Below are 53,394 nucleotides of genomic sequence, written 5' to 3' on the forward strand. Positions count from 1 at the left end.
TGCATATCTAGTGCTGTCACAGTAGCGGCTTATGTCACGTTCAATGATATGTTATTGTCGATTATGCAATAGTTCAGTCGAGTATACAGATATGATTTTGTTTACTTTTGGGGTATATTGACTACTTGTGCTTTGTTTTTTTTTTTTTTTTCACTGCAAATCTTCGATGTCGCTGCCGACCCATCCGTTTGCGTAGTGGCCGATCACCGCACAGTTGCGGCCTGACTTCCATGGCTGGAACAACAGGACCGCAATACCTGTTCTCGGCGCGCTCTCAATCGGCCTCCACCCACCAGCCCGCGAGGCGAGGGCGCGGGTGTTCCAGGCTTTGCGTGCGCCGTCTGCACCGTAGCCAACACACATCCAGCCGCAATCGCCTCCGGTACAGGAGACCTTGTACAACTGACGCTCTCCGCCGCCGAGAATGTATGGGCCGCTCGGATACGGACATTCTTCCTGATCGACAACAGCACCGCAGATGCACGGCGCCAACTCCACCAGCTCGGTCGTCATGGGGTTTCCTTGTTTGCGATTTGGATCAATAGGTCTGCGTGGCACGGTGTACCGATGCGGCACCAGCAAGCGAGATTCTTTCCGCGCAGTTGCTCACGGTTCGCCACGACGTAATCGCGCACGGCCACCTGCTCATCAAAGTTGTCAGTGCCCAGGGCGATATAGCCGCCGACGGTCAATTCAAACAGTCGGACGCATTCGGCCTGCGTGCCGTGCTTGCCTACGATGAAGGGGTTTCCCCACTTGGTGGTGCGATCCACCTTCACCGTATCGGCAGGCATGCGCCATCCCTTGGCGCGTCGTAGCTGGATGCGTTCAACCGTCACTTCACCCCCTCCGCGCCGGGCTTGGCGGTGAGTTCTGCTGCGGATATGACCTTGCGAATTTCATCGTCCGGAACGTCATCACCCGATTTGCCGGGAGCTAGTAACAGGACAATATCCGCGCCGGTCTCGCGTGAAGTGCTGACCATCGACGGCGTATGGAAGCCCTGGAAGTAGCTTTCCGAGTCAACGAACGCCACCGTGTATCCGTCAACCGTCCTCATGCCGAATCCCCCGCATCACCGCCAGCCGGGGCCGGGTGGGCGCGCCACTGAATCCCAAGTTCGCGCTCCCATGTGTAGGGCAGGCGATTGATCGGCTTCCATTCGTTGGCGTTGGCGTCCAGCCATTCGTAATCGCCGAACACCGGGAGCGTAAGCAGTCCCCGCTCGGCTATGGCGTCGGCAAGTTCCGGGTTGAAAATCACGTAACGATCCTGCTTGGAATCGAATACGACCCACGCGACTGCCTCCCCGCCGCTGCCGGTGGCCGGGGTTGGGGTGGTGGTGTAGTCATCCGGTAACGGGGTGGCTGTTTCCAGCACGAGTATCTGTTCGCCGTATCGAGCCGCATCGTCGCGCCGAAGTTGTGACTCCTTGCGATACAGGTCGTGCCAATGCTTCGCGTTAGGCGGCATGGCGTATAGCTTCGTGCCTTGCGGCAGGTGGACGTAACTCGGTGACTCCAGCCACGAAATAAGCCAGTTCGGATAGCCGCCAATCCCGACAACCGCAACCGGCACTGCCTCCCCACCCTGCGCAACCTGAGCTTCCAGCTTTGCCACCGTGCGCGTGAAGTCATTGAGACGGACGTATCGGCCTTTCCCTTCATCGCCGAAATCGACCTCATAGATGAATGCGCCATACTTGTGCAGCATTCCTCGCGCTGCCGAAGTATCGTCATCGTTCGGGACTGCACCCTGCCCAACCGATTCGGCGGGGCGGGTGGAGAGGGCAGCAAGATGGTCGGCCCATTTGTGCATGGCGTTGTAACATCCACCCGTTGGCATGCTGAACCTGTCGTTTGCATCCTTCCGCAAACCATCGATCACCTCCTGCAACCCGCCCACCCCAGGCGCGGGCTGCGCTGCGAGGGCTTGGCGGATCATTTCTCCCGTGATCGCCACTCCTCCGATAAACGCGACGAAATCTTCCCCGGGCCCACTCGCGGCGGGGGTGGTGGAGTTGTTCATGGCTTATCCTTCTTCGAGCTGCAAGTGATGTGCTTGAATTTGTCGGGATTGTTTCGCCTGTAGAGGTCATCCAGTGCGCGATAGCAAGCGACTTCGGTCGGGTAGTCGTACTTGCGCTCCTGCCCACACAGAACCCATCCGGACGTGCAAATTGTCAGTACCCAAGTAATCACGTTCCACCCTCCCCAGTAGTGGCGCACCCAAGGGCTGCGCGGCGGAGTTGTTTCGCGAACTCTTTCCTCTTTGGGTGGGTCCAGTTCGCTCGACCTATCCCTTCCATCTCATCCGCCAACGCATCCACCGCATCCAGCCGCGATTGGAGGGCGAGGTTTTGCTCCACCAAGTCAGCGCAGCCACGATGCAAGTTATCGGCCTCGCGCAATGCCTGGTCACGCTCCATCTCAGCCTCGGCGAGCAGGGACTCGGCTGCGTGGAGGGCGGATTGGTGGTCAGCGAATAGGACGAACCTGCCTTCCGTGTAGGGGTCCATAGATGCAACCTTGGTTCCGTCCATACTTTCGTCATCATTGAGTGCCGGGGTGTACCGCTGGATAGCCACCGCCTTCGATTCTTTCGAGGTCATGCTGCAATCTCCCATTGCGTCGTCATGCTGGGACCGCCCTTTGAGTTGTCGCGGGGCACCCGTGACCGCCTGACTACCCCGCAGTCCTCAATCCACTTCATGGAAGAAATAGCTTGCGCGGCGCTCGTGCAGTTGCAGTTAGCCCGCACGTCGCCAACCGTCACCGGTCCAAGTTGCAGCATTTCCAGAATCACTCCCTTGCGCTTACTCATCCCTTGGCCCTCTTCTTTGTTTTCGCGGTTTTGGTTTCCACCGGCTCCGGGAACGGGTCTGGCGGGCCGCTCTCGTCGTAGCCTTCGGCGCTTGCGTACTTCGCCAGCGTTCGCAAGTGATCTTCCAGCCGTAACAGGCGACCACACATCTCGTCGCAGTTTTCAGCCAGCACTGCACTGTGAGTGCGCTCGGCTTCAAGTTCGGCGATCAGCTCGGAACGCTCTTCGGGATAGGTGTAGGCGTCCATCCTCAACCTCCCTGCTGCGGGGGTAGGGCGGCGTCTTTCGGTTCGGCGCGCCAGTGCGTGTACCCGCTATTGGGGCCGAACTTCCAGCGCGATTCCCATTCCTTTTCTGGCAGCCAGTGGCAGAAATAAACGCCTGCTGGCCTTCCCTCATACGAACACCATGGCTCGCCATCGCGAATGTCCCATGGGCCATCATCTTCATCTTCGGCAAGCACTTCAAAGTGACCGTGCAAAACGTCAAATAGTTGACCGTCTTCAATCGCCGCGATCAGGACCGGCGTACCGTCTTCCGGCGCACTCTCAATTGGCAACCACTCCCCACCACCAGCGCCGGGCAGCGTGGGGGCGGTCTTGCGGGTGTTCCAGGCTTTGCGTGCGCCGTCTGCACCGAATCCGATGGCCTGCCATCCGCATTCCGGATTCGTGCAGTTCACGACGAACACGGCGCGACCGGGACCCGGATCGCCGAGCCTGCCTGTCGGATACGGACATTCATCCTGATCGACAACTGCGCCGCAGATACACGGCAACAGCTCAATCAACGCCTGTAGGTCGGGGGTGGTCATGCCATGCTCCTGTAATGCGCCATCACAGGACGGCGCGCGATCGAGGTTTGTGGGTTCGCTCGCAGGCACAACGGCCGCTTGTTCTTGGCGCTCGGCAAACGTGTGCGCAACGATGGATGCGTACTTGTCCGTCTCGTCCACTTGCACCGACAACGGCGAGGGCAACTGATAGGCCAGCTCCAGCGCGTCATTGACATTCGCCGGCACGGCGCCAGACCCTGCACGCACGCGCCACCACTCGACCGCCTTGGCCAGCGCAAAGCCGCGGTGCTCCAGGCATACCCACTCATTGAACCGGCGCATGCCGCACTGATAGGTGACCTTCATAGACACGGGCTTGCCGGGCTTCTCGTGGCGCGCGTATTTGACGCTGTCGACTACGTACTGATTGACGACGCGCTCGCGCTCGGTAGACAGCACCGCAGCGCCCGTGGGGCTGGCAAGGTGCGTCGGCCCAATCACCGGCCATGCGTAGCCGCACGCGCACAGGCGCGTTTGGATCGCCACAAGCGTCTCGCACTGCGGGCACTCTTTCGTCTTGCCGGTCGTGACAGCGGCAGCACGTCCAGGCCGCGCACTCTGCACACGGATCTCGTCGACCGCACCGTGCTCTGTCACGTTCATGGCGTAGTCGAGCACCATGCAGTCCGTTTTCCCGGGGCACAGTCGCAGGCCACGGCCGACCTGCTGGTAATAAAGCCCCGGGGACTTCGTCGGCCGCTTCATGGCGACCACGTCGATCATCGGGTTGTCGTAACCTTCCGAGGCGATGTTCACGTTCACCAGCCACCGATAGCGGCCTTCCTGATGCCCGTCGATCGCGTCCTGTCGGCCGGGGCTTCCTTGGTAGAGGACGGCCACTTTCTCGCCGTGACCGCGCAGCTCGTCGGCGACCGCGACCGCATGTTTCACGTTGACGCAGAACACGATGCCCGAGCGGCGTCCCTGCGTGCGTGCCAAGAGGTCAGCCACCGAACGCTCGACCAGCGGCAGCATGGCGTCGGCCAGCGCGTCCTCGATGTACTCTCCGCCGCGCTTCGCGACGCCGGAGAGGTCGGGACACTCGCCCGCCTTGCTCACGAGCGGGCTAAGGTAGCCGTCGCGGATCAGGTCAGGAATGCGGGCCTCGAATGCGATCTCCGTGAGAATGTGCCCCGGGCCGCACACCGGAACCGCTTGCCCCTGCAGGCGGTACGGCGTGGCCGTCATGCCCACCACGCGCACATTCGGGTTGGCTTGCTGGCATGCCTCGATAAACTGCAGGTACAGGCCTTCGCCGCGCAGCGGGATGCGGTGCGCCTCGTCAATCAGCAACAGGTCGAACCGGCCCAGCTCGTGCGCACGCTTGGCGACGCTCTGAATCTGGGCAAAGATGATGGGGTCGAACCGGTCGCGCCTTTTGAGCCCGGCCGCGTAGATGCCCATCGGCGCTTCGGGCCACACGACTTGCATTTTGGCTGCATTTTGGCTGACCAATTCTTGGCTGTGCGCCAGCACGGCGACACGGCCGTTCCACTGCTGCACGGCGTCCTGCGCCATTGCCGCCATCAGTGGAGACTTGCCGGCACCGGTGGGCAGCACAATGGCAGGGTTGCCCTCCGAGTGCCTCAAATAGTCCCAGGCGCATTCTTTGGCGAGCTGCTGGTAGGGGCGGAGGATCATGCCGCTTCTTTGACCCACTGCGCATCCGGCAGGTTCTGATTCCTGATCGCCTGCAGCTCATCGCTGCGCAACGCCGCCAGCGGAATGGCCGCCAGTTCCGTACTTGAATAGCTCCCAACAGCACGCGGCCCGTTCCTGAACTTGAACCCGTCCGAGCACACGTACTGAACCCAGCCCTCCGACTCGCTTGCATCGTCCACCGCGCCCCAGGTAACAAGCGCCGGGATGAACAAGTGATCCGGGCATGCGGTGAACTGGTTCGTCAGAGTGAGATCGTGGCCATGCTTAGCGCACGACCACCGACCGTCGCCTTCCGGCTCGGGGGTGGCATGCAGGCACGTGCGGCAACTTACCTGGGGCATTTCGCCGCGATGGCAGACGCCCTGAGAAGGGCACCATTTGCACTTGAAGAACGCGGGGTCTGCCGACAGCTTCGGAAGAGGCTCGGCCGCGAAGATGATGCGCTCGGCCTTCTCCTCCAACTTCAGCGCGATCTCCTTATTCGCATCCGTGCGCACGCTCACCGTCGTGCGGCCGCCAGGAGTGTCGCAGGTCAGGTAATGGCGGTCCATGCCGCTGTAGTGCATGTAGCAGATGGCCTGCGCGTAGTAGGTCGGGTTCCATGCGGCGAGTGCGTCTTTCTCGCCGTGCTTCGCCTTCAGGTTCTGCAAGCCGGAAGCCTTCTCGCTGACCTTGTGCTCCCATACGTGCCATGTCTTAGGCGCCTGCAGAATGCCCAGGATCGCCCCGTCGATGTTGCCGCGGAAGTGCCCCCCCAGCGCCTGAAACCCGAACTGCTTGCCGTCCTGCGGATTGTGCGTGTGCAGCTTCAGGCCCGGCACCATGCGAAGGCGCGCGGCCATCAGCTCTTCGCCGCGGTGCCCGTCTTCGAAGCGCCTTAAAGTCTCGGCGTCGAAGTTGTTCTCGTTCGTGAAGCGGAAGCTGTACCACTGCCGGCGCTCGCATTCCTCACCGATGAACGACATGCCCAGATAGCCGCGCTTCGGCTCGTTTTTCTGACGCGCGACGATGCTGCCGTCAATGGCGGCGAGGGTCGGGTCAGCGGTTGCGAGTTGCGGAAGCGCGGCCATGGGTTCTCTCGTTCGGGTTCGTGTGAGGGTAGGAGGCTAGGCGGCTTGCTTTTTCCAGGGCGACGCGCCGGCCGATGAGGTCGACTGCGAAACCTGCTGAGTCGTGTTGGTCTCGAACGGAATGCCATCGCCCTTCTTCCAGCCGCGGATCTCGTTCTGGTCCTTCTGTGTGACATAGCCGTTCTTCTGCGTGGTGCCGGCCGGGATGAAGTCGACGCGCACGACGTGCGGCTTGTTGTGCAGCTCCTGCGAGTCGCGCGGCTGTGCGACGCCGGTGGCTTCGCGGATCGAAGCCATTTGGCGATTGGCGATCTCGACGGTCTGGTCGTTCTTGTTTTCCAGGTTCAGGCGCGCCCACAAGCGGCGCTTGGCGTACTCGCCGTCCATGATTTCGTAGACCAGCTCCAGGTACTGGCCGTCGTTGTTCTTGGTCGGCTTCATGTCCGACTCGACGATGCGCGCCAGGTATTCGCCGGCCGGGATCGGTGCGAAGTCCTGCTGGGCTTCGGCCTCGGGGTTGTACATGCCAGTGAGATTGGCCATTTGCGTTTTCCTCGTTGTTGAAATCAATCGGTGAGTTGAATTTGCAGGGTTCAACCTGCGGGTTGAATCAGGCCGCTTTTGCTTCCTGCGCAGGCGCCATCGCATTGACCAGCGCCGACCATTCGAGCGGCAGCACGTCGGGCAGGGAGTAGCGATTGCCGGCAATGAATGACGGCTTGGCGTTGGTGTTCATGATTCGGCGACCGGTGGAGATGCCGCGCGCGCGGGTGTTCTGGCCGACGACTTCCTTCTTGATCGCGGTTTCTTCCTGCGCGAACAGGATGGCGTCGGCCCATTCGACGATCAGACCGAGCGCGCCCTTCTGCATTTTCAGCTCGTAGCGGTCGAAGGCTTCGGTGTCGGGCGCCTTGAAGTTCTTCACCGCGCTGTGCGCGATCAGGATGATCGCCATGCCTTTTTCCATGCGCAGCGTATTGAGCTTGTCCAGGAAGTCTCGCCACACGGCATTGGCTTCGACATACCCGCGGCCGTAGCCAGGCGTTTCAATGCTGGCCCACTGGTTCTTGTCGCAGACGTGCTTCCAGATCAGCGGCTCCAGCCAGTCGGTGGAATCGACCACGACCGTGCCGAAGTCGTGAGCTTCGGAATACAGGGAGAGCAAAGCTGCTTCAACCTCCGCGTACGTCTGGAGCAGCGGAAACGAGTTCGTCTCGATACCCGAAAGACCGTCTTCCAGCGGCAGGAAAATCGGGTTGAAACTACCGGCCGCGAACGTGCTCTTCCCAACTTTTTGCGCGCCATGTATGACCACGCGCGGCGGCAGGCTGTTGCGCTGGGTTTTGCTGATTGATGCGAGGGAGATGGCCATGGGTTCAGGTCTCAGTAGTTTTTCGTGGTTTGATATTTCGGGAGGCGAATGCGGATTTCGATCACCGGCTCTCGCTCGAATACGGATTGGTCGATGCCCATCGCGATGCACTGTTCGTTGTCATCGCGCCTGAATTCCTCGACACGCGAATCGTCTGGGAGCTGCAAAAGACCTGCGACTAGCAACTTGACCGTCATCGGCCCGCCGTTGAACACGTTCACGCCGCCTCCCGCACTTCGACCGCCAGCACCGAAACCTCGACCGCAGGCTTGCCAGGCGTCGCGGTGATCGCTTGCGCGGCGATGGCGTAGAGTTCTGGCTCGTTCTGCTGCAGGTAGCGGATGCCGGCCGTGATCACTTCGGGCTTATAGCGGAACACCTGCTCGAACATGGTCGGCGACAGTGCCGAGCGCACTGCGGCCAGCGCCGCTTCGTCCACCTTGCGGTACATGGTCCCGGTGGTCATGACCTTGTAGCGCTCGCCCTTGTGCGTGCTGCTGCCTTCGGCCTTACAGCCGACCAGCTTGATCAATGCCTGCTCGGCCTCGATGCGCGCGGCCTTCGCCTGGTTCTCTTGCAGCTTCAAGCCAATGACGCGCTCGGCTGCTTCGTCTATCTGGTTCATACGAACCTCCGCGTTTTTGAATCGCGCTTGGTTGCATTGCGACCGACGTTATAGGTCTCGCCGTGGAGCGGGAGATATTCGGGACCCAGGATGCGAATGAATCGCTTGCTGACGTGCATCATCTGCTCGCGGCTGCGATAGAACTGGCCGAGCGATCCACCGCCCGAGTTGAGCTGCTTCTTGTCATTTGGGGTCTTCATATGCCTCTCCTGTCCGCGTAATTCATAATCACCGGCTGAGGACCGCCGTGGTCGTAGGTCTGTGCGCGAGCGGGCAGGGTGCCGAGCAGCGCGACTTTCGTGCTTGCGCTCTGCGCGATATAGCGCTCGCGGTTCTCGAAGCGCAGCACGTCGTCTGCGTAGCGTTCGAGTGGGGTCAGGCGCAGGGGGTCGGTCACGCGCCACCCCACCAAGCGGCAGCTACCAGACCCGCGAAGAAAAAGAAGCAACCGACCACGATGGAGCCGAGGATGTCGGCGGCGTCTCGCTCGATACGCCCCCATGCGCGCCAGAAGGACCAGCCAAGCCGAGCGGTCAACGGCGCGCGGTCAGTCCAGCGGCGGTTCTTGTGGGTCAGAGTGCTCATCGACGTATCTCCGTCTGGTGACCTTCTTCGATCTGTTCGGCGCTCAGCCGGCCATAGTCCATGCGCGGCGTGCGCCCGGCGTTTTCCTCGGCTTCGCAGCTGTCGCGGATCTCGTTTATCGACTCGTTGTTCATGTCGATCACGTCCAGGTTGTCAGGACGCGAGATCGCGGGCAGTGAGTCGGGGAAGGTGTTCGCGGCTGGCGGCGTCGGCCTTTCTGGCGTGCCGAAGATGGCCGTGAAGATGGTCTCGAAGACTGGGTGCGCACTCATTCCGCGTACTCCGCGCAGCGCTTGCACATCCCCCAGCCCGTCGGCGCATACTCGCCGCAGTCCTGGCAGAGGAAACCGAAGGTGCGAAATCCGATCGGCTGTGCGTCGGCGGGCAACAAGGCGGAAGCGGTGTCGAAATCGTATTCGGGAAGAAGGTTCTGGTTCGCGTTCGGGTGCATGTTCTGGCTCCGGCCCATTGATTGGGCGTAACACACCGTAACGCATCACCTACCCGGAACGCAACACACCGTTACGATTTATAACAGAAAACAGTATCCCAAAAATAGAATTATTGATTTAGGCCATAAAAAAGCCCGCGATGGCGGGCTTCGTAACGGATGAAACTAGTTCTCAGAACTCAGATTGGCATTCATCCACCTTGTCCACCAGGTCACAGACCGCGTATTCACCATCCTGACGTGCGCCGGATGGCCAAGGCACATACTGCGTGAAGACCGTGTCGGCGCCGCGAATCTCGCTCAGCAAAGCCTGCGAAGCGGCCCCAGAGATGAACGTATCGCCGTGGTACGGCTTCCCTTTGCCGACGCGGATCCCGATCTCCTCACGGCCAGGGTAGGGCTCGCCGGCGACGCCCAGGACCAGCTTTCCTGGCCCAGTAACAGCCGCGGTCACGGTGCCCTTTACCGACGAGAGGACGATGCACGTCTTGGCGTCGGTCATCGCATCTACCTTGACCACCTTCCGGTAATGAATCAGCTCGCACTCTGTAGGCTCCTGAGCCTGCAGGCCAACCGGCGCCAGCGCCAGGCCAAGCAATAGCGCCCTCATGCGGCCTCCTCGGCATCCGTCTTGGGACCGACCACGTCACGGCCGATCGCCACCCATCGCTGACGCTGCTCCGGCGTCATCAACCTATAGAGCTCGACCAGCTCCATCTCGTCACGTACTTCAATAACCACAGCGTCATCCCCTAATGCTTCCGCCACAGACATGCCCGCCCATCGGGCCATGACTTGAATCTCGTTCACATACGTGGGTCGCTTCCCCTGCAACTTCAGGGTGATGGCTTGGCCGGTAATTCCCAATTCCCGACCCACTTCAGCACGGTTGACGTTCCGTGCGTCGAAGGCGGCAGCGACGCGGTTGAACCAGTTCATGATCGGAGGAGACTCTCTCATTAAGTGCGACGGAAAGCGTAACCCAACGTTACGCATCACTTCGTAACACCCCGTTGCGAACGTCGTGACGGTGTGTTACGGTTCCGTGCATGAGAGCCATCACGCGCCTTAGACAAACCGGAATGACCACGGCGGAGATCGCTGCTGGCATTAAAGACAAGTCGGGTGGGCACCTGGTCCGCATGTATGAGAACTACACGCGCTTTCCTGGTCGCGAACGATTCGTCTGCCTCATAGAGCTTGCCGAACTGCGTGGCATCACACTGGTTGCTCGCGACTTCATTCCGCCTGCATCCGAAATAGCTTGCGAGGATTCGGTCAGCAAGCCTGCGCGCAGTAAGCGAAAGAAGGGTTGAGTTCACGGGTCGGTCTCTTCGGAGGTCGGCCTTTTTTTGTACATCGAAACACATGTCCGCCGCTGTACCCCGCGGCCGGACACAAGGGGAAGACCATGGAGAACACACAGGTGCCGCTGTTTGTGGAAGACCTCAATGAGGCAATCCGCGCGACGGTCAACTGTCTGGGTGGTTTCAAGGCCGTGGGCGTTGAACTGAAGCCGGAGAAGTCTGCAGTGGATGCCGGTAAGTGGTTGGCCGACTGCCTGAACTCCGCCAAGCGCGATCGACTGGATCCGGAACAGCTGGCTTATATCCGGCGGCGCGCGCGCGCGGCAGGGTGCCATGTGCTGGCCGCGTTCGAGATGCAGCAGGCGGGCTATGCGCCGCCGGTCGCCATCGCGCCGGCTGATGAAGCGGCGGAACTCAAACGGCAGTTCATCGAGTCCACCAAGATGCAGGCACTGATCGTGCAGCGTCTTGAGCGTTTGGGGATGCACGCATGAACTCCCGCCTCTGCACCCACACCGGCGCCATCGACCTGATCGCCACCCTGATCGCGCGAAGTTGCCAGTTCGCCGTCGTGCCCATGGGCGATGAGTACCAGGTCAGCTGGCCTGACCTGTCGCGCGCGCCGGCACAGGTGCCGACCGAGTATCCGACGCCGCCGAACGGGCCGAGGGCTGCGTGAATACTCCCGTCATCATCGGAAACGCCACGCTGTACCTAGGCGACTGCCGCGAAATCCTGCCGACCTTGCCGAAGGTGGACGCGGTGATTACTGATCCGCCGTATGGGCTGGGAATCGACGGACAGAAGGAGTCGATGCGCCGCGACGGCTCCCAGCTTCGGAAGCATCACGAAAAGCTGGGATGGGATGGGGCCATTCCCGATGGCGAACTGATGCAGGCCGTTCTGGCTGCGGGAACGCAGCAAATCGTCTGGGGAGGCAACTATTTCTCTGACGACTTGCCGAGCAGTAGAGGCTGGCTGGTTTGGTTCAAGGGACAGACCGGCCTGACGATGAGCGACGGCGAGCTGGCTTGGACGAGCTTATCGATCCCTTTGCGGGTCAAGAACCTGCACCGCACCCACTTGTGGCAAGAGTCGCCAGAGCACCCGACGCAGAAGCCGACCGAGCTGATGATCTGGTGCCTGTCGTTTGTGCCGGACGCACAGACCATCCTCGACCCATTCATGGGCAGCGGCACAACCGGCGTGGCCGCGATGAACCTCCAGCGGTCATTCATCGGGATCGAGCGCGAGCCCAAATACTTCGACATAGCCTGCCGCCGCATAGACGATGCGCAGAGGCAGGGGAGGCTGATCGCGTGAGCGCAGTGCTCGATCAAGCGGACGATCTGCCCTTCGAGATGCGCGAGGCCTTGCGCTGGCTCGTGTGGCTCAGCGTGCCTGTGCCCGGCAAGAAACCGCGCAAGGTGCCGTTCTATGCCAACGGCCAGCCGCGCCATGGCGCATTGGACACCGCAGCCGACCAGCAATACCTGGTCAGCTTCGACGATGCCCAAGCCGCACTGGCCCAAGGCAACTACACCGGGCTGGGGTTCGCGCTCGGCCCAGATGGCTCGGGCAGCTACTGGCAGGGGGTCGACCTCGACAACCTGTCCGAGCATCCCGACCTGGCGATGCTGGCCGAGGACTTGCCCGGGTACACCGAAACTTCACCGTCAGGTAAAGGCGTGCACGCGATCGGCTACGGCCGCGCGTTCCAGGCGCTAGGCTCCAACGCCACAGGCATCGAAGCGTACTCAGCCGGGCGTTACTTCACGGTCACCGCGGACGGCGCCGGCCTGTCGAATCCCGTGTGTATTGCTGATTTTGTAGAGCGCGTGCTCAGGCCGAAGCACAGCCCCGCGGCGCCAACACACACCAGCGCCGAGATACTGGAATACATCGACCCCAAGACGATCACCGAACTGCGCAGCGCGCTGTCCAGCATGCGCGCGGATGATCGCGATAGCTGGGTAGCGAACGGCCAGCGTCTGAAGAAGCTGGGCGAGCGGGGCAGGGCGCTCTGGCTGGAATGGTCGCAGCAATCGGACAAGTACGACCCGGCCGACGCCGCGCGCGTATGGGACAGCTTCACGGCGGACCACACCGGCTACCAGGCCATTTTCAAGGCGGCCCAGGCCCAGGGTTGGCTCAATCCGCTGTCAGGCGCCGTTCCCAGCCCAGCCCAGCCCGCACCCACGGAGATCGCCCAGGCAATCGCCAACGCGCTGCAGCCCCTCAACGCCGACGACATCGCCCGGGCGGCCATCCCTCACCCGCACGCTTTCACGAAGGGCGATGCCGGGCTATTTCCCGAGGCCGAGGTGACCGTGATCGGTGCGCCGGGCCGCGAGGGCAAGACCACGCTCATGATGGCGATCGCCACGCACTACGCGCTGGGTCGTCCGCTGGCCGGCCTGGCCCCCGCGGAAGTGCGCTCAGTGCTGATCTACTCAGGCGAGGATGACCGCGGCCAGTACGCGCGCAAGGCGGCGGCGCAGTGGGCCCGGCTGGGCACCACGGACCAAGCGCTGCTGCTCAACAACCTGCTGATCCCCGACCTGCATAGTCCTGAGCTGTCGGCCTGGCGCGAGATCGTGCGGCTTGAGAACCGCGCGCCCGTGCGTGGCCCGGTGGTCGAGACGCTGATCGAGGCCATCCAGGCGCTCAGTACGCGCGAGTTCCCGCCGGGCCTGGCCATCTTCGAGACCGCGTCGACACTGTCTGATGCCGAGGAGGACAACCCGGGGCATAAGGCGCTGATCGCCGCGCTCAAGCACATCGCCAAGCGCACGGGCCTGGCCGTGATCCTGGTTCACCACACCAGCCAAGCCGCGGCCAGCAGCTTGCCCGACCTGACCATTTCCGAGGCCGACATCCGCGGTGGCACCACCCTCGTCAACAACGCGCGGCAGACGCACCTGGTCGTGAACCTGGCCTCGGTGGCTGATGCCTTCCCCGAGAGCGACGCGCGCACCGTCCTACGCAGCCTGGTGGCGCCCGGTGAGCAAGACCGCATCACGGCGCTGATCTGCCTGTCCAGCTCCAAGGCGGCCGACCCCGCGCCCATCTTCATGCGCTGGGAGAACGTAGCGCCCTACGGCCCGCGGATGGTTGAGGTCACGGTGCCTGCCCGACTGGCTGGCCGGAGCTGGCGTGCGCTGCGTGGGGAGCTGTCCGGCGCGCGCGCCGAGATGAAGGCCGACAAGAAGGCCGAGAGCGGCCTGGCCAACGTGCGGCTGGTGGTGAAGGCGGTGGCCGACATCCAGGAGAACGCTGAGCAGCCGACCGCCAACAAGGTCTCCACGGCCTGCGGCCGGAATCCGGGCTGGGCAAAGCCGTACCTCAATGCTGCGGTCGAACAGGGTGAACTGGTGCGGTCGACCGAGAGTGTTCCACGCTCGAACGGGCTGGTTGACGTGTACCGGCTGGCCGGTGAGGTCGTTATCCCCTGGAAATCAGAGTGACTACTTGATGGACTCCTTGATGAGCAAATCAGACAGCAAGCAGTGGAGGCAAGTCATTGATTTTGATGATAACGACTCCTTGATTGACTCCTTGGTGACTACCTGGAAACCGAAAGGGCGAGAACTGGGACAAAAAGCCGCGCTCAGCAAGGCGCTTTTGTCCGTTCCTCGCCCCGCCGACTACTACTCCTTGGTCCCTTCCCCTATAGGGGCAAGGAGTGGTGACCAAGGAGTCGATTCGGGGGTAGGGCGCCAGAACGAAGACTGCCAGACCGGCAAGACCCGACACGCGTCTCCGCAAGCGGCCTGGGCCACCTTGACCGCTGTCGTGAAACATCGGCACCGCAAACCCAAGTTCTGGCACCGCGGCAAGCCGGGCGTTTACCAGTGCCCGTTCTGCCATGGCTGGCACACGACGAGCGCGGATCGGGGAGAGGCCGCGTGAGCATCGAGACGGCAGACGCGCTGATGGGCATATTCGGGTTGCACCGTGCTGTCACGGTTAAGACCGTATGGTTGCAACTCCGTACGGTTTCGGAAATGAACGTACGGACGCACTGGGCGACCCGGGCGAAGCGCACGAAGGCGGCCAGGCGCACAGCCGCGGCCCTGTGCCCGCCAGCGAGCCTGCCATGCGCGGTGTACCTGACCCGGTACTCAGCCGGAACCCTGGACGACGACAACCTGCGCTCGGCGCTCAAGGCCGTGCGCGATGGCATCGCTGATCGCCTGGGTGTGGCCGACAACGACCCGCGCGTCGAGTGGCACTACGAGCAGGCGAAGTGCAAGCGCGGCGCCTATGACGTTTACGTGATGATCGAGGAGAAGGGGGAATGACCAACCAAGAGATTCAATGCGGCTCTATCATGAAGCTGCCCATCGGCGAGGTCGCCGACCGCGCGGCTCGCGCCATTCTCACGTTCACCGGCCCGCGTGCGGTGTGCCTGGATCCGGCGGGCCGCGTATCCATCGAGTTCCCGGGCCATGCGGCCGAGTGCGACCTGGTCGGCGTGTACGCGCCTTCGGCTGGGCTACTCGCGCTCTCGCGCATGGTGATCGATGACCTGAACTTCGAGGCCATCGATCGCGGGTTCCGCAGCCCGAAGAAAACGGGCAGGCCGAGGAAGGTGATCGCAATGAACCCCGACAACTACGAGCTCGCCGCATGAACGCCGACACCTACGAACCCAAAGCCCCGCGCAGCTTCGAGGAGCGCCTGCAGCGGCTGTGCGGAGAGTCCGCCTACCGCATGCCCGTCGAGGGCCGCAGCACAAGGCCAGGGAGCCTGCCGGCGGCGCACCAGTTGGCTGCGGCACTGGGCATGGCGCGGCAGGGCAAGGACGACGTCGGCCCGGATATCGTGATGGACATGGTCGTCGGCAGGACGAACACTGCCGGGCGCGTGGTCAGGACGATCGCCGCCGCGATGGCCAGCGACCGGAATAGGGCAGCAAGGCGCTGCCGCGCCTACATGCGCATCATCGTGTGGGCCAGCTACGCGAGCGTGATCGGCGGACTCAGGCAGGACCAGCTGCGCCCCAGCGAAGTCGCCCAGCAAGACTGGGACTTGTTGACCGAAGCGGCGGAGCGGATCATGGGATGCCTGGCCGACGAAGCGCTGCAGCGCGCGGAGCGGGCGTTCTACGCGCAGGGCGAGAGGAGGGCGGCGTGAGGCGCCTGGGCTTGGCGTTCATCGCTTGCTTGGTCGGCCCTCGCTCGTGGCGCATGGTGCTCGCACTCTGGAACTGCAAGGCTTGACAGCCCCCAGATAGCTGCGCCTAATAACCCCATTGTGTACAGCTGCGCCCGCCCTCATCGGCGGGCGTTTTGCGTTTCTGGCCTGCCCATTCTGGGTAGGCCCGTACCCGAAATGGGTAAAGCCCTGGGGGCTCTGTGAACTCACTACCGACTGACGCAGCGGCCCGCAAGGCGGTCCCGCTGGCTTCCGGCTGTCTGGACTACTTTCCCGCTGCGCTCGCTGCCGTTGCAGCGCTGAGCCAGAAGGGCAACGACCAGCACAACCCGGGGCAGGCACTGCACTGGGATCGGGCGAAGTCAGGCGACGAGGCGGATGCGCTACTCCGGCACTTCCTCGAACGCGGCACGGTTGACTCGGACGGTATCCGGCACTCGGCCAAGGTCGCATGGCGCGCACTGGCGCTGCTGCAGAAAGAACTCGAAGCGGCGGAAGGCGCGCCGTTGGCGCGTGGTGTGCGTGAGGTCTTGGAAGACTTTCTGCACAACCGCCCAGGCTGCGACGCCTACGATGCGCATCCGCTCAACCTCCCCCGCGCGGACGAGGGCAGCTGATGGCCTGCCCGACCTGCGGTAGCACGCGCACGATTGGATCAGGCGGCGGTCGCCGCAAGTGCCTGTCGCCCGAGCACGTCGGCACGCGCAGCTACAACATCGACCGCGAGGTATCGGGCGAGCTGCAGACCGAAGCGCTCGAGGCGAAGCAGGGTTGGGCGCCGGAGTTCGGCATTACGAGCCCGCTTCCGATGGGCCAGAAGCTGAAGGGCACCAGCACGCTGGTGGACAAGCGCACCGGTGAGCAGGTGCTGCAGTGGGTCAAGACCAACGAGGACGCCGAAGCGCAGCAGGCCGTGTTAGAGGCTGCAGCGCGCGCGATGGTCTCCGACATGCCTCGCCTGGCACCGCGCAAGGCGTCAGGCACCTGGCGGCAGGATTTGCTGACTGTGTACCCCATCGGCGATCCGCACATCGGCATGTACGCATGGGCCGAGGAGACTGGCGACGACTGGGACCTGAACATTGCCGAGCGCGTGCACTGCGGAGCCATGGCCGAGCTGGTGCAAGCTGCGCCGGCGACCGAACAGGCCATCGTCTGGAACCTGGGTGACGCGCTGCACTACGACAGTATGGCAGCGGTAACTCCGCGGTCGGGGCACTTCCTTGACGCCGACGGCCGCTATGCCAAGATGGTCAGTGTCGCGGTCAAGATCATTCGCCAGTGCATCGAGTCCGCGCTGACCAAGCACGCCCGCGTGCACGTGGTGAACTTGCCGGGCAATCATGACGAGACTGGCGCCCTGTGGCTGAGCATTGCTTTGAGCCACATCTACGAGAACGAACCGCGGGTCACCGTCGATACGAATCCATCCGTCTTCAGCTATTACCGCTGGGGCAAGGTGCTGCTCGGCGGGCATCACGGGCATGCCTGCAAACCAGCGGCACTGGCCGGCGTCATGGCGTGCGATCGCGCGAAGGACTGGGGCGAAACCTCGCACCGGCACTGGCTGATCGGACACATCCACCACGAATCGAAAAAGGAGTTCTCCGGAGTGACCGTCGAGAGCTTCAATACCCTGGCCGCGAAAGACGCCTACGCCACCAACGGCGGCTGGCGCTCGGGCCGCTCGATGCAGGCCATCGTCTACCACGCCGAGCACGGCGAAGTGGGTAGATCGAAGGTCTGCGCGGCGATGTTTGAGTGAACGCGCCGAAGCTGAAATTCCGCGCAGCAGACCCGCTGCAGGATGCTTACATCGACAATGAGGGCAACTATTACTCGGTGGCTCGCCTCGTTGATGACTCGAAAGACCTTCCGGTGTTCGACGTTCCGTTGGCTGCGTTGAACCTTACGTCCAAGATATGGGACGACCAGAACATATTTGGCCTCGCGTTCCACGTGAAAAAGTGCATCGACGCAGACCTGCGCTTCCCCATCCTGCTGGACTGGAACGGAGCGATAGCAGACGGTCGGCACCGCATCATCCGGGCGATCATTGACGGCAAGCGCACGATCAAGGCGCGCCGCATGACTTGGAAGCCGGAACCAGATCGCAAGGCTGAAGCGTGAACGCCGACGAGATCGTCCGAGAGATCACGCGGCGCAGTTGGCGCTTCGGGGTGGCGGTGTTGCTGAGCCCTGAATATTCGGTCGACTGCGGGGAGTCGAAAGTTGGCGGGTTCTTCTGTAGTAGTGAAATGCGCCTGGTCGTCGCCATGGGTAGCGAGCAGGACAAGTGGCTCGGCACTCTGCTGCACGAGTACAGCCACCTGACGCAGTGGGCTGAAGATTGCGCAATCTGGCAGCAGGACTACAAGATGCCAGGCGGCATCGATGAGTGGCTCGCCGGCAAGCCCTGTCGAAATGCAAGGGCTCAGATAGAGGTACGCCGAGAGCTTGAAGCCGACTGTGAGCGACGCACCATCCGACTCATCAAGGAGCTGCAGGCACCGATTGACCTTGACCGATACACACGCGGCGCCAACGCATACATCCATTTTCACAATGTGATGGCCGACAAGCGCAAGTGGTACGAGGGTGGCCGCGGTCCGTACACGAGGCCAGAAGTGCTGGCAGTGGCGAACGCGACACTCGATAAGGATTTCAGGAAAACGCCAGCGCCACTACGCGCAGCGCTGCTTGCTTGCATATGAACGACTCCAGCGACGCCTCCTGGATGGAGCTCGCCGAGCACATCCGAGACAGCGATGGCGCCGCGGTGTTCCTGCTGTTCAAGCGGCCTGACGGGAGCTTCGTCTACTGCTTTCGCTCCGGCGACAAAGAAGAACTTCTCGGCGCCGTCGAGGATGCGCTGGATCGCATCGACGCTGCGCAAACTGAGCCGGCACGCCGGCTGAACTGACTACGCCCGGCCGCAGTGCACCGCGCACTGTTGTCGCCCCTGGGAACAGGGCGCCGGGCACCAATACGACAGGGGAACACCAATGGGCTACTACAGGCTTACGCCATGGCGAACACCAGAATGAACTCTGATTTGGCGCACGCCACCGGAGTGGCAATCGGCAAGAGCGCACCCCCGGCGGGCGTATTGGGACTGGCAGCACTGGGTGCAATCGACATGACTTTTCTCGTGGGCCTACTGACCGCTGGCTACATCCTCCTGCAATCGGCCTACCTGCTGTGGAAGTGGGCCAAGGAGCGTCGCGAGAGCCAGAAGTTCATCGCCGCGATGGAAAAGCCGCCGGAGCACAAAGAGTGAGCGCGCCGCGTCTGGCAGTCGGCGCCGCGTTCGCAGGCGTGCTTGCCCTCGCAGGCGGCATCGTAGCGACGTGGGAAGGCTACGAGCCGAAGCCCTATCGCGACATCGTCAACGTGATGACCGTTTGCTATGGCCATACCGGAAACGTAGAACAGCGCACGTACACGAAGGCAGAGTGCGACGCCTTGCTGCAGTCCGACTTGGGCAAGCACTGGAACGGAATCGAGAATTGTGTGCACCGCCCGCTTGCCGACCATGAGGCCGCCGCCGTCCTCTCGTTGGCGTTCAACGTAGGCTATCCGACGGTGTGCCGGTCGACGATGGTGCGCAAGATCAACGCAGGCGCACCTCCGGCTGAGTTTTGCCGCGAGCTGTTCAAGTGGGTGTACGCCGGCGGGAAGAAGATCCGTGGCCTTGAACGCCGCCGTGCCGCTGAATTCAAACTCTGCATGGGGTACAGCCAGTGAAAACCATCTTCGCCGTTCTCTTACTGACTGGCTGCACTCAGGGCAACTCGGTCGAGACGGTTGTGTCGAAGGATTTCACGCACCGTATCGAGGACATGAAGGGCGGCGTATGCAGCGCCACCGCTATCGGCCAGCGTAGCCTTTTGACGGCGAGCCACTGCCTGGCGGAAGACCAGAAGATTCTCGTGGTGGACGGGACGGCGGTAGGCATCCTGCACATCGAGAGGGACAAGAGCGATCACGCCATCGTCGTGGTCACGAACACATTCAAGGCAGTGGCCTCGGTAGGCGTTACGCCCAAACAAGGCGACCGCGTGCACTGGTACGGACAGCCGATGGGGTTGGAACAGATTTACGGCGAGGGCGTCGTGGTCGGGAACAAGGACACGCGCTACCTGATTGACGGACAAATCTGGTTTGGCGTCTCGGGCGCCGGGCTGATGAACGAACGCGGCGAAGTGGTCGGCGTGGCGTCCGGCATCCTGGGCCAGCAGATTTATAAGCTCGGCTTCGCCTGGCCGCTGGCGTTTACCGCCGCGCAGTGGGCGGCAGTGCAATGAGCCTCGTGCCCTGGTACCTCCGCTATGCGCCGCAGCTCGTGGCCGCTGTCGTCGTGTTCTTGCTGGCCGTCGTGCTGGTGTTCTCGGGCGCACGCTGCTCGCGCCGCGCCGCCGACTTCCGCGACGTGAAGGCTGTCGTCAAGGCCCAGAACAGAGCCGCAGAACAGACCACCAGGTCGGTCCAGATCAGCAAGGACACGCAAGAGCGTGTCGAGAAAGAATCCGCCGATACGAGGCAGCGCACCGCGCGCGCCGTGGAGAAGATTGATGCACGTATTCAAGCTGAGCCTGCTGCTCCTGGCCCTGCTGACCCTGACGTCCTGCACATCGCGCGGGAAGCCCATCAGCGTGCCCTCAGTGCCCATTGCCGGGTGCAGCGAGCGGGCGATTGCCCTGACGCCGCCGCCACCCCCTGATACGACCGACTACCGTCCGTGGGCTAAGGCGTACGTGGGCGCAGTCGGCGCGTACGAAGACAGCGAGAACAAGCGCGGCGCGACTGCGGACTGCCTGGACTTGCACACGGTCGAGGTCAATAGCTGGATGAAACGATTCAAGGGCTGGAAATAGAAATGGCAGGCGAGAAGCACAAGAACAAGACGACGTGGGAAAAGGGCAAGTCCGCAAACCCAGGCGGCCGCTCACCACGCACGGGACCGAACGGCGAGAGCCTGACCGAGCTGTGCCGGCTCCAGACCGCTGATGCGGTCAAGGTGCTGACCGAAATCATGATGGCCGCTGCCAACGAGCCCAAGGATCGCATTACCGCGGCCCTGTCGCTGCTGGATCGTGGCTGGGGCAAGCCGACGGAGAAGATGGAAATGGATGCGCGCGTCGAGAACCTCGGCGTGCCGACCATCCAGATCGTGCGGTATGCAGATACCGTTAACTGACCCCCAGTACGAATTCGTCACAGCGGAAGAACAATTCCCCGCGATGGTGGCGGGGTTCGGCTCGGGCAAAACGCACGCAGCGGTAGTGCGTGCAATGACCAAGAAGCTGCAGTACCCACGGCAGAACGTGGCCTATTACCTGCCGACGTACGACCTGGTGACCACCATCGGCTTTCCCAGGTTCTATGACCAGTTGGAAGAGATGGGCCTGAAGTTCAGCCCGAACAAAAACGACAAGATGATCCACGTCAAGGATGCGGGGACAATCATCTTCCGCACCATGGACAACCCCGAGCGCATCATCGGCTATGAGGTTGCCGACAGCCTGGTCGATGAGCTGGACACGCTGCCAATCGATAAGGCGCGCGACGCCTGGAACAAGATCATCTCCCGTAACCGGCAGAAGAAGCCGGATGGTTCATTGAACACGGTGGGCGTGGCGACCACGCCGGAAGGGTTTCGCTTCGTTTACGAGCGATGGCAGCGCAACCCTGCGCCAGGGTATCGGATCATCAAGGCGTCGACGATGTCGAACGTGCGCAACCTGCCGGATGGCTATATCCAGTCGTTGCGCGATTCGTATCCGTCGAACCTGCTGGCCGCCTACCTGGACGGCGAGTTCGTCAACCTGGTAGCCGGCTCGGTGTACCCCGAGTTCGACCGCAAGTTGAACGAGACCTACGAGCAGATTCGCCCAGGCGAGGCGCTGCATGTGGGCATGGACTTCAACGTCGGCAAGATGGCGGCCGTGGTGCACGTCCTGCGCGAAGACAGCCCGCGCGCGGTGATCGAGTATTGCGGCGTGCTGGATACACCGACCATGTCCGCACTATTGAAGGCGCGCCACCCCGGCCACCCGATCATCGTGTATCCCGATGCTTCGGGCCAGTCGCGCAAGAGCAACAACGCCAGCGAATCCGATCTCAGCATCCTGCGCGCGAACAGTTTCAGCGTCCGCGTCAACCCGACCAATCCCCGGGTCAAGGACCGCGTGCTGTCGGTGAACGGGGTCATTCACAAGGCCGGCGCACGGCGCTACCTCGTGAACCCCGACACGTGCCCGCAGTTGGTCGAGGGCCTGGAGAAGCAGGCATACGACAAGACCGGCGAGCCTGACAAAACAAGCGGCCTCGATCACGTCGTTGACGCCGCCGGCTACTTCATTGCGTACCGATACCCCATCGTCCAGCGGATTGCGCTGGTGCAACCACTGAGACTCTAAGCATGCCCATTGCCGTAAACCAACAATCCGAAGAGGTCAAAGACCTCGCGGAGCAGTGGCCCGTGCTGGAAGCCCTCATGCAGGGCACGCCCGCCATGCGCGCGGGTGCGCAGGCGTACTTGCCGCGGTGGCCGAATGAGTCCGCAGAGAGCTTTGCGGCACGCCTGGCCACCGCCACCCTCACGCCGCTGTATCGGCGCACAGTGCGGGTGATGGCAGGCAAGCCGTTCTCCAAGGATGTCACGCTCTCGGAAGAGTCGCCGGCAAGCATCAAAACGTGGTCGGAGGACATCGACCTGCAAGGCGTATCCCTGCATTCCTTCGCCGCCGAGATGTTCGAGGAGACCTTCTACGGCCTGGCCGGAATCCTGGTGGACTATCCCCGCGTGGGGCCGGCGCCCAATGGCGTGCGCACCGTTGCGCAGGTCGAGGCCACCGGCGCCCGCCCGTACTGGGTGCGTGTGAAGCACAACCAGATTCTTGGCTGGCGCGCGGCCAACATCGCCGGCAAGATGAAGCTGACGCAGCTGCGCTTGCTGGAATCGGTCGAGGAAGACGACGGCGAATGGGGGACGAAGGTCGTCCAGCAGGTCCGCGTGCTGACTCCCGGTGCATGGCGCATCTACCAGGCCAGCACCGTGAAGGCCGACAAGGGCGCCTGGAAGCTGGTCGGCCAGGGCGTGACCAGCCTGGCCGATATCCCGTTCGTGCCGCTGTATGGCTCGCGCATCGCCTTCATGCTGGGCGCGCCGCCGCTGCTGGACCTGGCCTACCTCAATGTGAAGCACTGGCAGTCGCAGAGCGACCAGGACACGATCCTACACGTGGCGCGCGTGCCCATCCTGGCCATGATCGGCGCGGACGACAACAGCGAGCTGACCGTGGGCACGTCCTCGGCGGTGAAGCTGCCAATGGGCTCGGACATGAAGTTCGTCGAGCATTCGGGCGCCGCCATCGAGGCCGGCCGCTTGTCGCTGGTCGACCTGCAGGATCAGGCGATCACCACCGGCGCCGAACTGCTAGTCAAGAAGCCGGGCGACCGCTCAGCTACTGAAGCGGCCGGCGACCAGGAGGGCAACAAATCCGACCTGCAGCGCATGACTGAGGCGATGGAGGATTCGCTGGACCAGGCCCTGCAGTTCATGGCCGAGTACGCGCGCTTGCCGTCCGGCGGCAACGTGTCGCTGTTCAAGGACTTCGGCGCAGCCACGCTTAGCGACGCCAGTGCCACATTGATCAAGGACCTTCAAGCGGCTGGCCTGATCTCCAAGGAGACCGCCATCACCGAGTTGCAGCGCCGCGGGGTGCTGTCGCCCGAGGTGGATCCGAAGGAGGAGGCCGACAAGGTCGAAGCGGATGGCCCTCTGCCGGGCCAGATGGTCGACGGCGTCGACGCTGACGGGAACCCACTCGGTAAGCCGGTGGCCACGCAAGTTTGATGGCCGCCGTCAATGCCCGCCTGCAGGACGAGGCGGTAGACCACGCCGTCAACCTGCACCGGTACAGCAACGGGATCGTGCGGCGTATGGTTGCCGTGCTGAACCGTACGGATGCACGCCTCAGCGCACAGTTGGCCGAGCAGCTCATGCGCCTGGACGCTTCGACCTTCACGGTCGAGCGACTTGAAAGCCTGTTGCGCTCGGTGCGCGAGCTGAACGAGCGCGCGTACAGTCAGGTGCTGGAAGCGCTCGAACCGGAGATTCAGGGCCTGGCCGAATACGAGGCTGGGTATCAGTACCGCGCGCTGCGCGAGGCGGTCCCAGCTGCGGTGCAAATTCGCTTTGCGGTGAGCGCTGTCGGCGCCGACCAGGTATACGCCGCCGCCCTATCGCGCCCGTTCCAAGGCCGCCTGCTCAGCGGCTGGTTCCAGAACCTGCCAGAGAGCCGCATGCGCCTGATTCAGAACACCGTGCGCGCCGGTTACATGGAAGGGCGCACCGCCGCGGAGATCGTGCGGCAGATCAGGGGAACGAAGGCGCTGAACTATGCGGACGGTATCCTTGACCGGAGCCGGCGGGAGCTGATGACCGTCGTCAATACCGCGCTGAGCCATACGGCGCAAACCGCGCGCGCCACATTCGCCGACGCGAATCGCGATCTCGTGAAGGCCACGAAATGGGTCTCGACCCTGGATGCGCGCACCTCCGAAGAATGCCGGATCCGCGACGGGCTGCTGTACGAGGTCGACACCCACAAGCCGATCGGCCACCGCATCCCCTGGCTGCAGGGACCCGGCCGGCTGCATTTCAATTGCCGCTCGGTGTCCACGCTGGTGACCAAATCCTGGCGCGAGCTGGGCATCGACGTCGACGACATGCCCGCGGCGACGCGCGCCTCGATGGACGGGCAGGTCCCGGCCGACACGACGTACTCCGAATGGCTGGGACGCCAGAGCGCCGAACGGCAAGACGAGGTGCTCGGCGCCGCGCGCGGAAAGCTGTTCCGGCAGGGTATCCCGATGGACAAGTTTTACAACGACAAGGGCCAGTGGTTGACGCTGGACCAGCTGTATCAGCGGGAAGGCTTGACGCGGCCGTAAGACGTGCCACCATTGACCAAGATGCCGAAGTTCCGAGTCATTGAGGGCGGTGCAGCTCCAGCGCTGAAGCGCAAGCGGGCGCCCCGCCAGAAAGACCTACCGCAATGCCACCGATGCCAGGGTCGCGAGACCGTCCAGGCGTCCATCGGCAACGTGCGGAACCGCTTGTGCGTGACGTGCCTGATGAAGGGCGAGCGCGTGGTGGTGGAGTAGAGATTTTCCGGATGGAATACTGAGTAGGGAGGCATCCCGAAAGGAGCTAGTTCGGAGACATTGCGAATTTCCCGGCAACGTGGCCCAGCAGGCTGCAGTCGTGGAGTACCCAGTCGCGCCGGGGTCGTAATGGATTAACCGTCTGCATGCCTCTGCTGGAGGATAAGTTGCAGGCGGAAGGCGCCGATTATTCCAAAGGGGTCAGCTTCGGCTGGCCCTTTTCAAATTCAAACCAAAGCGCCCTCGGGGCGCTTTTTTTATGCGCCAAAGGCGCCAACCAGTCCAAGGGACATACCGTGAGCGAAATCGACCTCAACAGCAAAGAAGTGAAAGACGCCATCGCCGCAGCGGTAGCCGAACAGGTGACCGAGCAGACCGAGGGTCTGAAGGCGAAAAACGCTGAACTGATCATCAAGCTGAAGAAGGCCAAAGAGGGATCGACCATCGACCCTTCAGACCTCGAAGCTGTTGAGAAGGAGCGCGACGAGTGGAAGGGCAAAGCCCAGCTCGCCGAAAAGGCGGCGAAGAAAGCCACCACCGACCTAGAAGCCGCCAACAAGCGCGCCGAAACAGCGGAAGGCTTCACCTCAAAGCTGCTGGTCGACAACGGGCTGACGGACGCACTGGTCAAGGCGGGGGTTACCAACCCAGTCCACCAAAAGGCGGCCAAAGCCATGCTCGCGGGGCAAGTGGAATTGACGGACGAGAACGGCACGAAGGTGCCAATGCTCTCCGGCAAGAAGCTGGCCGACTCCATCACCGAATGGGCAGGCACCGACGAAGGCAAGTTCTTCGTGACGGCGCCTGATGCAAACGGTGGCGGCGCACACAACAACGGTCGCCAAGGCGATCCCCCGAAGGGTGACATGGGCGGTGACAAGGCGGCACGAACCGCACGCGCAGCCGAGTTGCTCAAACAGAACAGCTGATTAAGGAATACGTATGTCCCTCACCAACATGAAAGTGTTCAACGCCACGGTCCAGACCGCGACGATCGAATACCTCGGCCAACAGGTCGAGAAGTTCAACGCCGCTTCGCGCGGTGCCATCGTGCTGACCTCCGAAGGTTTCGAAGGCGACTATCGCTTCGAGAACTTCTGGGCCGGCATCCACGCCGCACAGCGTCGCGTCGACCGCTATGCTTCCAACGCCGCTGCTTCCGCAACCGCGCTCGCGCAGCTGCAGTCGGTCGGCGTCAAGGTCGCCGGTGGTTTCGGTCCCATCATCTGGGAGCCGGGCCAGCTGTCCTGGGTGCAGAAGTCGCCGGCCGAAGCGGTCGAGGTGATCTCGCGCAACCTGGCCGAAGCGATCATGAAGGATCAGCTGAACTCGGCCATCGCCGCGTTGGTTGCGGCCATCGAAGCGCAGGCGTCCGCCACCCACGACACCAACACCGGTCCGATGACCTACGTCGACCTGAACCTGGCGCACGCCAAATTCGGTGACTCGTCCAGCCTGATCGTGGCGGATGTGGTCGACGGTGCGACCTACCACTCGCTGATCGGCCAGAACCTGACCAACGCGCAGCAGCTGTACGTCAGCTCCGGCGTGCTGGTGGTCGACATCCTCGGTAAGGCAGTGGTCGTCACCGACGCCCCCGCCCTGCGCGAGACCGGCACCGGTGCGGACGTGAAGGCGCTGGGTCTGGTGTCGGGTGCTGCGACCGTGTACGACGGCTCTGCCCTGATCGTGAACACCGAAACCAGCAACGGCAAGGAGCGCATCGAAACCACGTTCCAGGCCGACTACGACTTCGGTCTGGCGCTGAAGGGTTACGCCTGGGATACCGCCAACGGCGGCAAGTCCCCGACGTCGGCCGAACTGGCTACCGGTTCCAACTGGGACAAGGTCGCGACGGACATCAAGCACACCGCCGGTGTGCTGGTGCTGGCAACCGCCTGAGCCTGAAGGGGGCGCTTTCGGGCGCCCCCTTTCTCTATGGACAACACCGAAAGCGAGCGCGCCAAGTACCAGGCGGTTTGGACGGATCCGCGTTACCGCATCATCTCGCCGGGCCTGCGTCACCTGAAAGACGCGCTTGAATGGATGCAGCCCGAGGCAGGGGCCTCGGTTACGGATTGGGGATCCGGCTCCGGTCAAGCGACCGATGCGATGGTTGCGCAGGGATACGCCGTCAGGATGGTGGACATCGCGGCCAATGCCTACGAGGGCCCGAACGGGCCAGTGATTGAGGCCTGCTTGTGGGAACTGCCCGCCGAACTGGGGGCAACAGATTACGGATTTTGCGCTGATGTGATGGAGCACTTGCCACCCGACAAGGTGGAAGAGGTGTTCGCTCAGATCGCCGCGCGCACTACGAAAGCCTGCTATTTCCAAATCGCGCTGTTTCACGACAGCTGCTTCACCGACAACGGCCCGCTGCACCTGAGCGTGTTCCCGCCCGAGTGGTGGGAGAAGCGCCTACGCGCGGCGTTCAGCGGAGTCGAGATCCGGATGGTCAAGCGCAAGCACCTCTTGGCCGTCTGCACCGTATGACCGATTTTCGCGATCTGATCCTGAAGCACAAAGGCAAGCGGTTCTGCATCATGGGCGGTTCGCCCTCTTTGCCTGAGCACCTGGCGGGCGTCGAGGCGGACATCTACATCAGCACGAACGCGCACGGGATAGACCTGCAGGCGCCGGACTACCTGCTGGCGATGGATGAGCGCAACAGTCGCGAGAACTGTCCGATGGGCCCGTTCCTGCGCGAGCGCAGCGACGCATCGATCATCAGCCCGCACGCGTACGCGGACTACCAGCTCGTCAGCTGGCCGCAAGCGCCGCGCTTCGTGCTCTCGGGCATGGTCGCCGCCTGGGCCGCCTACATGATGGGCGCGAAGGTCGTGATTCTGGCCGGGTGCGATGGCTACGGCGGCGAGCACGGGTATGTGCTGGAAGCGCAGAAGATCGCGCGCGACATCGCGGTGCCGGTGCGCCTGGCCGGCGGCGGTCCGCTAACGCGGACGTGGCCTGAGTACGACCCCAGCGAGAAGTTTGGGCGCTACAGCGAGCCGGCAGCGATCAGTGCCTGGCTCGGCGTCGAGGCCCCGGTGAAGATCCGCGTGCGCAAGCCCTGCTACATCCGCGGCGCAGACAGGCTCATCGGGTGGGAAGGCATAGTCATGCGGCATGAAGTCGCACGGCAACTGAAGCATTACATGGTCGAGGTGCTCTGATGGCAATCGTGAATGCACAGACGTTCGGAAAACGACTGTGTGATGCCGTCGGTGTCAATTCTGAACGCTGCTCGGGCCTGACCATAGAAGTCGAGTCTGGAGATTTTGTTCGCGTGATTGCCACCTACACGCTGGATGACGAGCAGGGCGACAAGGTCATCAAGTTGCTCGGCGAGAGGTCTGAATAATGGCAATCGTGGTCGAGGACGGCACCGGCAAAGCGGACGCCGAGGCCTACATCACCGTCGCCGATGCGGATGCCTACTTCGCCGCGCGCGGTAACGCCGCCTGGGCCGCTTTGACGACGGGCCAGAAAGAGCAGGCCCTGCTCCTGGGCGCCGACTACATGGAAGCGGTCTACGGCTCACGCTGGAAGGGCGACCGCGTCTCGATGACGCAGGCGCTGTCTTGGCCGCGCGATGGCGTATGTGTGAACGGGTTCGAGGTTCCGGATGACGTAGTTCCAGTCGCAGTCCAGCGCGCCAACGCCGAACTGGCCGTGCGCGCTTCGGCGGGTACTTTGCTGGTGGACCAGGGCGCGCAAGTAGTGTCCGAGACGGTCGGTCCGATCTCGGTGACCTATGCAACTGGCGCGCGGCAGTACACGAAATATGCCTACGTTGATGGTCTGCTGGGGCAGTACATGACGGGAAGCGGTCAGATTCCGGTGGTGCGGGCGTAGTGGCGAGCTTCAACTACCCCGCCACCGCAGCCACCGCAACGCGCCTACTCACCAGGTTCGGCGCTACCTGCACGCTGGTGCGTACGACAACTGGCGCCTACGACCCGGCGACTGGTAGCAACACGGTCACGGTCGAGAACCTGCCGACCACGGCCGCAGTGTTCGCCTACGACCAGAAATACATCGACGGCACGCTGATCCTTGCGGGCGACCAACTCGCCTACTGCGCACCGGCGGTGACTCCGAAGCAAGGCGACAGCTTCACGTGGAACAGCGCGACGTTCACGGTCATCGCCGTGAAGCCCATCTCGCCGGCGGGCATCCCCATCTTGTTCGAGGTGCAGATTCGGTGAGCACGTTCGCCTTAGACCTGACGCGCTTCGCTGAGAAGGCGGAAGGCAACGCCGAGAAAGTCGTGCGCAAGATCGGCATCGATCTATTTTCCCGGACGGTCGAGCGCACGCCGGTTGGCAATCCGGAGAACTGGGCTTCGCCCGCACCCGCTGGCTACGTCGGTGGCCGTGCACGCGCGAACTGGAATTGCAGCATCGGCGCGGCGAGCTTCAAGGTCACCGACGAAACCGACAAGAGTGGCAACGCCACGCAGGCGAAGATCCGCAACACGCTGCACGACTGGAAGCAGGGCGACATCTACCTGATGAACAGCCTGCCGTACATCCGCCGGCTCGAATACGACGGATGGAGTGGCCAGGCTCCGCAAGGCATGGTCCGCATCACCGTCACCGAGTTTCAGACGTTCGTCGACGCAGCGGCGCGGTCGGTCAACCCATGAGCAATAAGCGGATCCGCGCGCTGTACGAGGGCAGGCTGGCGACGTGGGCGGCTGCGCGCAGCACACCGCTCCGGGTGTCCTACCAGAACCAGTCGTTCGTTCCGGTGACCGGACAGACGTACCTGCGCGCGATCCTGTTGCCGGCCGATACCAGCAGCGACGACCTGCAGGGCGCGATGCGCACCTACCGCGGCGTGTTCGGGGTCAACGTCGTGGCACCGATCAATACGGGCGCGGGCGCCGCCGAAGGCATCGCCGACGAGCTGGCTGCGCTGTTCACCATGAATGCGCGCCTCACCGCCTCAGGTTTCACCGTCCAGCAGGTCACCCCGGCCACGCAAGCGCCCGCGCTGCAGGACGCCAGCAGCTACATCGTTCCCGTCTCATTCCAATACCGCGCCGACACGGCGTAACGCTTCACCCCCGCAAGACCACAACGGCCCCGAAAGGGGCTTTTTTTGTGCCCGCTTGCCGGGCTTATACCGAGGAAAGACCCCATGGCTGTTTCGCTTCCGAACGGTTCCATTGTCGCCATCGCAAGCGGCTATGGTTCGCCCGTCGCAATTTCTGCAATCTCCAACGCCAACCCGGGCGTCGCCACGGCCGCCGCGCACGGCTTCACCGACGGCGACATCGTCGAGGTCGTCAGCGGCTGGTCGCGCCTGACCGACAAGATCGTGCGCGTGGATGACTCCGCGACCGGCACGTTCGACCTGGAAGGCATCGACACCACGCTGACTTCCATCTATCCGGCCGGCGGCGGTGTGGGCACGGCTCGCGAGATCACCGGCTGGACCCAGTTGGCGCAGATCACCGGCTCCACCTCCAGCGGCGGCGAGCAGCAGTTCCTGACCTACCAGTTCCTGGAAGCTGACGCCGAAAAGCGCATCCCGACGTTCAAGTCGGCCGCGGGCATCGAGTTCACCGTTGCCGACGATCCCACCCTGCCGGGCTTCGTGCTGGCCAAGGCCGCCAACGACGACCGCGTCGCGCGCGCCGTGCGCATCACGCTGCCGAACGGCGGGCTGCTGTTCTACAACGCGTACATTTCGCTGAGCACCATCCCGTCGCTGACGGTGAACCAGCTGATGACCAACCAGGTCACGCTCTCGCTGCTGGCCGAACCCGTGCGTTACGCCGCCTGATGGCCAAGCTCATCCTAACGGCTGAGCCCACGTTCAAGGCACCGGTCGCAATACCGGTGCCGGGCGGGAAGACGACTACGGTCAGCTTCACGTTCACGTGGCGCACGCGCGACCAGGCCAAGGACTGGATGGAGTCGATCGAGAAGATGAGCGACGAGGAAATCGTCCTGTCCGCGGCCACTGGCTGGGAGCTGGACGACGACTTCAACGCGGAGAACGTCAAGGCGCTCTGCCAGAAGTTCGGCGGATCGGCCCGGGCCATCTTTAACACCTACGTAGACGAGCTCCGCGGGGCCAAAGCAAAAAACTGAGGGGCGCTGCCCGGGCGATCTACCACAAGGAACCGTCGGCCACCGAACTGGCGGCCATCGGTCTCTTGCCGGAAGACATCGGAAGCAGCGCCTTCGAAGTGTGGCCCGAAAACCACCGCGCGGTCGAAACCTTCATCTCCCTATCTACGCAATGGCGCACCGGCGCCATGGGCGCCACAGGCCTGGACTACGGCGTCTTGCCGCAGGTCCTGCGCCTGCTGGGCGTACCGCGCGCTGAGTGGCCCGAATTGTTCGAACAGCTGCAAGTCATCGAATCCGAAGCACTGACCATCATGAGCGAGGCGCGCCAAAAATGACCGATCTGGCGAGCCTGGGCATTGTCGTCAAGACCACGGGCGTCAAGGAAGCCACGCGAGAGCTGGGCGGACTGACCAAAGAAGGCGCCGCGGCCGAGAAGCAAGCGGCCCGCGTAGCCGACGGCTGGAAGAAAGCCGGCAAGACCATCGGTGTGGGAATTGCCGCCGGTGTGGGCATCGCCTCGCTGGCGCTGCGCAAGTATTTTCAGAACACCATCGAGGCCGAGCGCGTGCAAGCGCAGCTCGAAGCCCGCATCAAGTCGACCGGCAACGCCGCGCGGCTGTCGATCAACGACCTGAACAAGATGGCAAAAGCCCTCCAGTTCAAGACTTCGTTCGACGACGAAAGCATCGGTGAGGTTCAGGCTATGCTCCTGACCTTCACAAAGATCGGCCGGGAGACCTTCCCGGACGCCACTGCCGCTGTGCTCGACCTTTCGACGGCGATGGGCACCGACCTCAACAGCGCGGCCCTGCAAGTGGGTAAGGCGCTCAACGATCCGGTTAAAGGGCTCACGGCCCTATCGCGCGCCGGCATCCAATTCTCCGCTGCACAGAAAGCCATCATCAAGGATCTGGTCAAAACCGGCGATGTCGCCGGCGCCCAGACCGTCATCCTGAAAGAGTTGGAAACCCAGATGGGCGGTTCGGCAGAAGCCGCGCGCAACACGCTGGGCGGTGCGTTGAAGGCTCTGGAAAACTCGTTCAACAACTTGCTCGAAGGCGATTCCGGCTCAGCTGGTATCAAGGGCACGCGGGATGCCATCGAGGCGTTGAACCGCACGCTGAACGATCCGGCTATCAAGCGTGGCGTCGATGACCTGATCGCGGGCTTCCTGTCCATCGCAAACGCCGCTGTGCAAGCCATCGGACAGATCAACACGCTGCGCCAGGTGTCGCAGCTCGGTAGTGGCTCGCTGGGCATCAAGGACGCCAGCACCGAAGCGCTGAAGGAGCGCCGCAAGCAGTTGATGGCGAACATCGACGCCGGGCGCGAGTGGCGCAAGGAAGAAGGAAACATCTTCGAGCGCCTGACTGGCGGCCGTGACGTTGCTGCCTACGACTCGATGGTGACTGAGGTCGAGAAGATCGACGCGCGCCTGCGCGCTAGCCGAAACGCGCGCGGCGGCAGCAATCGCCCTGAGACCGGCGGCGAAGTGTTTGCGCCTATCGCTAGGGGTGTGGGCGGCGCCGAAGATGACGACAAGAAAAAGGGCCGCGCGCGCAAAGAGCGCGAAAGGCCCGACTTCAGCAAGGAGGACGCCGAAGACCTGCGCCGCTTGATCGAAGCGACTGCAGAGGCAGACACCGCGTTCGAGGGGCTGGCCGCGACGCTTGCCGGCCCGCTGCAGGCCGCGCAGTTCCAGTACAAGCAGAACTTGGAGGAGATCACCGAGCTGGGTAAGATCGCCGGCCGTTCGTCCGAGGAGATCGCCGCTGCCAAGGCGCTGGAAACCCAGCGCTATGAGGAGGAGCGGATCGAGATTGAAAAGAGCCTGGATGTGTTCGGGCAGCTGATCGAAGACAAGCAGTTCGAGCTCGACCTGATGGGGCTTTCGAACGCTGAGCGTCAGACCGCTATCGACTTGCAGCGCCTGGGGCGCGCGGCCACGGAAGAAGAAACCAAGGCCATCCGTGACCTGAACCAGGCGTATGAGGACACCAATCGCACGGTCGAGATGATGGACGACTTCCGTCGCTCGGCGGCGGACAACCTGTCGGACTTCGTCAAGGGCACCAAGTCGGCGAAAGACGCTGCGCTCGATTTCCTGGGCTCGGTGGCCGACATGCTGATCGAGATGGCGGCAAAGCAGCTGGTCGCCAAGGCGTTCGGAGACCAGGGCAGCACCGGCGCAGGGACTGGCGGCGGCGACTGGATATCGCAGTTGTTCGGTCTGTTCGGAGGCGGTGGTGGATCTGACGCCGGAAGCGTGGCCGACTTGTTCTCCGGAGACTGGGGTTTCGCGAAGGGTGGCTGGACCGGCAGTGGCGCGCGCAACAAGGCGGCAGGCATCGTGCACGGACAGGAAGGCGTGTTGAATGCCGATGCCATGCAACGGGTGGGGATCGAGAATCTCAACCGCCTGAATGCCGGCGCTCATCTATCGCAAGTGGCGTCGTCAGCTTCTAACGGAGACACCTACATCGGCGGCACCACCTTCGTCCTGCCCAACCAGTACACCCCGCAGACCCAAGCGCAGATCGACCAGTACAACGCTCGCGTGCAACAGCGCGCCACGGCGAGGAACAGCTGATGGCGTTTCTCGATTTTCGTCTGCCCACTCGTGTGGAGGCAGGCTTCAGCGCCATCCCCACCCATAAGACCCGCATCAAGACGCTGGTCGGCGGCAACGAGAAGCGAAACGCTGGGTGGACTGGGTCGAAGCGCCGCTACACCTCCGCCTATGCCGGGTTCAACCGTGCCGAGCGTGCTGAGCTGCTGAACGCAGCCGAGGCAACCGATGGCATGGTCTACGCGTTCCGCTTCAAGGACTGGAACGACTTCCGGGTCGAACTGCAGACATTGGGTGTGGCGCCAGCCGGCAGCACGCCCATTCAGCTGATCAAGACCTACACGTTCGGTCCGCGCACCAAGACCCGCACGATTACCAAGCCGGTCACTGCGACGGTCGTGGTGTATGAGAACGACGTGCTGAAGCCGGGATCCACCAGCAGCCTGACGGGGTTGTTCACGCCGACCGATCCCTGGACGCCTGCCGCGGTCATCTCTGCGACCTTCGACTTCGACGTCCCCGTTCGTTTCGCGACCGACGAGATCGAGTTCGTGCTGCCTCACAAAGACATCTGCCAGGTGAAGTGCGAGCTGGTCGAGGTCTTCAACGAATGAGCCTGCGCACGATACCGATCGCGCTCGCTGACGCAATGGCCGAGCCGACCACGCACGACTGCCGCCTGTGGAAAATACGGCCTCGCCTTGGTGGCGCTGTGTTCGGCCTAACAAGCCTGGATGTCGACGTTCCGTTCGACGACGGTAGTGCCGATGGCGAGGTGACTTACAAGGCGTTCCGGGGCTATGCACCGTATGCCATAGAGAGCACCGCGGACCTTTCCGTCGACAACTCCGAAATGGAGGTCCTGATCGCCGAGTACGAGGTGGACGGTTTCACTTCAGAAGCCATCGACCGGGGTGTCTACGACGATGCCCGCTTCATCGAGTACCTAGTCGACTACACCGACCTGAGCAAGGGCAAGGCGATCACCAACAGCGGCACGGTCGGGCGCATCGTGAAAGTGGACAACATGGTCTGCTTCCCCGAGACCCGGTCGCTGACGCAAACCCTGAAGCAGAAATCGATCATCGAACTGGGTTCGAACAGCTGCAGGGCAACGCAGGGTGACGAACGTTGTGGGGTGGATGTCGAGGCGTTATTCGTCGCCACGACGATCACTGAAGTTGGAGTCGAGACCGATCGTGTTTTCGTCGTGGCAGGAGTGGGGGTCAGTACTCAAGACAGCTTCTACGCACCAGGTCTGTACCGGTTCGCTGTTGGCGCCAATGCGGGCAAGTCCTTCGAGATCGAGTCTTACGACGGCACGACCCAGACAGTCACTCTGCTGCGGCCGACGCCTGCGCCAATCACGACAGACGACACCGGCGAGATCCGCGACAACTGTACGAACCTGTGGGCCGGCTATCACAGCTGCGACTACTACGGCGCGCGGTTGAACTTCCGCGGCGAGGCATTCCGCCCGGTCTCCGATACTTCCAATCTAATGGCCGCTGGTGCCGGTAGCAACAACACCGGCCAGAACACACCACCGGCGGCTGAAGCCTAATGCGCGCAATAGGGCCGCCACTGACTGCTGAGGAATCAGCGGCATTCGTAGCTGCTGCGCGCTCTTGTATGGGCGTGCGATTCCGTCATCAGGGCCGTAACCCCGCTATCGGGCTCGACTGCGCTGGACTCCCGCAGTGGGCGATGCAGCAGATCGGTCGGCCCATCTGGGACATCCACGCCTATGGCACAGAACCACACAAGGACGGGCTGTATGAGGCAATGGTCCGCAACATGGGAGGTCCTGTGCCGCTGAAGTCTATCCAGCCAGGCGACGTGGTCTTGATGCGATTCCACGGCGCCCCTCGGCATGTAGGGATTGTCACGGACCTTGGAGGCGGCCGGCTCGGATTGCTTCATGTGCATGCCGAGAACAAGTACGTCGCTGAGCACGGCTTGGCTGGCTATCACGCTGATCTCGTCGCGGCGTTCCGCCCATGAGCGGCGCACAGATAGGCGCAGCGGTAGGCTTCGTAGTCGGAGCGTTCTTTGGTGCGCCACAACTAGGCGCAATGATCGGCGGCATGATCGGTGGGTGGATCTCGCCCACCCAGGTCAACGGTCCGCACATCGGCGACGGCGCGGCGCAGACCTCTCAGGAAGGTCAGCCCATCCCCTGGATCATCGGAACCGCTGGGTGGGTGCAGGGCAACATTGTCCAGATCAGTCCGCGTCGCGAGGTAAAGAAGACCGACGACGGTAAGGGCTCAGGCACAGAGGTCAACACCTTCGAAGCGCACCAGGACTACTGCATCCTGATATGCGAATCAAGTGAGCACCGTAATAGCCTCATGACCGGCGTGCTCATTGTGAAGGTAGACGGAAAGATCGTCTATGACATGCGGCCTGACAAGAATTTCTCGGCCGAGAATGCAAAGTTCCTTCGCAATCATACGTTCTACGATGGCAATGAATCACAGCTACCAGATCCGACGATGGAAGCGATCACGGGTGTGGGCAATACTCCTGCCTATCGTGGTGTTTACACGATGGTCGCCCGGGACATCAACCTGTCGCAGTACGGCGAGCGTATCCCGGTTTATGAATTCGTCATGGTCGGTGCTGGGGAAGAAGTTACCACTGAAGTAACATCCCTTGCTGGCCCGGTATATGGAAACTTCAAAAATGATGACTGGCCACTGGCCTCTCTTCCGAGCTTTTACAGCTATCGTGCGTTTTGGCAGGGCCCCGATGGAGCTATCCAGTCCGACTATTTCACAAGCATCTCTGAATGCAATGAATGGTTCGAGGATGAAACTGGGATGCAGGCTCCGTCGCTCTACATGGGGTATGCGGCAACAACGCAGGAAAATGCAGGAAACATAGGTGGCAATAACACTAGCGGAAACCCAGTCAAAAGCAACCGCGTTGCTGAGCAGCCTGACATCACAGATTTCGCTCGCGTCGTCCTCCTATATCAGTTTGAGCAGCCGCAAACATTAAACGACGTCGCACCCACTGATGATATGTGCCCTCTTTCCGAAGACTGGTCAATGGCATGGAACGGCACTGTTCTAAAGAAGATGAGTTTCGATGACGCAGCGGCGCAGAACCTTCTGATTTTCGCTAATTGCGACTTTCCCAATTGCGTAGCCGGCTATTATCCGTACTGCATTTCTGTCTCGAGGTCGGCTAAGCCGCCTGACGACCCTCCTATAGGTGATCCGTGTCTGCTGGGAGTTCCTGTCCAGCTTCCTGATGTTCCAGGATATATGATCGATTGTGATGGAGTGGTATCACCGATCGCCAGTTACACCCCGGTTTCTGGCGATTATCTCGCATTGCGAGAAGAGAGCACGTCCGGGGCGGGAGATTTTCTCCTGTTGGTACATAAGACCTTAGGGCCAATTATTGATTTGACTGATGCAGACAACACCGAAGCATTCTGGGAATCTGCATACGATGCTGCCGTTACTGCAGGAACCATGCCAGCTGGATTAGTCTATCCAACGGATTATCCAACTACTATTTTCAATGCGTTCGAGCAGACCTATTCGACTACGACGTTGACTAACAACACAGTCACAGTCGCCACAGCCATCACGCGAATTTCGTTGCGCGGTGGCCTGTCAGAGGATGACATAGACGTCGTCGATATGGACCAAGAGCTTCTTGGGTATCCAATCCTCCAGTCTTATAACGCAGCGGATTGCCTACGCCCGTTGATGACTGGATTCACCAGCTATGGAAGCGAGTATGACGCGAAACTACGCTTTCACAAGATGGGTGAGGATATCGAGATTGTCGTCGACTCCCAAGATTTCATAGACGGAAGTGAGGCCGACAAGGATACCCGAGAACAACAAGTCGAGTTCCCGCGCTCGCTTAGTGTCACAACCATTGATCCGACACAGGATTACATAGCACGGCCTCAGACAGATCAAAGTAACAGTCCGGACAGTGCTTCGTTGGGCCAGGAGTCCATGCAAGTCGGTGTTGTCATGATGCCTGATACGGCGCGTCAGCTTGCCGCCAAGGGGCGGAAAATAGCCGGTGCCAGGGCTCAGGGCTTCCGCGAGTTTTCGTTGCCCTATGCGACAAACCAAGCCGTCTATTTGAAGCTGGTTGCGGGGTCTCCGTTCGCGCTGGATGGCAAGCGATACATCGCCGCTGAATATGGCCTGCTGGACGGAGAGCTCCGCATAAAGGCGCTGTACGACCGCCAGAGCGCGTATACGTCGGCTGTCACCGCTACCCCGGCACCGGCACCAACTTCTCCACCTACCAGCCTGGGTGGCGTAACGTTGTTCGCCGCTATGAACTTGCCGAGGTTGCGATCGAAGGACAATTCCCCTGGCATGTACATAGCGGTAGACGGCCTGCTTGATTCCTGGGCCGGATGCTTGCTGCAGATGTCTATCGACGATGAGGCAACCTGGACGACAGCTATCGCCTCGATGACCCAGTCCTCGGTGATGGGCTACCTGACGGCTCCAATCGGCGTCCTCTTTACTGACATACTCAGTGTTGCGGTGCACGGCGGCCAGCTCAGCAGTATCACATCCGACAAGTTCGCAGACGGCGGCAATCCATGCGCAGTCGTAACTTCCGGCGTAGCCGAGATGTTGCAGTTCCAGACCTCAGATGAGACTGAGGTGGACAAGTACAACTTGACTGACCTTGGCCGTGCACGGCTGGGGACCACTGCCGCGGCGCATCTCCAGGGAGATCGGTTCGTGCAGCTGGAGAACGTTTACTTCTTGCCTTTGGATATCAATCTGGCCGGTCGATCAATCAAGTTCCGTCCAGTCACATTCGGGACCTCGCCAGACAACAACGCGGTCTATGAAGTCACGTTCTCGCCGTTATTCACCGGCCCACAGATCGTTGAGGCCTATGTCAATGAATCCGGCGATCAGTACGTCAACGAATCCGGTTCCACCTATTACAGGATCATCAACTGATGGCAACTTTCGCAACCAATCCTGCCGCTAGCCCGTTGGATGGATCGGAGATCATCCCGATCACACAAGGTGGAGTAGATAAGAGAACCACTCCGCTCGGCTTAGCGATTCAGCTGGTGAACGCACAGACCGGCACCAGCTACACCTATGTGACAGGCGACAAGGCCAAGTTGGTAACCCATGCCAATGCCGCGTCGATCGCCGGGACGCTGCCCGAAGCGGACTCGACTGATTTTCCGTCTGGCTGGTGGATGGATGTGCAGAACACTGGAGCTGGCACGCTGACCATAACACCCACGACAAGCACGATCGATGGCGCATCGTCCTTGGCGCTGGCCACTGACCAGGGCGTTCGCATCGTCAGCGACGGCACGAACTATTTCACGCAGCGAGGCAAAGGTGCCGGGCTCTCAGATGCTCCCAGCGACGGCAACACCTACGGGCGCAAGGATGGCGCATGGGAGGTCGTCGCGGGTGGCTCTTCGACTGTCACCATAAACACTTATGCCAGCGCGACCACAATGGACCCGGCGACAGACGCAGGGAGAGACCACTACAACCGCTGTGCCGACGACGTGACGTTCGACAACGCCGAAGGCTACGCGGCAGGCGAGGTCTACAACATCCGCGCGACGGCGGCGCTGACGTTGATCGGAACCGGCGTTACCTTGACCGCGCCCGCAGGCGGCACGCTCACTCTAGACGCGGCCATGTCCGTCACCGTCGTCATGACCACCAGCAGCGCCGGAGACGTGATCGGCCAGACGGTGGCGGCATGATGCCCGGGGTGTTCGCTGGTGGATCCGGTGGAGGAACGCCCCCACCCTCCGGCACCTGGGTTCCCTTCACCATACAAAACGTCACCGCTGAATCCGGCATACCCGACGACAGCACCATTCGCCAGGTCGTTCCTTCCGGATCCCTTACCCCCTGCACGAAGGTCCGGGTAACGGTCAGGTCGTCGCCGGGCAACGCAATGGTGGTCGGCGCGATCACAGTCGGCCAACAGGCGGCCTCGGGGAACTTCTACGACTTCGCCACGACTCCGGAGACCGGCGCATTCTCTGGCAGTGCCGGCGTCACGATCCCGGCGAACGACGAGAGGGTGACCGACGCGATAGACCTGGTGGTCGGCTCCGGCGATGTGCTGGTCGTCGCTATCTACATGGTTTCTGGCCGCACGTTCTACGGCAACGCAGCCAACGGCGCTTTTCTTGGAAGCGGCGGAAACGACGTGGCGACAGTGGATGCCAGCGGCTACAGCGAGTTCGCGTCCAACGGGTTCGCGGTGATCAAGATTGAGTGCTTTGTGCCGGATTGAGGAAACCCCCTACACCCCATCGCGGATAATTCCCAGCTAATTTTCAGATTACCCCCAGATAATTACCCGGTGATTTCGGGTAAATTAACCGTGCCCAGCGCGGGCCATAGGCCGCTCAACCGCGCAATGCCCCCGTGAGCTGGGGGAGGGGCTAGAGCCGGTCGGCGAGGTCGTCGGGGTCGGTGTTGTAGTAGATCAGCAGGCTCCTCAAATCCCGGTGGCCGATCATCCGGGCCAGCTCCATCACGTCCAGCTTCTTCGACAGTCGCCAAATCGCCTCGGCCCGGCTGTCGTGGAAGTGCAGGTCGCCCAGCTTTGCCGAATCTCGGGCCTGCCGCCAAAGGGTGTCCCGGCTCCCGGCATCCAGGTTGAACACCGTGGGTTGATCGCGGGGCAGGGCGGCCAGTATCTCTCGCGCCCGCGCCGACAAGGGGACCACGCGAGCATCCCCATTCTTCGTGTCCGGCAATCGGGCCGACTTCGCGCCAACGTCGGGCCACGTCAGGCCCAATATCTCCCCCGCACGCATAGCCGTCTCGAGCGCGAACAGGAAGGCCAAGCCGGTACGCTGGGCGGCCGTCTCCGATTCCAGGTCAGTCAGGCCCAGGGCCAGCGTTACGCGCTCGATTTCGTCCTCTGTGATCCGCCGTTTCCGGCTGGGCGCATGGGGCGGCTTCTTCACTCCTCGAGCCGGGTTCGCCCGGAGCCAGCCCCACTCGGTCGTCGCCAGCTCGAGCACGGACAGCAGAAGGTTCATTTCCCGGCGCACGGATGGCCCTGTAACGTCCAGCAAGCGGCGCTGCTTCCATTCGGCTATATCGGCCGCCCGAAGCACGGGAAGGCGCACAGACGCCAGCGGATCGCGCTCCATCGCCAATAGCCGGGCCTGCTCCCACTTCTTGCCCTTGCGGCCCGCCGATACCTCCTCTGAAAACCGCTGCAATGCGTCCTTGACCGACTTGTCCGGTAGGCGCTCGCCAGTGAGTTCGGCCTCGCGCTGGGTTGCCCATGCGGCGGCCTGTTGCTTGGTCGGAAAGCTGGCGGACTCGCGCTTGCCGCCCTTGTAGAGTTCTACGCGCCAGGTTGCCCCGCGCTTTCGGATGGACGCCATGGCGGCATCGTGGCGTAGCCGCTGGCGTAATGGAACCCGGGGTAGGGCACTTATCCACAGATTGGGGCGGAAGTGAGCCGATGCCGGAATTCCGACATCGCCAGCAATAGCAAGGGTTGGCGTTCAATGACCCCCTCCGGCTACAATGCGCGGCTCCCACGAGACACCCCTCTTGGGCACCAAGATGCGAATTCTTCTCGAAGCCCCCGTGCCGACGCGCGGACTTGTGAGGGAAAACGCGAATCCGGCGGAACCCGTGCGCGCACCGGCGCGCGCATTCCGCAGGCCAACCAACCGAGGACCACGCGTGCTGGCCGAATACCTGCCGACCCTGTTGTTCCTGATCGTCGCTACCGGCATCGGCGTTTCGCTGATGGTGATAGGACGGTTCCTCGGCCCCCGTCGTCCCGACGCGCAGAAGCTCTCCCCGTACGAATGCGGCTTCGAGGCCTTCGAAGACGCGCGCATGAAGTTCGACGTGCGCTATTACCTCATCGCCATCCAGTTCATCGTCTTCGACCTGGAAATCATCTTCATCGTGCCCTGGACCCTGGTCTGGCAGGAGCTGGGGGCGCGCGCGCTGGTCACCATGGGCCTGTTCGTGGGCATGCTGTTCCTCGGTTTCATCTACGTCTGGAAGAAGGGAGCCCTGGAATGGGAGTGATCCAAACCATCGATCGCCTGATGACCAACCCGATCCCGGAAGGGCGGGTGGACGACATCCTGCGGCCCGAAGGCGAAAACCCGCTGCTGGAAAAAGGCTACGTGACCACCAGCGTCGATGCGCTGATGAACTGGGCGCGCACCGGCTCGATGTGGCCGATGACCTTCGGCCTGGCCTGCTGCGCGGTGGAAATGATGCATGCCGGCGCCTCGCGTCTGGACCTGGACCGCTATGGCGTGGTGTTCCGCCCGTCGCCGCGCCAGTCCGACGTGATGATCGTGGCCGGCACCCTGGTCAACAAGATGGCCCCGGCGCTGCGCAAGGTCTACGACCAGATGCCGGAACCGAAGTGGGTCATCTCGATGGGCAGTTGCGCCAATGGCGGCGGCTATTACCATTATTCGTATTCGGTGGTGCGCGGCTGCGACCGCATCGTGCCCGTCGATGTCTACGTGCCGGGCTGCCCGCCGACCGCAGAAGCGCTGGTCTACGGCATCCTGCAGCTGCAGAAGAAAATCTGGCGCACGCAGACCATCGCACGCTGATCCATCCCTACTTATTACCGAGCACGCCACGCCCCCATGGCCGAGCAAGCTGCAACCTACATCGAACAACTGCAGGCGCGTTTTCCGGACGCGATCCTCAGCATCGCCGAAGCGCGCGGTGAAGTGACGCTGGAAGTGCCTGCCGACAGTTGGCACGCCGCCTGCCTTTCGCTGCGCGACGACTTCGGTTTCGAGCAACTGGTGGACCTGTGCGGCGTGGACTATCTGGGCTACGGCAGCGACGAGTGGGAAACCGCCAACGTCTCTTCCGAAGGCTTCAGCCGCGGCGTCGAACTGGGCTTCGGCCCGGGCCGCTTCACCTGGGAAAACCGTCCACGCGGCGAAGGCCCGGAGCACCGCTTCGCCACCGTCGCCCATCTGCGCTCCTACCGGCACAACCGCCTGTTGCGCGTGCGTTGCTACGCCGCCAACGACGAACTGCCGATGGTGGCCTCGGTCACCGACATCTGGCCGGGCGCCAACTGGTTCGAGCGCGAGGCGTTCGATCTGTTCGGCATCCTTTACCAGGGCCACCCGGACCTGCGCCGCATCCTGACCGACTACGGTTTCGTCGGCCATCCGTTCCGCAAGGATTTCCCGCTGATCGGTAACGTGGAAGTCCGCTACGACGAAGAGAAGAAGCGCGTGATCTACGAACCGGTGACTTCGGTCGAACCCCGCGTCGGCGTGCCGCGCGTGATCCGCGACGACGCCCGCTACGCCACTGCGGCTGGCGAAGCCGCCCTGAGGGAGCCCGCCAAGTGACCGCGCAGCAATCCGGCGTCGCCTTCGCCAGCAATCCTGCCGAAAGCCGTCAGGAAATCCGCAACTACACGTTGAACTTCGGCCCCCAGCACCCGGCCGCGCACGGTGTGCTGCGCCTGATCCTGGAAATGGACGGCGAGACCGTGGTCCGTGCCGATCCGCACATCGGGCTGCTGCACCGTGGCACCGAGAAGCTGGCCGAGAGCAAGCCGTTCAACCAGTCGATCGGCTACATGGATCGTCTCGACTACGTGTCGATGATGTGCAACGAACATGCCTACGTGCTTGCGATCGAGCGGCTGATGGGCATCCAGGCGCCGGAGCGCGCCCAGTACATCCGCACCATGTTCGACGAAATCACCCGCATCCTGAACCACCTGATGTGGGTCGGCTCCAACGGCCTGGACCTGGGCGCGATGGCGGTGATGCTGTACGCCTTCCGCGAGCGCGAAGAACTGATGGATTGCTACGAAGCGGTCAGCGGCGCGCGCATGCACGCCACTTACTACCGTCCGGGCGGCGTGTACCGCGACCTGCCGGACCACATGCCCAAGTACAAGGAATCGCCCTGGCGCAAGGGCAAGGCGCTGAAGCGCTTCAATGCCGCGCGCGAAGGCTCGCTGCTCGACTTCCTTGAGGATTTCACCAACGAATTCCCCAAGCGCGTCGACGAATACGAAACCCTGCTCACCGACAACCGCATCTGGAAGCAGCGCACTGTCGGCATCGGCGTGATAACGCCGGACGAAGCGCGCGCCTGGGGCATGACCGGCGCGATGCTGCGCGGTTCCGGCGTGGCCTGGGACCTGCGCAAGAAGCAGCCGTACGCGAAGTACGACACGGTCGATTTCGAGATTCCGGTCGGCACCAACGGCGATTGCTACGACCGTTATCTGGTGCGCGTGGCCGAAATGCGCCAGTCCAACCGCATCATCGCCCAGTGCGTGAAGTGGCTGAAGGCCAATCCGGGTCCGGTGATGGTGCAGAACTTCAAGGTCGCTCCGCCGTCCCGCGAGGAGATGAAGGACGACATGGAAGCGCTGATCCACCACTTCAAATTGTTCAGCGAAGGCTATTGCGTGCCTGCCGGCGAAACCTATGCCGCGGTCGAAGCGCCCAAGGGCGAATTCGGCTGCTATCTGGTTTCCGACGGTGCCAACAAACCCTTCCGCGTGCATTTGCGCGCACCGGGCTTCGCCCATCTTTCGTCGATGGACCACGTCGTCAGCGGCCACATGCTGCCGGACGTCGTGGCCATGATCGGCACCTACGATCTCGTTTTTGGTGAGGTGGACCGGTGAAGCTGGGAATCCGGAATCGAGAATCGGGAACCGGTAGCTTGGTCGTGCGCGGACGCCTCGCTATTGCTGTCCAACTGTCAAACCTGTCGATGCGTGCTAGTGCTTCTTTGCTCTTCCCCATTCCCCATTCCCCATTCCCGGATTTCAAGCCATGAGGGCCACGGGTAATTTCGAAGCGGCTCGCGATGTCGATCCGCTGGTCGCGTTGAACGACAAGACGCGCGCGCACATCGACCACTGGCTGGCCAAGTTTCCGCCGGACCGCAAACGTTCGGCCGTGCTGCAGGGTCTGCATGCGGCGCAGGAACAGAACGCCGGCTGGCTCAGCGACGAGCTGATCGTCGCCGTCGCCAAATACCTGGAATTGCCGCCGGTCTGGGCTTACGAGGTCGCCAGCTTCTACTCGATGTTCGAGACCAAGCAGGTGGGCCGCAACAACGTAGCCTTCTGCACCAACATCAGCTGCTGGTTGAACGGCGCCGAAGACCTGGTCGCGCATGCGGAGAAGAAACTCGGCTGCAAGCTGGGTCAATCCACCGCCGACGGCCGCGTCTACCTGAAGCGCGAAGAAGAATGCGTGGCCGCTTGCTGCGGCGCGCCGGTGGTCGTCATCAACGGCCATTACCACGAGAAGCTCACGCCCGCGAAAGTGGACGAACTGCTGGACGGGTTGGAATAAGCGCATGGCACATCACCCACACGCCTCCGAAGGCTACGGCCCGGTCGGCCCCGCACCGAAAGAGCACCAGGTGGTCTACACCACGCTGCATTTCGACAAGCCGTGGTCGTACGAGAACTACCTGAAGACCGGCGGCTACAGCGCGCTGCGTAAGATCATCGAAGAGAAGATCGCGCCGGCCGACGTGGTCGAGATGGTCAAGCAGTCCGGCCTGCGCGGCCGCGGCGGCGCAGGCTTTCCCACTGGCCTGAAGTGGAGCTTCATGCCCAAGGGCGACATGCAGAAGTACATCCTCTGCAATTCCGACGAGTCCGAACCCGGCACCGCCAAGGACCGCGACATCCTGCGCTACAACCCGCACGCGGTGATCGAAGGCATGGCTATCGCCTGCTATGCGACCGGTTCCACTGCGGCCTACAACTATCTGCGCGGCGAGTTCCACCACGAACCCTTCGAGCACCTGGAAGAGGCCACCGCCGAGGCCTACCAGCACGGCTGGCTGGGCAAGAACGTGCTGGGTTCCGGCATCGACATCGACATCTACAACGCGCTGGGCGCCGGCGCCTACATCTGCGGCGAAGAGACCGCGCTGATGGAATCGCTGGAAGGCAAGAAGGGCCAGCCGCGCTTCAAGCCGCCGTTCCCGGCCAACTTCGGCCTGTACGGCAAGCCGACCACCATCAACAACACCGAGACCTACGCCTCGGTGCCGGCGATCATCCGCAACGGCGCCGAGTGGTTCCTCAATCTGGGCAAGCCGAACAACGGCGGCCCGAAGATCTTCTCGGTGTCCGGCCATGTCGCGCGTCCGGGCAACTACGAAATCCGTCTAGGCACGCCGTTCTCCGAATTGCTGGAAATGGCTGGCGGCATCCGCAACGGGCACAAACTGAAAGCGGTGATCCCGGGCGGTTCTTCGATGCCGGTGCTGCCGGGCGAGACCATGATGGGCTTGACCATGGACTACGACAGCATCCAGAAAGCCGGCTCCGGCCTGGGCTCGGGCGCGGTCATCGTCATGGACGAAACCACCTGCATGGTCCGCGCCTGCCAGCGCATCGCGCGCTTCTATTACGCCGAGTCCTGCGGCCAGTGCACGCCGTGCCGCGAAGGCACCGGCTGGATGTACCGCATGATCACCCGTGTGGTGGAAGGCAAGGCCACGCTGGAAGATTTGAATACGCTGAAGGCTTCCGCAGGGCAGATCGAAGGCCACACCATCTGCGCTTTCGGCGAAGCCGCGGCGTGGCCGGTGCAGGGTATGCTGCGCCACTACTGGAACGAGTTCGAGTATTTCATCCTCAACGGCCGTTCCATCGTCGATGAGAAGTACGATCGCGTTGCCGAGGAGCGCGCCGCATGAGTGCGCAACCCGTCAACCCGAATCTCGCGCCCGACCACGTCACCGTCTTCATCGACGGCGTGGAACTGGCCGCACCCAAGGGCTCGATGATCATCCAGGCCGCCGACAAGGCCGGCATTCCGATCCCGCGTTTCTGCTACCACGACAAGCTGGCCATCGCCGCCAACTGCCGCATGTGCCTGGTGGAAGTGGAAAAGATGCCCAAGCCCGCGCCGGCCTGCGCCACGCCGGTGATGGACGGCATGAAGATCGCCACGCGCAGCGACAAGGCCTTGAAGTCGCAGCGCAACGTGATGGAGTTCCTGCTGATCAACCATCCGCTGGACTGCCCGATCTGCGACCAGGGCGGCGAGTGCGAGCTGCAGGACCTGTCGCTGGGTTACGGCCGTTCGGTCAGCCGTTTCCAGGAACGCAAGCGCGTGGTGCCGGACGAGGACATCGGTCCGCTGGTCGCCACCGAGATGACACGCTGCATCCAGTGCACGCGTTGCGTGCGCTTCACCGCGGACATCGCCGGCACCTACGAGCTGGGCGGCATGTACCGCGGCGAGAATCTGCAGATCGGCACCTACGACGGCAAGCCGCTGACCACCGAGCTTTCCGGCAATGTCGTGGACGTGTGCCCGGTCGGTGCGCTGACCAACAAGGTGTTCCAGTTCCGCGCACGTCCGTGGGAACTGATTGCGCGCGAATCCGTCGGTTACCACGATGCGATGGGCTCCAATCTGTTCACCCATGTGCGCCGCGGCGAAATCCTGCGTACCGTGCCGCGCGACAACGAAGCGGTGAACGAGTGCTGGTTGTCCGACCGCGACCGCTATTCGCACCAGGGTTTGTACGCCGAAGACCGCGCGGTCAAGCCGCTGCTGAAAGTCGGCGAAGATTGGAAAGAAGTGTCCTGGGCCGAAGGTCTGGCCGCAGCCGCCGAAATCCTGCGTGCCAACCAAGGCGATGCGCTGGGCGTGCTGGCGCATCCTGCCACGCCTAACGACGAAGGCAGCCTGCTGGCGCGTCTGGCCGAAGCGCTGGGCAGCGGCAACATCGACCATCGCATCTTCAACCGCGATTTCTCCGATGGAGCGGTGGCCGAACCCTTCGCCATGCCGCTGGCCGAGATCGAACAGGCCGACGCCATCGTCCTGCTCGGAACCAACATCCGTCACGAACTGCCGCTGCTGCACCAGCGCATCCGCAAGGCCAACACGCAGCGCAAGGCCAAGGTCTACGCGGTCAATCCGGTGGATTTCGACTTCGCGTTCACGCTGGCGGGCAAGCAGATCGTCGCACCGTCGGCTTTCGCCGGCGCGCTCAACGATGCGGCTCTGCTGGAAGCAGTGAAGGGCGCCAGCCGTCCGGTGCTGATCGTCGGTGGCTTGGCCGAGAACCATCCGCAGGCCGCATCGATCCGTGCTGCCGCCAAAGCATTCGCTGCTGCGACCGGCGCCGCTCTTTGCCGCATTCCCCAGGGGGCCAACGCGGTTGGCTTGGCGCGCAAGGGCGTGCTGCCGTCCAAGCGCGACGTTGCCGGCATGTTCGCCGAGCCGCGTTCGGCCTATGTCATCTACGGCATCGAACCGGGCCTGGACTTCGCCGACGGCGCCGCTGCGCAGAAGGCATTGAAAGCGGCCAAGGTCGTGGCTTTCAGCCATTTCGCCTGCAAGTCCACGCGCAACGTGGCCGATGTGATCCTGCCGATCGGCGCGCTGCCTGAAATCGAAGCGGTGCTGACCAATCTGGACGGCGTCGAACAGCGTACCCAGGCCGGCGGCAAGCTGCCGGGCGAAGCACGCGAAGGCTGGAAAGTGCTGCGTGCGCTCGGCGGCGAATTGCAATTGCCGGCGTTCGAATTCACCGACCTGGCCGGCGCGCGCGCGGTCGGCAAGTCCAGCGGGCCGGCCAGCATCGCCAGGTCCGCGGCTCCGTCGACAACGGGCGAAGGCCTTGAGTTGGCCGCTACGGCGGCCATCTATCGCACCGACGGCGTGGTCCGCCGTGCGCAAGCGCTGCAAGCGCACCCGCTCAATGTGTCGCCGCGCATCACCTTGAACCCGGACGATGCCCAGGCCGCCGGCCTGAGCCAAGGTCAGGTCGCCAAGGTCGGCGCGCCGGATGGCACGGCGACCTTGCCGGTCTTCATCGACAAACGGGTGGCAAAGGGCGTGGCCTGGATAGAAAGCGGCCATGGCGCGACCGCGCCGTTGGGCGCCGGACGGGTGACGGTGGTGGGCGCATGAACGAGTTGCTATTGAACGCCATCGATCCGCTGCGCGAATGGTTCTTCGCGCTCGGCGATATCGGCGTTGTGCTGTGGATCGTGCTGAAGATCCTGCTGATCGCGGTGCCGGTGATCGTGGCTGTCGCGTTCTACGTGGTCTGGGAGCGCAAGCTGATCGGCTGGATGCACGTGCGCCACGGACCGATGTACGTGGGCATGGGCGTCTTCCAGGCCTTCGCCGACGTGTTCAAGCTGCTGTTCAAGGAAGTCCTGATGCCTGCCAGGGCACAGAAGACCATGTACATCCTTGGACCGCTGATCACGCTTGCGCCGGCCTTCGCCGCATGGGCCGTGGTGCCTTTCGACGCGAAGGTCGTGCTGTCCAACGCCAACGCCGGTTTGTTGTACCTGCTGGCGATGACCTCGCTGGGCGTGTACGGCATCATCATCGCCGGCTGGGCGTCCAACTCGAAGTACGCTTTCCTGGGCGCGATGCGTTCGGCCGCTCAGGTAGTCAGCTACGAAATCGCGATGGGCTTCGCCCTGGTCGGCGTGCTGATCGCGGCGGGCAGCATGAACCTCAGCGACATCGTGATGGCGCAGGCGGGCAACAATGGTCCGTTCGAGTGGTTCTGGCTGCCGTTGTTCCCGTTGTTCATCGTGTACTGGGTGTCCGGCGTGGCCGAGACCAACCGCGCGCCGTTCGACGTGACCGAAGGCGAATCGGAAATCGTCGCCGGCCACATGGTCGAATATTCGGGGGCGGCGTTCTCGCTGTTTTTCCTGGCCGAATACGCCAACATGATCCTGGTCAGCTTCCTGGTGTCGCTGTTCTTCATGGGCGGCTGGCTGAGCCCGCTGCAGGGCTGGATTGTCGCCGACGTGTCGCCGTGGGTGAACTGGATATGGCAGGGCGGCTGGCCGTGGCTGCTGCTGAAGGTGGGTTTCTTCGCCAGCGCGTTCATCTGGTTCCGCGCCAGCTTCCCGCGCTACCGCTACGACCAGATCATGCGCCTGGGCTGGAAGGTGTTCATTCCGCTGACCATCGCCTGGATCGCGGTTACCGCATTGATGGTGTTTTTCGGCGTGTTCGAGAAGGGCGTCTGAGTAATGAATAAAGTTGCCCACTACTTCAAGAGCCTGATGCTGCTGGAGCTGCTCCAGGGCCTGTGGCTGACCTTCAAGTACACCTTCAAGCCGAAGTACACGGTGATGTACCCGATGGAGAAGTTCCCGCAGTCGCCGCGCTTCCGCGGGCTGCATGCGCTGCGCCGCTATCCCAACGGCGAAGAGCGCTGCATCGCCTGCAAGCTGTGCGAGGCGGTGTGCCCGGCGCTGGCCATCACCATCGATTCGGAAAAGCGCGAGGACGGCACCCGCCGCACCACCCGCTACGACATCGACCTGTTCAAGTGCATCTACTGCGGTTTCTGCGAGGAAAGCTGCCCGGTGGATTCCATCGTGGAAACCCACATCCTGGAATACCACTTCGAAAACCGTGGCGAGAACATCGTCACCAAGCCGCAGCTGCTGGCGATCGGGGACCGGTTGGAAACCGAGATCGCCGAGCGCCGCGCCGCCGACGCCGCCTTCCGCTGAGGTCACGATGGATCTGCTGCTCGCTTCCTTCTACGCATTCGCCGCCATCGCGGTAGTCGCCGCCGGCGGCGTGATCAGCGTGCGCAACCCGGTGCATGCGGTGCTGTGCCTGATCCTGACCTTCTTCTCCATCGCCTGCATCTGGCTGCTGGTGGGCGCCGAATTCCTGGGCGTGGCGCTGATCCTGGTGTACGTGGGCGCGGTGATGGTGCTGTTCCTGTTCGTGGTGATGATGCTCGACATCGATATCGTCAAGCTCCGCGAGGGTTGGGTGCGCTACCTGCCGGTCGGCCTGGTGGTGGCGGTGGTCATGCTGGCGGAAATCCTGGCCCTGATCGGCTTCAAGGCCAAGCTGGCCGTGCCGTACGCGGCCAATGCGGCCTCCGAGGCGGCCGACGTTTCCAACACCGCGTGGCTGGCGCGCACGCTGTTCACCAAATTCCTGCTGCCGTTCGAATTCGCGGCCGTCATCCTGACCGTGGCGGTGATCGCGGCGGTGATGCTGACCCTGCGCAAGCGCGAAGGCAGCAAGACGCAGAACCCTGCCGAGCAGTCGCGGGTGAAGGCCGGCGACCGCCTGCGCATGATCGACGTGGCGGTGGAAACGCCGACCCGCGAGACCCTGATCGTGCCGCCGCCGGCCGAACCGGAGACCAAGCCATGATCGCCCTGGGCCACCTGCTCGCGCTGGGCGCGGTGCTGTTCTGCATCAGCGTCGCCGGCATCTTCCTCAACCGCAAGAACATCATCGTGCTGCTGATGTCGATCGAGCTGATGCTGCTGGCGGTGAACATCAATTTCATCGCCTTTTCGCGCCAGTTCGGCGACCCGGACGGGCAGATCTTCGTGTTCTTCATCCTGACCGTGGCCGCTGCGGAAGCCGCGATCGGCCTGGCCATCCTGGTCACCCTGTTCCGTACCCGGCGCACGATCAACGTGACCGAAGTCGATTCCTTGAAAGGCTGATGCACCGATGACGGGCATGGAAATCATCATCTCCAAGAACATGCTGCTGGCGATCGTGCTGGCGCCGTTGCTGGGAAGTATCGTGGCCGGTCTGTTCGGACGGCAGGTAGGCCGTGCCGGCGCGCACTGGGTCACCATCCTGGGCGTGGCGGTCAGCTGCGCATTGTCGGGGTGGGTGCTTTACCAGCTGGTCGGAGGCGCCGCGCCGTTCAACGAGAACGTCTACACCTTCTTCCAGATCGGCAACTATTCCGGGCATGTCGGCTTCATGATCGACAAGCTGACCGCGATGATGATGGTGGTGGTCACCTTCGTGTCGCTGCTGGTGCACGTCTACACCATCGGCTACATGGCCGACGATCCGGGCTACCAGCGGTTCTTCAGCTACATCTCGCTGTTCACCTTCTCCATGCTCATGCTGGTGATGAGCAACAACTTCCTGCAGCTGTTCTTCGGCTGGGAAGCGGTGGGTCTGGTGTCGTACCTGCTGATCGGATTCTGGTTCAAGCGCCCCAGCGCGATCTTCGCCAACCTCAAGGCCTTCCTGGTCAACCGCGTCGGCGACTTCGGCTTCCTGCTGGGCATCGCGGCGGTGCTGTTCTGGTTCGGCACGCTGGATTACGCCACGGTGTTCGCCAATGCGCCCATGCTGAAAGGCGTCACGGCGCAAGTGATCACCGGGCATCCGTGGAGCGTGGCCACGATCATCTGCATCTGCCTTTTCATCGGCGCGATGGGCAAGTCCGCGCAGGTGCCGTTGCACGTCTGGCTGCCCGACTCGATGGAAGGCCCGACCCCGATCTCGGCGCTGATCCATGCCGCGACCATGGTCACCGCCGGCATCTTCATGGTGGCGCGCATGTCGCCGCTGTTCGAGATGTCGGAGACGGCGCTGAATTTCGTGCTGTTCATCGGCGCCACCACCGCGTTCTTCACCGGCCTGATCGGCATCGTGCAGAACGACATCAAGCGGGTGGTCGCCTATTCCACGCTGTCGCAGTTGGGCTACATGACCGTGGCGCTGGGCGTGTCGGCGTATTCGGCCGCGATCTTCCACCTGATGACCCACGCGTTCTTCAAGGCGCTGCTGTTCCTGGGCGCCGGCTCGGTGATCATCGCTCTGCACCACGAGCAGGACATGCGCAAGATGGGCGGCCTGCGCAAATACATGCCGATCACCTTCATCACCATGTGGATCGGCACCCTGGCGCTGGTGGGCACGCCTTTCTTCTCCGGTTTCTATTCGAAAGACACCATCATCGAAGCCGCCGCGCATCACGCGCACGAAGCGCACAGCTGGGTTGCGACCTACGGTTACTGGGCGGTGCTGGGGGGCGTGTTCGTGACCAGCTTCTACAGCTTCCGCCTGCTGTACCTGACCTTCCACGGCAAGGAGCGCTTCCGCGATGCGCACGACGACCATGGCCACGGCCACGAGGCGCACGCGCATGACGACCATGCGCACGATGATCATGGTCATGGCGCCCATGAGCCTCATGAGTCTCCGTGGGTCGTGACCGTCCCGTTGATCCTGCTGGCGATTCCCTCCATTGCGATCGGCTTCTTCACCATCGGTCCCATGCTGTTCGGTACCGACTGGATGGGCCATCACGTGGCGGCGTCGGTCCCCGGTCAGGCGCTCACTTTCTTCAGTGGGGCGATCGATTTCATGGACCCGGCGCGCGACACGGTGATGGCGTTGAAGGAAGGGTTCCACGGCCCGGTCAAGTTCGCTCTGCACGGCATGACCGCGTTGCCTTTCTGGCTGGCGCTGGCGGGTTTCCTGGCAGCGACCGGGTTGTACATCTTCGCCTCCCCGGAACTGCCGGCGCGCATGCGCCACAGCAAGCTCGGCGCGTTCCTGGCCAACATCCTGGACAAGAAGTACTGGATGGACACGTTGTGGATCGGCGGTTTCGCCGGTGGCGGCGTGGCCCTGGGCGATCTCTCGAACGCCATCGACAGCAAAGTGATCGATGGCGTCGCGGTCAACGGCAGCGCCAAGCTGGTGGACATGGCCGCCAACCTGTTGCGACGCACCCAATCGGGTTTCCTCTACCACTACGCCTTCGCGATGATCCTCGGCCTGATTGCACTGCTGGCCGTGCTCATCCGGTTTTGGCAATGAACGCCGCGGCGTTGAACTGACGGATTAATAACACGTGTCGAACTGGCC

At 62.6% G+C, this 53,394-nt stretch carries 74 protein-coding genes (1 of these 74 only partly in view); 54 read left to right on the forward strand and 20 right to left on the reverse strand.

The features are described 5' to 3' along the window. Nucleotides 1-150: 150 nt before the first annotated feature. The 19 genes from CSC73_RS16210 to CSC73_RS16300 form a co-directional block, all read right to left on the reverse strand. The gene (locus CSC73_RS16210; protein WP_163842469.1) at nt 151-513 is read right to left on the reverse strand and encodes a hypothetical protein; all 363 of its coding nucleotides are present in this window, start codon (nt 511-513) and stop codon (nt 151-153) included. Continuing rightward, nucleotides 510-839, reverse strand: a complete 330-nt coding sequence (locus CSC73_RS16215) for a DUF4326 domain-containing protein (protein ID WP_211840911.1) — start codon at nt 837-839, stop codon at nt 510-512. Before CSC73_RS16215 ends, CSC73_RS16210 begins: the two co-directional genes overlap by 4 nt. Then, nucleotides 836-1,060, reverse strand: coding sequence for a hypothetical protein (locus CSC73_RS16220; protein WP_163842471.1), 225 nt, complete (start codon nt 1,058-1,060; stop codon nt 836-838). Before CSC73_RS16220 ends, CSC73_RS16215 begins: the two co-directional genes overlap by 4 nt. Further along, nucleotides 1,057-2,028: a hypothetical protein gene (locus CSC73_RS16225; protein WP_163842474.1), complete on the reverse strand. Its 972-nt coding sequence runs from the start codon at nt 2,026-2,028 to the stop codon at nt 1,057-1,059. Before CSC73_RS16225 ends, CSC73_RS16220 begins: the two co-directional genes overlap by 4 nt. Before the next feature lie 169 nt (nt 2,029-2,197). Further along, on the reverse strand, nt 2,198-2,611 hold the full coding sequence (locus CSC73_RS16230; protein WP_163842477.1) for a hypothetical protein: 414 nt from the start codon (nt 2,609-2,611) through the stop codon (nt 2,198-2,200). Nucleotides 2,612-2,819: 208 nt separating this feature from the next. Continuing rightward, entirely contained in the window at nt 2,820-3,071 is a 252-nt protein-coding gene (locus CSC73_RS16235; RefSeq protein ID WP_163842480.1) for a hypothetical protein, read from the reverse strand. Between the two features lie 2 nt (nt 3,072-3,073). Continuing rightward, nucleotides 3,074-5,299, reverse strand: a complete 2,226-nt coding sequence (locus tag CSC73_RS16240; protein WP_163842483.1) for a DEAD/DEAH box helicase — start codon at nt 5,297-5,299, stop codon at nt 3,074-3,076. Then, nucleotides 5,296-6,390: a hypothetical protein gene (locus CSC73_RS16245; RefSeq protein WP_163842486.1), complete on the reverse strand. Its 1,095-nt coding sequence runs from the start codon at nt 6,388-6,390 to the stop codon at nt 5,296-5,298. The genes CSC73_RS16240 and CSC73_RS16245 overlap by 4 nt, the downstream gene beginning before the upstream one ends. A 36-nt stretch (nt 6,391-6,426) precedes the next feature. Continuing rightward, the gene (locus CSC73_RS16250) at nt 6,427-6,933 is read right to left on the reverse strand and encodes a DUF669 domain-containing protein (protein WP_163842489.1); all 507 of its coding nucleotides are present in this window, start codon (nt 6,931-6,933) and stop codon (nt 6,427-6,429) included. Between the two features lie 67 nt (nt 6,934-7,000). After that, nucleotides 7,001-7,762, reverse strand: coding sequence for an ATP-binding protein (locus CSC73_RS16255; protein WP_163842492.1), 762 nt, complete (start codon nt 7,760-7,762; stop codon nt 7,001-7,003). Nucleotides 7,763-7,773: 11 nt separating this feature from the next. Beyond that, on the reverse strand, nt 7,774-7,983 hold the full coding sequence (locus CSC73_RS16260) for a hypothetical protein (protein ID WP_163842496.1): 210 nt from the start codon (nt 7,981-7,983) through the stop codon (nt 7,774-7,776). Then, entirely contained in the window at nt 7,980-8,387 is a 408-nt protein-coding gene (locus CSC73_RS16265) for a DUF7173 family protein (protein WP_163842497.1), read from the reverse strand. Before CSC73_RS16265 ends, CSC73_RS16260 begins: the two co-directional genes overlap by 4 nt. Then, complete coding sequence (locus tag CSC73_RS16270; RefSeq protein WP_163842500.1) at nt 8,384-8,587, reverse strand: hypothetical protein; 204 nt, start codon at nt 8,585-8,587, stop codon at nt 8,384-8,386. Before CSC73_RS16270 ends, CSC73_RS16265 begins: the two co-directional genes overlap by 4 nt. Further along, nucleotides 8,584-8,784, reverse strand: coding sequence for a hypothetical protein (locus tag CSC73_RS16275; RefSeq protein WP_163842503.1), 201 nt, complete (start codon nt 8,782-8,784; stop codon nt 8,584-8,586). The genes CSC73_RS16270 and CSC73_RS16275 overlap by 4 nt, the downstream gene beginning before the upstream one ends. Then, entirely contained in the window at nt 8,781-8,972 is a 192-nt protein-coding gene (locus tag CSC73_RS16280) for a hypothetical protein (protein WP_163842506.1), read from the reverse strand. The genes CSC73_RS16275 and CSC73_RS16280 overlap by 4 nt, the downstream gene beginning before the upstream one ends. Then, a complete protein-coding gene (locus CSC73_RS16285; protein WP_163842509.1) occupies nt 8,969-9,244 on the reverse strand; it encodes a hypothetical protein in 276 nt (91 codons plus the stop codon). The genes CSC73_RS16280 and CSC73_RS16285 overlap by 4 nt, the downstream gene beginning before the upstream one ends. Beyond that, nucleotides 9,241-9,423: a hypothetical protein gene (locus CSC73_RS16290; RefSeq protein WP_163842512.1), complete on the reverse strand. Its 183-nt coding sequence runs from the start codon at nt 9,421-9,423 to the stop codon at nt 9,241-9,243. The genes CSC73_RS16285 and CSC73_RS16290 overlap by 4 nt, the downstream gene beginning before the upstream one ends. Before the next feature lie 172 nt (nt 9,424-9,595). Beyond that, nucleotides 9,596-10,033, reverse strand: a complete 438-nt coding sequence (locus CSC73_RS16295; protein ID WP_163842515.1) for a hypothetical protein — start codon at nt 10,031-10,033, stop codon at nt 9,596-9,598. After that, complete coding sequence (locus tag CSC73_RS16300; RefSeq protein ID WP_163842518.1) at nt 10,030-10,362, reverse strand: hypothetical protein; 333 nt, start codon at nt 10,360-10,362, stop codon at nt 10,030-10,032. Before CSC73_RS16300 ends, CSC73_RS16295 begins: the two co-directional genes overlap by 4 nt. A gap of 110 nt (nt 10,363-10,472) precedes the next feature. On the opposite strand from CSC73_RS16300, the gene CSC73_RS16305 reads away from it, so the two are divergent. The 41 genes from CSC73_RS16305 to CSC73_RS16505 all read left to right on the forward strand — a co-directional run bounded on the left by CSC73_RS16305 (nt 10,473) and on the right by CSC73_RS16505 (nt 40,010). Then, nucleotides 10,473-10,739, forward strand: a complete 267-nt coding sequence (locus CSC73_RS16305; protein WP_163842521.1) for a hypothetical protein — start codon at nt 10,473-10,475, stop codon at nt 10,737-10,739. Between the two features lie 95 nt (nt 10,740-10,834). Beyond that, the gene (locus tag CSC73_RS16310; RefSeq protein WP_163842524.1) at nt 10,835-11,224 is read left to right on the forward strand and encodes a hypothetical protein; all 390 of its coding nucleotides are present in this window, start codon (nt 10,835-10,837) and stop codon (nt 11,222-11,224) included. Beyond that, the gene (locus CSC73_RS16315) at nt 11,221-11,409 is read left to right on the forward strand and encodes a hypothetical protein (protein WP_163842526.1); all 189 of its coding nucleotides are present in this window, start codon (nt 11,221-11,223) and stop codon (nt 11,407-11,409) included. The genes CSC73_RS16310 and CSC73_RS16315 overlap by 4 nt, the downstream gene beginning before the upstream one ends. Further along, entirely contained in the window at nt 11,406-12,053 is a 648-nt protein-coding gene (locus tag CSC73_RS16320; protein ID WP_163842529.1) for a DNA-methyltransferase, read from the forward strand. Before CSC73_RS16315 ends, CSC73_RS16320 begins: the two co-directional genes overlap by 4 nt. Continuing rightward, on the forward strand, nt 12,050-14,197 hold the full coding sequence (locus CSC73_RS16325) for an AAA family ATPase (RefSeq protein ID WP_163842533.1): 2,148 nt from the start codon (nt 12,050-12,052) through the stop codon (nt 14,195-14,197). Before CSC73_RS16320 ends, CSC73_RS16325 begins: the two co-directional genes overlap by 4 nt. Before the next feature lie 19 nt (nt 14,198-14,216). Further along, nucleotides 14,217-14,642 (forward strand): hypothetical protein, encoded by a 426-nt coding sequence (locus CSC73_RS16330; RefSeq protein ID WP_163842536.1) that lies wholly within the window; start codon nt 14,217-14,219, stop codon nt 14,640-14,642. Further along, complete coding sequence (locus CSC73_RS16335) at nt 14,639-15,034, forward strand: hypothetical protein (RefSeq protein WP_163842539.1); 396 nt, start codon at nt 14,639-14,641, stop codon at nt 15,032-15,034. Before CSC73_RS16330 ends, CSC73_RS16335 begins: the two co-directional genes overlap by 4 nt. Next, nucleotides 15,031-15,366, forward strand: a complete 336-nt coding sequence (locus CSC73_RS16340; RefSeq protein WP_163842542.1) for a hypothetical protein — start codon at nt 15,031-15,033, stop codon at nt 15,364-15,366. The genes CSC73_RS16335 and CSC73_RS16340 overlap by 4 nt, the downstream gene beginning before the upstream one ends. Continuing rightward, nucleotides 15,363-15,869, forward strand: a complete 507-nt coding sequence (locus CSC73_RS16345; protein ID WP_163842545.1) for a hypothetical protein — start codon at nt 15,363-15,365, stop codon at nt 15,867-15,869. The genes CSC73_RS16340 and CSC73_RS16345 overlap by 4 nt, the downstream gene beginning before the upstream one ends. A gap of 221 nt (nt 15,870-16,090) precedes the next feature. Then, nucleotides 16,091-16,507, forward strand: coding sequence for a dATP/dGTP diphosphohydrolase domain-containing protein (locus CSC73_RS16350; RefSeq protein WP_163842548.1), 417 nt, complete (start codon nt 16,091-16,093; stop codon nt 16,505-16,507). Beyond that, the gene (locus CSC73_RS16355) at nt 16,507-17,655 is read left to right on the forward strand and encodes a hypothetical protein (RefSeq protein ID WP_211840912.1); all 1,149 of its coding nucleotides are present in this window, start codon (nt 16,507-16,509) and stop codon (nt 17,653-17,655) included. Before CSC73_RS16350 ends, CSC73_RS16355 begins: the two co-directional genes overlap by 1 nt. Then, complete coding sequence (locus CSC73_RS16360) at nt 17,652-18,020, forward strand: hypothetical protein (RefSeq protein WP_163842551.1); 369 nt, start codon at nt 17,652-17,654, stop codon at nt 18,018-18,020. The genes CSC73_RS16355 and CSC73_RS16360 overlap by 4 nt, the downstream gene beginning before the upstream one ends. Further along, nucleotides 18,017-18,604 (forward strand): hypothetical protein, encoded by a 588-nt coding sequence (locus CSC73_RS16365; protein ID WP_163842554.1) that lies wholly within the window; start codon nt 18,017-18,019, stop codon nt 18,602-18,604. Before CSC73_RS16360 ends, CSC73_RS16365 begins: the two co-directional genes overlap by 4 nt. Beyond that, nucleotides 18,601-18,813, forward strand: a complete 213-nt coding sequence (locus tag CSC73_RS16370) for a hypothetical protein (RefSeq protein ID WP_163842556.1) — start codon at nt 18,601-18,603, stop codon at nt 18,811-18,813. The genes CSC73_RS16365 and CSC73_RS16370 overlap by 4 nt, the downstream gene beginning before the upstream one ends. A gap of 105 nt (nt 18,814-18,918) precedes the next feature. Then, nucleotides 18,919-19,170 carry a hypothetical protein gene (locus tag CSC73_RS16375; protein WP_163842559.1) on the forward strand — a complete coding sequence of 84 codons (252 nt, stop codon included), beginning with the start codon at nt 18,919-18,921 and terminating at the stop codon, nt 19,168-19,170. Then, the gene (locus CSC73_RS16380) at nt 19,167-19,637 is read left to right on the forward strand and encodes a lysozyme (RefSeq protein WP_246197549.1); all 471 of its coding nucleotides are present in this window, start codon (nt 19,167-19,169) and stop codon (nt 19,635-19,637) included. Before CSC73_RS16375 ends, CSC73_RS16380 begins: the two co-directional genes overlap by 4 nt. Next, the gene (locus tag CSC73_RS16385; RefSeq protein ID WP_163842562.1) at nt 19,634-20,197 is read left to right on the forward strand and encodes a S1 family peptidase; all 564 of its coding nucleotides are present in this window, start codon (nt 19,634-19,636) and stop codon (nt 20,195-20,197) included. The genes CSC73_RS16380 and CSC73_RS16385 overlap by 4 nt, the downstream gene beginning before the upstream one ends. Beyond that, the gene (locus tag CSC73_RS16390) at nt 20,194-20,613 is read left to right on the forward strand and encodes a hypothetical protein (protein ID WP_163842566.1); all 420 of its coding nucleotides are present in this window, start codon (nt 20,194-20,196) and stop codon (nt 20,611-20,613) included. The genes CSC73_RS16385 and CSC73_RS16390 overlap by 4 nt, the downstream gene beginning before the upstream one ends. A 156-nt stretch (nt 20,614-20,769) precedes the next feature. Further along, complete coding sequence (locus tag CSC73_RS16395; RefSeq protein ID WP_163842569.1) at nt 20,770-21,090, forward strand: hypothetical protein; 321 nt, start codon at nt 20,770-20,772, stop codon at nt 21,088-21,090. Between the two features lie 43 nt (nt 21,091-21,133). After that, entirely contained in the window at nt 21,134-22,312 is a 1,179-nt protein-coding gene (locus CSC73_RS16400) for a phage terminase large subunit (RefSeq protein WP_281352966.1), read from the forward strand. Nucleotides 22,313-22,314: 2 nt separating this feature from the next. Next, on the forward strand, nt 22,315-23,751 hold the full coding sequence (locus tag CSC73_RS16405; RefSeq protein WP_163842575.1) for a DUF4055 domain-containing protein: 1,437 nt from the start codon (nt 22,315-22,317) through the stop codon (nt 23,749-23,751). Next, on the forward strand, nt 23,751-24,851 hold the full coding sequence (locus CSC73_RS16410; RefSeq protein WP_163842578.1) for a phage minor head protein: 1,101 nt from the start codon (nt 23,751-23,753) through the stop codon (nt 24,849-24,851). Before CSC73_RS16405 ends, CSC73_RS16410 begins: the two co-directional genes overlap by 1 nt. Nucleotides 24,852-25,210: 359 nt before the next feature. Continuing rightward, nucleotides 25,211-25,993, forward strand: a complete 783-nt coding sequence (locus CSC73_RS16415; protein WP_163842581.1) for a hypothetical protein — start codon at nt 25,211-25,213, stop codon at nt 25,991-25,993. A 13-nt stretch (nt 25,994-26,006) separates the two neighbouring features. Next, entirely contained in the window at nt 26,007-26,966 is a 960-nt protein-coding gene (locus tag CSC73_RS16420; RefSeq protein ID WP_163842584.1) for a major capsid protein, read from the forward strand. A 36-nt stretch (nt 26,967-27,002) separates the two neighbouring features. Continuing rightward, nucleotides 27,003-27,560, forward strand: coding sequence for a class I SAM-dependent methyltransferase (locus CSC73_RS16425; RefSeq protein WP_163842587.1), 558 nt, complete (start codon nt 27,003-27,005; stop codon nt 27,558-27,560). Next, entirely contained in the window at nt 27,557-28,240 is a 684-nt protein-coding gene (locus CSC73_RS16430) for a hypothetical protein (protein WP_163842589.1), read from the forward strand. The genes CSC73_RS16425 and CSC73_RS16430 overlap by 4 nt, the downstream gene beginning before the upstream one ends. Continuing rightward, nucleotides 28,240-28,428, forward strand: coding sequence for a hypothetical protein (locus CSC73_RS16435; RefSeq protein WP_163842591.1), 189 nt, complete (start codon nt 28,240-28,242; stop codon nt 28,426-28,428). The genes CSC73_RS16430 and CSC73_RS16435 overlap by 1 nt, the downstream gene beginning before the upstream one ends. Next, a complete protein-coding gene (locus tag CSC73_RS16440) occupies nt 28,428-28,922 on the forward strand; it encodes a DnaT-like ssDNA-binding protein (RefSeq protein WP_163842593.1) in 495 nt (164 codons plus the stop codon). The genes CSC73_RS16435 and CSC73_RS16440 overlap by 1 nt, the downstream gene beginning before the upstream one ends. After that, nucleotides 28,922-29,275 carry a hypothetical protein gene (locus CSC73_RS16445; RefSeq protein WP_163842595.1) on the forward strand — a complete coding sequence of 118 codons (354 nt, stop codon included), beginning with the start codon at nt 28,922-28,924 and terminating at the stop codon, nt 29,273-29,275. Before CSC73_RS16440 ends, CSC73_RS16445 begins: the two co-directional genes overlap by 1 nt. Beyond that, a complete protein-coding gene (locus CSC73_RS16450; protein WP_163842597.1) occupies nt 29,272-29,715 on the forward strand; it encodes an HK97 gp10 family phage protein in 444 nt (147 codons plus the stop codon). The genes CSC73_RS16445 and CSC73_RS16450 overlap by 4 nt, the downstream gene beginning before the upstream one ends. Continuing rightward, complete coding sequence (locus CSC73_RS16455) at nt 29,712-30,128, forward strand: phage tail terminator-like protein (protein ID WP_163842599.1); 417 nt, start codon at nt 29,712-29,714, stop codon at nt 30,126-30,128. Before CSC73_RS16450 ends, CSC73_RS16455 begins: the two co-directional genes overlap by 4 nt. Nucleotides 30,129-30,212: 84 nt before the next feature. Then, nucleotides 30,213-30,860, forward strand: coding sequence for a phage tail protein (locus tag CSC73_RS16460; protein WP_163842601.1), 648 nt, complete (start codon nt 30,213-30,215; stop codon nt 30,858-30,860). Beyond that, nucleotides 30,860-31,171, forward strand: coding sequence for a phage tail assembly chaperone (locus CSC73_RS16465; protein ID WP_163842603.1), 312 nt, complete (start codon nt 30,860-30,862; stop codon nt 31,169-31,171). Before CSC73_RS16460 ends, CSC73_RS16465 begins: the two co-directional genes overlap by 1 nt. Nucleotides 31,172-31,236: 65 nt before the next feature. Further along, a complete protein-coding gene (locus tag CSC73_RS16470; RefSeq protein WP_211840913.1) occupies nt 31,237-31,488 on the forward strand; it encodes a DUF1799 domain-containing protein in 252 nt (83 codons plus the stop codon). Then, a complete protein-coding gene (locus CSC73_RS16475; RefSeq protein WP_163842605.1) occupies nt 31,485-33,743 on the forward strand; it encodes a phage tail length tape measure family protein in 2,259 nt (752 codons plus the stop codon). The genes CSC73_RS16470 and CSC73_RS16475 overlap by 4 nt, the downstream gene beginning before the upstream one ends. Continuing rightward, complete coding sequence (locus CSC73_RS16480) at nt 33,743-34,336, forward strand: DUF2460 domain-containing protein (protein ID WP_163842607.1); 594 nt, start codon at nt 33,743-33,745, stop codon at nt 34,334-34,336. Before CSC73_RS16475 ends, CSC73_RS16480 begins: the two co-directional genes overlap by 1 nt. Then, a complete protein-coding gene (locus CSC73_RS16485) occupies nt 34,333-35,286 on the forward strand; it encodes a DUF2163 domain-containing protein (protein ID WP_163842609.1) in 954 nt (317 codons plus the stop codon). The genes CSC73_RS16480 and CSC73_RS16485 overlap by 4 nt, the downstream gene beginning before the upstream one ends. A 68-nt stretch (nt 35,287-35,354) precedes the next feature. After that, nucleotides 35,355-35,726 carry an NlpC/P60 family protein gene (locus tag CSC73_RS16490; protein ID WP_163842612.1) on the forward strand — a complete coding sequence of 124 codons (372 nt, stop codon included), beginning with the start codon at nt 35,355-35,357 and terminating at the stop codon, nt 35,724-35,726. After that, on the forward strand, nt 35,723-38,689 hold the full coding sequence (locus tag CSC73_RS16495; protein ID WP_163842615.1) for a GTA baseplate fiber-binding domain-containing protein: 2,967 nt from the start codon (nt 35,723-35,725) through the stop codon (nt 38,687-38,689). Before CSC73_RS16490 ends, CSC73_RS16495 begins: the two co-directional genes overlap by 4 nt. After that, entirely contained in the window at nt 38,689-39,468 is a 780-nt protein-coding gene (locus tag CSC73_RS16500) for a hypothetical protein (protein WP_163842618.1), read from the forward strand. Before CSC73_RS16495 ends, CSC73_RS16500 begins: the two co-directional genes overlap by 1 nt. Continuing rightward, nucleotides 39,465-40,010, forward strand: a complete 546-nt coding sequence (locus CSC73_RS16505; RefSeq protein WP_163842621.1) for a hypothetical protein — start codon at nt 39,465-39,467, stop codon at nt 40,008-40,010. The genes CSC73_RS16500 and CSC73_RS16505 overlap by 4 nt, the downstream gene beginning before the upstream one ends. A gap of 151 nt (nt 40,011-40,161) precedes the next feature. Here CSC73_RS16505 and CSC73_RS16510 read toward each other — a convergent pair whose 3' ends face one another. After that, nucleotides 40,162-41,121, reverse strand: a complete 960-nt coding sequence (locus CSC73_RS16510; RefSeq protein ID WP_163842624.1) for a tyrosine-type recombinase/integrase — start codon at nt 41,119-41,121, stop codon at nt 40,162-40,164. 307 nt (nt 41,122-41,428) lie between these two features. Here CSC73_RS16510 and CSC73_RS16515 point away from each other — a divergent pair, with 307 nt between their 5' ends. From CSC73_RS16515 to CSC73_RS16575, 13 genes are all read left to right on the forward strand, one after another. Beyond that, entirely contained in the window at nt 41,429-41,785 is a 357-nt protein-coding gene (locus tag CSC73_RS16515) for an NADH-quinone oxidoreductase subunit A (RefSeq protein WP_093280427.1), read from the forward strand. Continuing rightward, nucleotides 41,776-42,330: a NuoB/complex I 20 kDa subunit family protein gene (locus tag CSC73_RS16520; RefSeq protein ID WP_093280426.1), complete on the forward strand. Its 555-nt coding sequence runs from the start codon at nt 41,776-41,778 to the stop codon at nt 42,328-42,330. The genes CSC73_RS16515 and CSC73_RS16520 overlap by 10 nt, the downstream gene beginning before the upstream one ends. Nucleotides 42,331-42,366: 36 nt before the next feature. Then, on the forward strand, nt 42,367-43,095 hold the full coding sequence (locus CSC73_RS16525; protein ID WP_163842626.1) for an NADH-quinone oxidoreductase subunit C: 729 nt from the start codon (nt 42,367-42,369) through the stop codon (nt 43,093-43,095). Then, on the forward strand, nt 43,092-44,396 hold the full coding sequence (locus CSC73_RS16530) for an NADH-quinone oxidoreductase subunit D (protein WP_163842629.1): 1,305 nt from the start codon (nt 43,092-43,094) through the stop codon (nt 44,394-44,396). The genes CSC73_RS16525 and CSC73_RS16530 overlap by 4 nt, the downstream gene beginning before the upstream one ends. A 151-nt stretch (nt 44,397-44,547) precedes the next feature. Continuing rightward, on the forward strand, nt 44,548-45,075 hold the full coding sequence (nuoE, locus tag CSC73_RS16535) for an NADH-quinone oxidoreductase subunit NuoE (protein ID WP_163842632.1): 528 nt from the start codon (nt 44,548-44,550) through the stop codon (nt 45,073-45,075). Between the two features lie 4 nt (nt 45,076-45,079). Next, complete coding sequence (gene nuoF / locus CSC73_RS16540) at nt 45,080-46,438, forward strand: NADH-quinone oxidoreductase subunit NuoF (RefSeq protein WP_163842634.1); 1,359 nt, start codon at nt 45,080-45,082, stop codon at nt 46,436-46,438. Beyond that, nucleotides 46,435-48,672, forward strand: a complete 2,238-nt coding sequence (gene nuoG / locus CSC73_RS16545) for an NADH-quinone oxidoreductase subunit NuoG (protein ID WP_163842637.1) — start codon at nt 46,435-46,437, stop codon at nt 48,670-48,672. The genes nuoF and nuoG overlap by 4 nt, the downstream gene beginning before the upstream one ends. After that, the gene (nuoH, locus tag CSC73_RS16550; RefSeq protein ID WP_163842639.1) at nt 48,669-49,760 is read left to right on the forward strand and encodes an NADH-quinone oxidoreductase subunit NuoH; all 1,092 of its coding nucleotides are present in this window, start codon (nt 48,669-48,671) and stop codon (nt 49,758-49,760) included. The genes nuoG and nuoH overlap by 4 nt, the downstream gene beginning before the upstream one ends. Nucleotides 49,761-49,763: 3 nt before the next feature. Then, complete coding sequence (nuoI, locus tag CSC73_RS16555) at nt 49,764-50,252, forward strand: NADH-quinone oxidoreductase subunit NuoI (protein WP_093280418.1); 489 nt, start codon at nt 49,764-49,766, stop codon at nt 50,250-50,252. 7 nt (nt 50,253-50,259) lie between these two features. Next, nucleotides 50,260-50,916: an NADH-quinone oxidoreductase subunit J gene (locus CSC73_RS16560; protein ID WP_093280417.1), complete on the forward strand. Its 657-nt coding sequence runs from the start codon at nt 50,260-50,262 to the stop codon at nt 50,914-50,916. Further along, nucleotides 50,913-51,218, forward strand: coding sequence for an NADH-quinone oxidoreductase subunit NuoK (gene nuoK / locus CSC73_RS16565; RefSeq protein ID WP_093280416.1), 306 nt, complete (start codon nt 50,913-50,915; stop codon nt 51,216-51,218). The genes CSC73_RS16560 and nuoK overlap by 4 nt, the downstream gene beginning before the upstream one ends. A gap of 16 nt (nt 51,219-51,234) precedes the next feature. Further along, nucleotides 51,235-53,346 carry an NADH-quinone oxidoreductase subunit L gene (nuoL, locus tag CSC73_RS16570; RefSeq protein WP_163842642.1) on the forward strand — a complete coding sequence of 704 codons (2,112 nt, stop codon included), beginning with the start codon at nt 51,235-51,237 and terminating at the stop codon, nt 53,344-53,346. A 34-nt stretch (nt 53,347-53,380) separates the two neighbouring features. Continuing rightward, nucleotides 53,381-53,394, forward strand: partial view of an NADH-quinone oxidoreductase subunit M gene (locus tag CSC73_RS16575; protein WP_163842644.1) — the start only. Its footprint extends 1,498 nt past the window's final position; only the first 14 of its 1,512 coding nucleotides appear in the window; it begins with the start codon at nt 53,381-53,383; its stop codon lies off the right edge, out of view.

The organism is Pseudoxanthomonas sacheonensis (genome assembly GCF_010093305.1).
Lineage (GTDB): Bacteria > Pseudomonadota > Gammaproteobacteria > Xanthomonadales > Xanthomonadaceae > Pseudoxanthomonas_A > Pseudoxanthomonas_A sacheonensis.

Excerpts from the sequence above, each read along its gene's own strand:
- CSC73_RS16210 (WP_163842469.1), bottom strand. The coding sequence starts at position 513 with ATGACGACCGAGCTGGTGGAGTTGGCGCCGTGCATCTGCGGTGCTGTT.
- CSC73_RS16220 (WP_163842471.1), bottom strand. The coding sequence starts at position 1,060 with ATGAGGACGGTTGACGGATACACGGTGGCGTTCGTTGACTCGGAAAGC.
- CSC73_RS16225 (WP_163842474.1), bottom strand. The coding sequence starts at position 2,028 with ATGAACAACTCCACCACCCCCGCCGCGAGTGGGCCCGGGGAAGATTTC.
- CSC73_RS16230 (WP_163842477.1), bottom strand. The coding sequence starts at position 2,611 with ATGACCTCGAAAGAATCGAAGGCGGTGGCTATCCAGCGGTACACCCCG.
- CSC73_RS16235 (WP_163842480.1), bottom strand. The coding sequence starts at position 3,071 with ATGGACGCCTACACCTATCCCGAAGAGCGTTCCGAGCTGATCGCCGAA.
- CSC73_RS16240 (WP_163842483.1), bottom strand. The coding sequence starts at position 5,299 with ATGATCCTCCGCCCCTACCAGCAGCTCGCCAAAGAATGCGCCTGGGAC.
- CSC73_RS16245 (WP_163842486.1), bottom strand. The coding sequence starts at position 6,390 with ATGGCCGCGCTTCCGCAACTCGCAACCGCTGACCCGACCCTCGCCGCC.
- CSC73_RS16250 (WP_163842489.1), bottom strand. The coding sequence starts at position 6,933 with ATGGCCAATCTCACTGGCATGTACAACCCCGAGGCCGAAGCCCAGCAG.
- CSC73_RS16255 (WP_163842492.1), bottom strand. The coding sequence starts at position 7,762 with ATGGCCATCTCCCTCGCATCAATCAGCAAAACCCAGCGCAACAGCCTG.
- CSC73_RS16265 (WP_163842497.1), bottom strand. The coding sequence starts at position 8,387 with ATGAACCAGATAGACGAAGCAGCCGAGCGCGTCATTGGCTTGAAGCTG.
- CSC73_RS16270 (WP_163842500.1), bottom strand. The coding sequence starts at position 8,587 with ATGAAGACCCCAAATGACAAGAAGCAGCTCAACTCGGGCGGTGGATCG.
- CSC73_RS16280 (WP_163842506.1), bottom strand. The coding sequence starts at position 8,972 with ATGAGCACTCTGACCCACAAGAACCGCCGCTGGACTGACCGCGCGCCG.
- CSC73_RS16285 (WP_163842509.1), bottom strand. The coding sequence starts at position 9,244 with ATGAGTGCGCACCCAGTCTTCGAGACCATCTTCACGGCCATCTTCGGC.
- CSC73_RS16290 (WP_163842512.1), bottom strand. The coding sequence starts at position 9,423 with ATGCACCCGAACGCGAACCAGAACCTTCTTCCCGAATACGATTTCGAC.
- CSC73_RS16295 (WP_163842515.1), bottom strand. The coding sequence starts at position 10,033 with ATGAGGGCGCTATTGCTTGGCCTGGCGCTGGCGCCGGTTGGCCTGCAG.
- CSC73_RS16300 (WP_163842518.1), bottom strand. The coding sequence starts at position 10,362 with ATGAACTGGTTCAACCGCGTCGCTGCCGCCTTCGACGCACGGAACGTC.
- CSC73_RS16305 (WP_163842521.1), top strand. The coding sequence starts at position 10,473 with ATGAGAGCCATCACGCGCCTTAGACAAACCGGAATGACCACGGCGGAG.
- CSC73_RS16310 (WP_163842524.1), top strand. The coding sequence starts at position 10,835 with ATGGAGAACACACAGGTGCCGCTGTTTGTGGAAGACCTCAATGAGGCA.
- CSC73_RS16315 (WP_163842526.1), top strand. The coding sequence starts at position 11,221 with ATGAACTCCCGCCTCTGCACCCACACCGGCGCCATCGACCTGATCGCC.
- CSC73_RS16330 (WP_163842536.1), top strand. The coding sequence starts at position 14,217 with ATGAGCAAATCAGACAGCAAGCAGTGGAGGCAAGTCATTGATTTTGAT.
- CSC73_RS16340 (WP_163842542.1), top strand. The coding sequence starts at position 15,031 with ATGACCAACCAAGAGATTCAATGCGGCTCTATCATGAAGCTGCCCATC.
- CSC73_RS16345 (WP_163842545.1), top strand. The coding sequence starts at position 15,363 with ATGAACGCCGACACCTACGAACCCAAAGCCCCGCGCAGCTTCGAGGAG.
- CSC73_RS16355 (WP_211840912.1), top strand. The coding sequence starts at position 16,507 with ATGGCCTGCCCGACCTGCGGTAGCACGCGCACGATTGGATCAGGCGGC.
- CSC73_RS16370 (WP_163842556.1), top strand. The coding sequence starts at position 18,601 with ATGAACGACTCCAGCGACGCCTCCTGGATGGAGCTCGCCGAGCACATC.
- CSC73_RS16375 (WP_163842559.1), top strand. The coding sequence starts at position 18,919 with ATGGCGAACACCAGAATGAACTCTGATTTGGCGCACGCCACCGGAGTG.
- CSC73_RS16390 (WP_163842566.1), top strand. The coding sequence starts at position 20,194 with ATGAGCCTCGTGCCCTGGTACCTCCGCTATGCGCCGCAGCTCGTGGCC.
- CSC73_RS16395 (WP_163842569.1), top strand. The coding sequence starts at position 20,770 with ATGGCAGGCGAGAAGCACAAGAACAAGACGACGTGGGAAAAGGGCAAG.
- CSC73_RS16400 (WP_281352966.1), top strand. The coding sequence starts at position 21,134 with ATGGTGGCGGGGTTCGGCTCGGGCAAAACGCACGCAGCGGTAGTGCGT.
- CSC73_RS16405 (WP_163842575.1), top strand. The coding sequence starts at position 22,315 with ATGCCCATTGCCGTAAACCAACAATCCGAAGAGGTCAAAGACCTCGCG.
- CSC73_RS16410 (WP_163842578.1), top strand. The coding sequence starts at position 23,751 with ATGGCCGCCGTCAATGCCCGCCTGCAGGACGAGGCGGTAGACCACGCC.
- CSC73_RS16415 (WP_163842581.1), top strand. The coding sequence starts at position 25,211 with ATGCCTCTGCTGGAGGATAAGTTGCAGGCGGAAGGCGCCGATTATTCC.
- CSC73_RS16420 (WP_163842584.1), top strand. The coding sequence starts at position 26,007 with ATGTCCCTCACCAACATGAAAGTGTTCAACGCCACGGTCCAGACCGCG.
- CSC73_RS16425 (WP_163842587.1), top strand. The coding sequence starts at position 27,003 with ATGGACAACACCGAAAGCGAGCGCGCCAAGTACCAGGCGGTTTGGACG.
- CSC73_RS16430 (WP_163842589.1), top strand. The coding sequence starts at position 27,557 with ATGACCGATTTTCGCGATCTGATCCTGAAGCACAAAGGCAAGCGGTTC.
- CSC73_RS16435 (WP_163842591.1), top strand. The coding sequence starts at position 28,240 with ATGGCAATCGTGAATGCACAGACGTTCGGAAAACGACTGTGTGATGCC.
- CSC73_RS16440 (WP_163842593.1), top strand. The coding sequence starts at position 28,428 with ATGGCAATCGTGGTCGAGGACGGCACCGGCAAAGCGGACGCCGAGGCC.
- CSC73_RS16455 (WP_163842599.1), top strand. The coding sequence starts at position 29,712 with ATGAGCAATAAGCGGATCCGCGCGCTGTACGAGGGCAGGCTGGCGACG.
- CSC73_RS16460 (WP_163842601.1), top strand. The coding sequence starts at position 30,213 with ATGGCTGTTTCGCTTCCGAACGGTTCCATTGTCGCCATCGCAAGCGGC.
- CSC73_RS16465 (WP_163842603.1), top strand. The coding sequence starts at position 30,860 with ATGGCCAAGCTCATCCTAACGGCTGAGCCCACGTTCAAGGCACCGGTC.
- CSC73_RS16475 (WP_163842605.1), top strand. The coding sequence starts at position 31,485 with ATGACCGATCTGGCGAGCCTGGGCATTGTCGTCAAGACCACGGGCGTC.
- CSC73_RS16480 (WP_163842607.1), top strand. The coding sequence starts at position 33,743 with ATGGCGTTTCTCGATTTTCGTCTGCCCACTCGTGTGGAGGCAGGCTTC.
- CSC73_RS16485 (WP_163842609.1), top strand. The coding sequence starts at position 34,333 with ATGAGCCTGCGCACGATACCGATCGCGCTCGCTGACGCAATGGCCGAG.
- CSC73_RS16490 (WP_163842612.1), top strand. The coding sequence starts at position 35,355 with ATGGGCGTGCGATTCCGTCATCAGGGCCGTAACCCCGCTATCGGGCTC.
- CSC73_RS16495 (WP_163842615.1), top strand. The coding sequence starts at position 35,723 with ATGAGCGGCGCACAGATAGGCGCAGCGGTAGGCTTCGTAGTCGGAGCG.
- CSC73_RS16500 (WP_163842618.1), top strand. The coding sequence starts at position 38,689 with ATGGCAACTTTCGCAACCAATCCTGCCGCTAGCCCGTTGGATGGATCG.
- CSC73_RS16505 (WP_163842621.1), top strand. The coding sequence starts at position 39,465 with ATGATGCCCGGGGTGTTCGCTGGTGGATCCGGTGGAGGAACGCCCCCA.
- CSC73_RS16510 (WP_163842624.1), bottom strand. The coding sequence starts at position 41,121 with ATGGCGTCCATCCGAAAGCGCGGGGCAACCTGGCGCGTAGAACTCTAC.
- CSC73_RS16520 (WP_093280426.1), top strand. The coding sequence starts at position 41,776 with ATGGGAGTGATCCAAACCATCGATCGCCTGATGACCAACCCGATCCCG.
- CSC73_RS16525 (WP_163842626.1), top strand. The coding sequence starts at position 42,367 with ATGGCCGAGCAAGCTGCAACCTACATCGAACAACTGCAGGCGCGTTTT.
- nuoE (WP_163842632.1), top strand. The coding sequence starts at position 44,548 with ATGAGGGCCACGGGTAATTTCGAAGCGGCTCGCGATGTCGATCCGCTG.
- nuoF (WP_163842634.1), top strand. The coding sequence starts at position 45,080 with ATGGCACATCACCCACACGCCTCCGAAGGCTACGGCCCGGTCGGCCCC.
- nuoG (WP_163842637.1), top strand. The coding sequence starts at position 46,435 with ATGAGTGCGCAACCCGTCAACCCGAATCTCGCGCCCGACCACGTCACC.
- nuoH (WP_163842639.1), top strand. The coding sequence starts at position 48,669 with ATGAACGAGTTGCTATTGAACGCCATCGATCCGCTGCGCGAATGGTTC.
- nuoI (WP_093280418.1), top strand. The coding sequence starts at position 49,764 with ATGAATAAAGTTGCCCACTACTTCAAGAGCCTGATGCTGCTGGAGCTG.
- CSC73_RS16560 (WP_093280417.1), top strand. The coding sequence starts at position 50,260 with ATGGATCTGCTGCTCGCTTCCTTCTACGCATTCGCCGCCATCGCGGTA.
- nuoK (WP_093280416.1), top strand. The coding sequence starts at position 50,913 with ATGATCGCCCTGGGCCACCTGCTCGCGCTGGGCGCGGTGCTGTTCTGC.
- nuoL (WP_163842642.1), top strand. The coding sequence starts at position 51,235 with ATGGAAATCATCATCTCCAAGAACATGCTGCTGGCGATCGTGCTGGCG.